Annotated in this window: 48 protein-coding genes (1 of these 48 running past the window's edge); 21 read left to right on the top strand and 27 right to left on the bottom strand. The window is 30.3% G+C overall.

Annotation, left to right across the window (positions count from 1 at the left end; translation table 11 throughout):
• Window positions 1-383 precede the first annotated feature (383 nt).
• The 5 genes from J3U20_RS01005 (at window position 384) to J3U20_RS00985 (ending at window position 8636) form a co-directional block, all read left to right on the top strand.
• Complete coding sequence (locus J3U20_RS01005) at window positions 384-3416, top strand: type I restriction endonuclease subunit R (RefSeq protein ID WP_160543267.1); 3033 nt, start codon at window positions 384-386, stop codon at window positions 3414-3416.
• A complete protein-coding gene (locus J3U20_RS01000) occupies window positions 3403-4686 on the top strand; it encodes a restriction endonuclease subunit S (protein WP_160543266.1) in 1284 nt (427 codons plus the stop codon). Before J3U20_RS01005 ends, J3U20_RS01000 begins: the two co-directional genes overlap by 14 nt.
• 3 nt (window positions 4687-4689) lie before the next feature.
• A complete protein-coding gene (locus tag J3U20_RS00995) occupies window positions 4690-5808 on the top strand; it encodes an AAA family ATPase (protein WP_160543265.1) in 1119 nt (372 codons plus the stop codon).
• A 21-nt stretch (window positions 5809-5829) separates the two neighbouring features.
• The gene (locus J3U20_RS00990) at window positions 5830-7461 is read left to right on the top strand and encodes a type I restriction-modification system subunit M (protein ID WP_160543264.1); all 1632 of its coding nucleotides are present in this window, start codon (window positions 5830-5832) and stop codon (window positions 7459-7461) included.
• Between the two features lie 1028 nt (window positions 7462-8489).
• Complete coding sequence (locus tag J3U20_RS00985; RefSeq protein WP_160543263.1) at window positions 8490-8636, top strand: hypothetical protein; 147 nt, start codon at window positions 8490-8492, stop codon at window positions 8634-8636.
• Between the two features lie 281 nt (window positions 8637-8917).
• Here J3U20_RS00985 and J3U20_RS00980 read toward each other — a convergent pair whose 3' ends face one another.
• On the bottom strand, window positions 8918-9517 hold the full coding sequence (locus J3U20_RS00980) for a DUF4468 domain-containing protein (RefSeq protein ID WP_160543262.1): 600 nt from the start codon (window positions 9515-9517) through the stop codon (window positions 8918-8920).
• 1462 nt (window positions 9518-10979) lie between these two features.
• Between J3U20_RS00980 and J3U20_RS00975 the strand changes: the two genes are divergently transcribed.
• Window positions 10980-11618, top strand: a complete 639-nt coding sequence (locus J3U20_RS00975; RefSeq protein ID WP_160543261.1) for a porin family protein — start codon at window positions 10980-10982, stop codon at window positions 11616-11618.
• 284 nt (window positions 11619-11902) lie between these two features.
• Here J3U20_RS00975 and J3U20_RS00970 read toward each other — a convergent pair whose 3' ends face one another.
• Window positions 11903-12925, bottom strand: coding sequence for an asparaginase (locus J3U20_RS00970; RefSeq protein ID WP_185149859.1), 1023 nt, complete (start codon window positions 12923-12925; stop codon window positions 11903-11905).
• A 67-nt stretch (window positions 12926-12992) separates the two neighbouring features.
• Between J3U20_RS00970 and J3U20_RS00965 the strand changes: the two genes are divergently transcribed.
• From J3U20_RS00965 to J3U20_RS00955, 3 genes are all read left to right on the top strand, one after another.
• Window positions 12993-13673, top strand: coding sequence for a TrmH family RNA methyltransferase (locus J3U20_RS00965; RefSeq protein ID WP_160543260.1), 681 nt, complete (start codon window positions 12993-12995; stop codon window positions 13671-13673).
• A complete protein-coding gene (locus tag J3U20_RS00960; protein ID WP_160543259.1) occupies window positions 13670-14557 on the top strand; it encodes a hypothetical protein in 888 nt (295 codons plus the stop codon). The genes J3U20_RS00965 and J3U20_RS00960 overlap by 4 nt, the downstream gene beginning before the upstream one ends.
• 87 nt (window positions 14558-14644) lie before the next feature.
• A complete protein-coding gene (locus J3U20_RS00955; RefSeq protein ID WP_160543258.1) occupies window positions 14645-15178 on the top strand; it encodes a GNAT family N-acetyltransferase in 534 nt (177 codons plus the stop codon).
• Between the two features lie 74 nt (window positions 15179-15252).
• Here the strand turns inward: J3U20_RS00955 and gyrB are convergent, their stop codons facing one another.
• The 5 genes from gyrB to J3U20_RS00930 form a co-directional block, all read right to left on the bottom strand.
• Window positions 15253-17190 (bottom strand): DNA topoisomerase (ATP-hydrolyzing) subunit B, encoded by a 1938-nt coding sequence (gene gyrB, locus J3U20_RS00950; RefSeq protein WP_160543257.1) that lies wholly within the window; start codon window positions 17188-17190, stop codon window positions 15253-15255.
• Window positions 17191-17348: 158 nt separating this feature from the next.
• Window positions 17349-18107 (bottom strand): triose-phosphate isomerase, encoded by a 759-nt coding sequence (gene tpiA, locus J3U20_RS00945; RefSeq protein ID WP_160543256.1) that lies wholly within the window; start codon window positions 18105-18107, stop codon window positions 17349-17351.
• A gap of 17 nt (window positions 18108-18124) precedes the next feature.
• Entirely contained in the window at window positions 18125-19219 is a 1095-nt protein-coding gene (locus tag J3U20_RS00940; RefSeq protein ID WP_160543255.1) for a BT_3928 family protein, read from the bottom strand.
• Between the two features lie 10 nt (window positions 19220-19229).
• Window positions 19230-19772: a DUF1599 domain-containing protein gene (locus J3U20_RS00935; protein ID WP_160543254.1), complete on the bottom strand. Its 543-nt coding sequence runs from the start codon at window positions 19770-19772 to the stop codon at window positions 19230-19232.
• Between the two features lie 25 nt (window positions 19773-19797).
• Complete coding sequence (locus J3U20_RS00930; RefSeq protein WP_160543253.1) at window positions 19798-20835, bottom strand: acyltransferase; 1038 nt, start codon at window positions 20833-20835, stop codon at window positions 19798-19800.
• A gap of 489 nt (window positions 20836-21324) precedes the next feature.
• Between J3U20_RS00930 and folP the strand changes: the two genes are divergently transcribed.
• The gene (gene folP / locus J3U20_RS00925) at window positions 21325-22146 is read left to right on the top strand and encodes a dihydropteroate synthase (protein ID WP_160543252.1); all 822 of its coding nucleotides are present in this window, start codon (window positions 21325-21327) and stop codon (window positions 22144-22146) included.
• A gap of 32 nt (window positions 22147-22178) precedes the next feature.
• Entirely contained in the window at window positions 22179-23411 is a 1233-nt protein-coding gene (gene serB / locus J3U20_RS00920; protein WP_160543251.1) for a phosphoserine phosphatase SerB, read from the top strand.
• Between the two features lie 66 nt (window positions 23412-23477).
• On the opposite strand, the gene mtaB is transcribed toward serB, so the two are convergent.
• Together mtaB and J3U20_RS00910 are read right to left on the bottom strand one after the other, a co-directional pair.
• Window positions 23478-24812 (bottom strand): tRNA (N(6)-L-threonylcarbamoyladenosine(37)-C(2))-methylthiotransferase MtaB, encoded by a 1335-nt coding sequence (gene mtaB / locus J3U20_RS00915; protein ID WP_160543250.1) that lies wholly within the window; start codon window positions 24810-24812, stop codon window positions 23478-23480.
• A gap of 131 nt (window positions 24813-24943) precedes the next feature.
• Window positions 24944-25678: a carbonic anhydrase gene (locus J3U20_RS00910; protein WP_160543249.1), complete on the bottom strand. Its 735-nt coding sequence runs from the start codon at window positions 25676-25678 to the stop codon at window positions 24944-24946.
• A gap of 187 nt (window positions 25679-25865) precedes the next feature.
• Here J3U20_RS00910 and J3U20_RS00905 point away from each other — a divergent pair, with 187 nt between their 5' ends.
• Window positions 25866-27053, top strand: coding sequence for an MFS transporter (locus J3U20_RS00905; RefSeq protein WP_160543248.1), 1188 nt, complete (start codon window positions 25866-25868; stop codon window positions 27051-27053).
• Window positions 27054-27128: 75 nt separating this feature from the next.
• Here the strand turns inward: J3U20_RS00905 and J3U20_RS00900 are convergent, their stop codons facing one another.
• The 4 genes from J3U20_RS00900 to J3U20_RS00885 all read right to left on the bottom strand — a co-directional run bounded on the left by J3U20_RS00900 (window position 27129) and on the right by J3U20_RS00885 (window position 30994).
• A complete protein-coding gene (locus J3U20_RS00900; protein ID WP_160543247.1) occupies window positions 27129-27992 on the bottom strand; it encodes a glycosyltransferase family 2 protein in 864 nt (287 codons plus the stop codon).
• A gap of 26 nt (window positions 27993-28018) precedes the next feature.
• Complete coding sequence (gene recR, locus J3U20_RS00895; protein WP_160543246.1) at window positions 28019-28633, bottom strand: recombination mediator RecR; 615 nt, start codon at window positions 28631-28633, stop codon at window positions 28019-28021.
• A 24-nt stretch (window positions 28634-28657) separates the two neighbouring features.
• On the bottom strand, window positions 28658-29614 hold the full coding sequence (gene trxB, locus J3U20_RS00890) for a thioredoxin-disulfide reductase (RefSeq protein WP_160543245.1): 957 nt from the start codon (window positions 29612-29614) through the stop codon (window positions 28658-28660).
• A 198-nt stretch (window positions 29615-29812) separates the two neighbouring features.
• On the bottom strand, window positions 29813-30994 hold the full coding sequence (locus J3U20_RS00885; protein ID WP_160543244.1) for a M14 family zinc carboxypeptidase: 1182 nt from the start codon (window positions 30992-30994) through the stop codon (window positions 29813-29815).
• 311 nt (window positions 30995-31305) lie between these two features.
• Here J3U20_RS00885 and J3U20_RS00880 point away from each other — a divergent pair, with 311 nt between their 5' ends.
• Window positions 31306-31815 carry a helix-turn-helix domain-containing protein gene (locus tag J3U20_RS00880; protein ID WP_160543243.1) on the top strand — a complete coding sequence of 170 codons (510 nt, stop codon included), beginning with the start codon at window positions 31306-31308 and terminating at the stop codon, window positions 31813-31815.
• A gap of 84 nt (window positions 31816-31899) precedes the next feature.
• On the opposite strand, the gene rplS is transcribed toward J3U20_RS00880, so the two are convergent.
• The 6 genes from rplS to pheS form a co-directional block, all read right to left on the bottom strand.
• The gene (gene rplS, locus J3U20_RS00875; protein ID WP_105297718.1) at window positions 31900-32253 is read right to left on the bottom strand and encodes a 50S ribosomal protein L19; all 354 of its coding nucleotides are present in this window, start codon (window positions 32251-32253) and stop codon (window positions 31900-31902) included.
• Window positions 32254-32525: 272 nt separating this feature from the next.
• Window positions 32526-33617, bottom strand: a complete 1092-nt coding sequence (gene ychF, locus J3U20_RS00870) for a redox-regulated ATPase YchF (RefSeq protein ID WP_160543242.1) — start codon at window positions 33615-33617, stop codon at window positions 32526-32528.
• 235 nt (window positions 33618-33852) lie between these two features.
• Window positions 33853-34455, bottom strand: coding sequence for a thioredoxin family protein (locus J3U20_RS00865; RefSeq protein WP_160543241.1), 603 nt, complete (start codon window positions 34453-34455; stop codon window positions 33853-33855).
• A 230-nt stretch (window positions 34456-34685) separates the two neighbouring features.
• On the bottom strand, window positions 34686-35747 hold the full coding sequence (gene aroC / locus J3U20_RS00860) for a chorismate synthase (RefSeq protein ID WP_160543240.1): 1062 nt from the start codon (window positions 35745-35747) through the stop codon (window positions 34686-34688).
• Window positions 35748-35856: 109 nt separating this feature from the next.
• Complete coding sequence (locus J3U20_RS00855; RefSeq protein ID WP_160543239.1) at window positions 35857-37593, bottom strand: thiamine pyrophosphate-dependent enzyme; 1737 nt, start codon at window positions 37591-37593, stop codon at window positions 35857-35859.
• 136 nt (window positions 37594-37729) lie between these two features.
• A complete protein-coding gene (gene pheS / locus J3U20_RS00850; protein WP_160543238.1) occupies window positions 37730-38746 on the bottom strand; it encodes a phenylalanine--tRNA ligase subunit alpha in 1017 nt (338 codons plus the stop codon).
• A 740-nt stretch (window positions 38747-39486) separates the two neighbouring features.
• Between pheS and J3U20_RS00845 the strand changes: the two genes are divergently transcribed.
• The 8 genes from J3U20_RS00845 to J3U20_RS00810 all read left to right on the top strand — a co-directional run bounded on the left by J3U20_RS00845 (window position 39487) and on the right by J3U20_RS00810 (window position 49980).
• Entirely contained in the window at window positions 39487-40494 is a 1008-nt protein-coding gene (locus J3U20_RS00845; protein ID WP_255448197.1) for a peptidylprolyl isomerase, read from the top strand.
• A gap of 673 nt (window positions 40495-41167) precedes the next feature.
• On the top strand, window positions 41168-43936 hold the full coding sequence (locus J3U20_RS00840; protein ID WP_160543237.1) for a TonB-dependent receptor: 2769 nt from the start codon (window positions 41168-41170) through the stop codon (window positions 43934-43936).
• A 13-nt stretch (window positions 43937-43949) separates the two neighbouring features.
• The gene (locus J3U20_RS00835; protein ID WP_160543236.1) at window positions 43950-44642 is read left to right on the top strand and encodes a thioredoxin domain-containing protein; all 693 of its coding nucleotides are present in this window, start codon (window positions 43950-43952) and stop codon (window positions 44640-44642) included.
• 10 nt (window positions 44643-44652) lie between these two features.
• Complete coding sequence (locus tag J3U20_RS00830) at window positions 44653-45831, top strand: carcinine hydrolase/isopenicillin-N N-acyltransferase family protein (protein ID WP_160543235.1); 1179 nt, start codon at window positions 44653-44655, stop codon at window positions 45829-45831.
• A gap of 187 nt (window positions 45832-46018) precedes the next feature.
• On the top strand, window positions 46019-46606 hold the full coding sequence (locus J3U20_RS00825) for a DUF4199 domain-containing protein (protein WP_160543234.1): 588 nt from the start codon (window positions 46019-46021) through the stop codon (window positions 46604-46606).
• Window positions 46572-47534, top strand: a complete 963-nt coding sequence (locus J3U20_RS00820) for a glycosyltransferase family 2 protein (RefSeq protein ID WP_160543233.1) — start codon at window positions 46572-46574, stop codon at window positions 47532-47534. The genes J3U20_RS00825 and J3U20_RS00820 overlap by 35 nt, the downstream gene beginning before the upstream one ends.
• 1 nt (window position 47535) lies before the next feature.
• Window positions 47536-48249, top strand: coding sequence for a GIN domain-containing protein (locus J3U20_RS00815; protein WP_160543232.1), 714 nt, complete (start codon window positions 47536-47538; stop codon window positions 48247-48249).
• A gap of 24 nt (window positions 48250-48273) precedes the next feature.
• Window positions 48274-49980, top strand: coding sequence for a phospho-sugar mutase (locus tag J3U20_RS00810; protein WP_160543231.1), 1707 nt, complete (start codon window positions 48274-48276; stop codon window positions 49978-49980).
• A gap of 72 nt (window positions 49981-50052) precedes the next feature.
• On the opposite strand, the gene cysK is transcribed toward J3U20_RS00810, so the two are convergent.
• The 8 genes from cysK to aroB form a co-directional block, all read right to left on the bottom strand.
• Window positions 50053-50967: a cysteine synthase A gene (gene cysK / locus J3U20_RS00805; RefSeq protein ID WP_160543230.1), complete on the bottom strand. Its 915-nt coding sequence runs from the start codon at window positions 50965-50967 to the stop codon at window positions 50053-50055.
• A gap of 38 nt (window positions 50968-51005) precedes the next feature.
• Window positions 51006-51827, bottom strand: coding sequence for a serine O-acetyltransferase EpsC (epsC, locus tag J3U20_RS00800; RefSeq protein ID WP_160543229.1), 822 nt, complete (start codon window positions 51825-51827; stop codon window positions 51006-51008).
• Window positions 51828-52147: 320 nt separating this feature from the next.
• Window positions 52148-52924, bottom strand: a complete 777-nt coding sequence (locus J3U20_RS00795; RefSeq protein ID WP_105298147.1) for a zinc ribbon domain-containing protein — start codon at window positions 52922-52924, stop codon at window positions 52148-52150.
• A gap of 310 nt (window positions 52925-53234) precedes the next feature.
• On the bottom strand, window positions 53235-54335 hold the full coding sequence (locus tag J3U20_RS00790) for a Nif3-like dinuclear metal center hexameric protein (protein WP_160543228.1): 1101 nt from the start codon (window positions 54333-54335) through the stop codon (window positions 53235-53237).
• A gap of 124 nt (window positions 54336-54459) precedes the next feature.
• Window positions 54460-54924 (bottom strand): 50S ribosomal protein L9, encoded by a 465-nt coding sequence (gene rplI / locus J3U20_RS00785; RefSeq protein ID WP_105297734.1) that lies wholly within the window; start codon window positions 54922-54924, stop codon window positions 54460-54462.
• 20 nt (window positions 54925-54944) lie between these two features.
• Complete coding sequence (gene rpsR / locus J3U20_RS00780) at window positions 54945-55250, bottom strand: 30S ribosomal protein S18 (protein WP_055425972.1); 306 nt, start codon at window positions 55248-55250, stop codon at window positions 54945-54947.
• Window positions 55251-55253: 3 nt separating this feature from the next.
• Window positions 55254-55595 carry a 30S ribosomal protein S6 gene (gene rpsF, locus J3U20_RS00775; protein WP_105297735.1) on the bottom strand — a complete coding sequence of 114 codons (342 nt, stop codon included), beginning with the start codon at window positions 55593-55595 and terminating at the stop codon, window positions 55254-55256.
• Window positions 55596-55760: 165 nt separating this feature from the next.
• Window positions 55761-56397: the 3' portion of a 3-dehydroquinate synthase gene (aroB, locus tag J3U20_RS00770; protein ID WP_160543227.1), read on the bottom strand. It continues 413 nt past the right edge of the window; the window shows 637 of its 1050 coding nt (coding positions 414-1050); its start codon lies beyond the right edge, outside the window; its stop codon occupies window positions 55761-55763.

Genomic DNA, 56397 nt, shown 5'->3' with positions numbered 1-56397 from the left:
AAATCTACTGAATTTACACCCAAAAACGGATTTACTTGTAAGAACCATCCTAATGCATCTGCTATAACCGCTAAGGCTCATCGGATCCCATTATTTCGGTAATTCATATTTTTAAACTTATATTTTACTATTTTTCCTATAGTTAACATAAAAATAGATTTTAAAAATACCCATTCAAAATGAAAAAATTGAATTTTCTTAAGGGCTTGGATGAGATAACATTAGAATAGTAAAAATGATTTATAATCATTTATAAGCGTTGCTTTTTATGTATATTTGTACTCTTTATCTAATTAACTATTAACAGAACAGATAAATTATTAACCATCTGTAATTAACAGAATAGGAAATAAAATATATCATTTTGGCATATACATATATATATGATTAAAGAAATAGAAATAGAGAAAAATTTAATTAAACAACTTTCAAATTTAAAATATAATTATCGCCAGGATATTGTTGATAGAAAAACGCTTGAGGAAAACTTTAAAGCCAAATTTGAAGAGCATAACCGTGTTCATCTTTCAGATAGTGAATTTTCTCGACTTCGGGAAGAAATAATTAATTCGGATGTATTTACTACATCCAAAATGTTGCGTGAAAAACAATACTTTCAGCGTGAAGATGGAACTCCTCTACACTATACCTTGATAAACATCAAAGATTGGTGTAAAAATAATTATGAAGTTATACATCAATTACGCATTAATACAGAAAACAGTCATCAACGTTATGATGTTATTCTTTTAATCAATGGTTTGCCTGTGGTGCAGATTGAATTAAAGAAGTATGATATATCGCCGCGAAAAGCCATGCAGCAAATAGTGGATTATAGAAACGAACCGGGCAATGGTTACGGAAACTCTCTGCTTTGCTTTATGCAGTTATTTATAGTGAGTAATGAAAGCAGAACCTTATACTTTGCGAATAATAAAAATGAGCATTTTGCATTTAATGCAGATGAACAATTTCTTCCGGTTTATGAATTAGCTGACATTAATAATAACAAGATTAATAATCTTTATGATTTTGCTGATAAATTCCTCAAAAAATGCACACTTGGAGAAATGATTAGTAAATATATGGTACTGGTGGAAAGCGAACAAAAATTGCTTGTGATGCGTCCGTATCAGATTTATGCAGTAGAGGCTATTATTAACTCTATTAAACAAAACTTAGGAAACGGTTATATTTGGCATACCACAGGAAGTGGTAAAACCCTAACTTCTTTCAAAGCTTCTACTTTAATGAAAGACATGCCTGATATTGAAAAATGTTTATTTGTAGTTGACCGGAAAGATCTCGATAGACAAACCCGGGAGGAATTCAATAGATTTCAAGAAGGGAGTGTAGAAGAAAATACCAATACAGAAACATTGGTAAGGCGTTTGCTTTCTACCGACTATGCCGACAAAGTAATTGTTACTACCATCCAAAAATTGGGTTTGGCTTTAGCCGAGGAAGATAGTAAGCATAACAAAGCAAAGGAAAAAAACGGTAAAGAAATTTATAAAAAGAGGTTAGAACCTTTGAAAGATAAACGTATGGTTTTCATTTTTGACGAATGCCATCGTTCTCAATTTGGAAATTATAATACAGCGATAAAAGCGTTTTTTCCCAATGCAAAGCTATTTGGTTTTACAGGTACACCCATTTTTGGAGATAATGCGACTAATGTTATAAGAGAAGATGGAAAAGCAACATACAAAGTGACGAAAGATATATTTGATCAAGAGTTGCATAAATATACCATCACTCATGCTATTGATGATAGAAATGTATTGCGTTTCCACATAGATTTTTTTAAGGGCAAAAATTCTACTAAAATAAATCAGGGAGAAACGGTTGAACGAAAGGCGGTTGTGGAGTCCATTTTGGAGAAGCATAATGGAGCAACCAACAACAGAAAATTTAATGCTATTTTGGCTACTGCTTCTATCAACAATGCTATTGAATACTATCAGTTATTCAAAGAAGTTCAGAAAAAGAAACAAAGCGAAAATCCTGATTATCTGCCGTTGAATATTGCTTGTGTATTTTCACCACCCGCACAGTTAATTGCTAAGGATGGAGACCGTCAAAGCCAAAAGAATGCAGCAGATATCAAGCAACTTCAGGAAGATTTAATTCAGGAAAGAGAAGACAATACACAAAACCCTGAAGAAAAGAAAAGAGCTTTAACGGAAATTATTACCGATTATAATATACAATACGGTACGAATCATAGCATCCATGAGTTTGATTTATACTATCAGGACGTACAAAAACGCATTAAAGATCAAAAATATAGTAATAAAGATTATCCACATAAAAATAAAATTGACATAACCATAGTAGTGGATATGTTGCTTACAGGTTTTGACAGCAAATACCTGAATACTTTGTACGTAGACAAAAACCTAAAATATCACGGACTTATTCAGGCATTTTCACGAACCAATCGGGTGCTCAATGATTCCAAGCCTTACGGCAATATCTTAGATTTCCGTTCGCAGCAGGATGCCGTAAATCAAGCTATCGCTCTTTTTTCGGGAGAAGACAGTGGACAGTCCAGAAAAATTTGGCTGGTTGATCCTGCTCCGGTAATTATTGAAAAATATAAAGAAGCCGTAGATAAATTGGGAGATTTTATGCAACAACAAAACCTTGTTAATGAACCGCAAGAAGTATACGGATTGAGAGGAGATGCTGCAAGGATTACCTTTGTGAAAAACTTTAAAGAGGTACAACGGCTTAAAACCCAGCTTGATCAATATACAGACTTGGATGAAGATCAAAAAACTACCATCGAAACCATTTTACCTTACGAAACTTTACAAAGATTTAGAAGTTCGTATTTGGAAACAGCGAAGCGACTAAGAGAAATCCAGCAAAAAGGAGGCGATGAAGTACCGCCCGAAATTCAACAACTGGATTTTGAATTTGTATTGTTTGCCTCTGCTATAATAGACTATGATTATATCATGAATCTGATTGCAGACAATACGCAAAAGAAACCTTCTAAGCATAAGATGACTAAAGAACAGGTAATTAGTTTGCTGAAATCCAATTCCAATTTAATGGAAGAAGAAGATTTAACCGAATATATCAACAGTTTGGATTGGAACAGCGGTCAGGATGTAAAGTCGCTTTATCAAGGGTACAATACATTTAAAGTTCAAAAACACAACAAAGAACTGGCTACCATAGCTCACAAGTACGGATTAGAAACAGCAGACCTGAAAGCTTTTGTAGAAGAGATCATGAGCCGGATGATTTTTGACGGGGAAAAGCTTACGGATTTATTAGAACCCTTAAGCTTAGGCTGGAAAGAACGTAGGGTTAAAGAATTAGCATTGATGGAAGACCTAGTACCCCTATTAAATAAATTAGCCCAAGGACGTGAAATATCAGGATTAGATGCTTATGAGTAAGAAAAAAGAATTAATACCCAAATTGCGCTTTCCTGAATTTGTGGATGAAGGGGAATGGGAGGAGAAAATACTTGGGAAACTCGCAAAAAAAATAGTCAAAAAAAATAAAGATGGATTAATAAATAATGTTTTTACTAATTCCGCTATTGATGGCATCGTAGACCAAAGGGACTTTTTTGATAAAGATATTGCAAATAAAAATAATTTAGAGAATTATTATATAGTAGAAGATGGCGACTATGTCTATAATCCTCGTATTTCGAATATTGCTCCAGTAGGTCCGATATCTAAAAACAAAACAAAGAAAAGAGGGGTACTGTCTCCACTTTATACTGTTTTTAGATTTACAAATAAAAATAACGATTTTTATGAGTACTATTTCAAAACAATTCATTGGTATAGCGCAATAAGAAAAGCTTCAAATACTGGTGCCAGATTTGACAGAATGAGCATAACTGATTCTGTTTTTATGAATATTCCGATTTTATATCCTTTACCCAGCGAACAACAAAAAATAGCTTCCTGCCTTTCCTCTTTAGATGAGATGATAGCAGCTCAAGTTCAAAAGCTGGATCTGCTTAAAGACCACAAAAAAGGATTAATGCAAAACCTATTTCCTCAAGAAGGAGAAAAAGTACCAAAATTTCGGTTTAAGGAGTTTGAGAATAATGGAGAGTGGATAGAGAGAAAGTTGGGAGAAATTGCTCATATTTCCAAATTGGCAGGATATGAATTTACAAAGCACATTGTTTATGAAAATAAAGGAAAAATAATTGCCCTGAGAGGTTTGAATATTAAAAATAATGGTTTGGAATTGTCTGATGTTAAATATATTGATAACAGTGAACTTAATAAGCTAAATAGAAGCAAATTATTTATAGATGATTTGATGTTTACTTATATAGGGACAATTGGAGAAGTGGCTTTGATTCCTGAGAATGATAAATATTATTTGGCTCCGAATGTTTCAAGAATAAGACCAAACAAGAAAGAAATATATGCAAAGTTTTTGCTTCAATACTTCAATGTACCTAATTTTAAAGGAAAAGAAATTTCAAAATACATTTCTTCAAGTTCACAGCCCGCTTTAACAATGGAAAATGTAAGAAAATTTTCTATTCTTCTCCCTAATCTCAATGAACAACAAAAAATCGCATCTTGCCTATCATCCTTAGATACTTTAATTACAGCCCATACAGAAAAGATAGAACAATTAAAACTACATAAGAAAGGATTGATACAGGGTTTGTTTCCTAAAATGAATGATTAAAGCATGAGTGAAATAACTTATTTTATAAACCTCACAGAGGTAGCCCAGCATCTCCGAAAGGATTTAACAGGTGACAATCGCCCAATAAAAAATTTGGTATTATTATTTGCTCATAATGGTAGTGGTAAAACCCGGCTTTCCATGGAATTTAAACAGGCCGGAAAAAAGGTTAATGTTGATGGTAATGTAACCAGTCGGGATACTTTATATTTCAATGCATTTACTGAAGATTTATTTTTTTGGAATAATGACCTTGAAAATGATACCAACCGAGTACTTAAATTAAATCCTGACTCTGTATTTTTTGACGGATTACATGAGTTGGATTTGGATGTCAAAATTGAATCATTTTTTAATAATTATGTAGATTTAAAGTTCGATATCGATTATGATACCTCCACCGTAGCTTTTTCACGAAGCATGATTGTTGGCGGAAATGAACAAACTGTAGAGAATATTAAAATCTCAAGAGGAGAAGAAACCTTATTTATATGGTGTTTTTTTCTTGCCATTTGTCAGTTAGCTATTGATAAAGACCCTGCATACAGTTGGGTGAAGTATATTTATATTGATGATCCCATATCCTCTCTTGATGAAAATAATGCTATTGCGGTTGCTTGTGATTTATGTAATTTAATTTCCACAAAAGGTAACATGATTAAAACGGTAATTTCAACGCATCACAGCTTGTTCTTTAACGTACTTTTCAATGAATTTGGTAGAAAAAAACTGCAGTATAAACGTTATTTTTTACATAGTAAAGGAACTGATGGATATGCTTTACAAAATACCAAAGATACCCCTTTTTTTCATCATATAGCCATACTGAGCGAATTAAAAAAAGTCTGTGAATCAAATAAAATTTATACCTATCATTTTAATTCCTTGAGAAGTATTTTAGAAAAAACGGCAACTTTTTTTGGATATGATAAAATTGATAAATGTATTGTCGGTTTAGAAGATGAAGTGCTTTTTGAACGGGCATTACAATTATTCAGCCATGGTAAATATTCAATATTCGACCCCGTAGAAATGGGAGATGACAACAAAGAACTTTTCAAAAGAATTTTTACCGGTTTTACAGAAAAGTACGAATTTCATTTTCCAGAAATATTTAACTAAAAAACTTAAAACAGAAACAGTATGACACAACAAGATAAAAATAAATTAGGGGATACACTTTGGGTTATAGCAGATCAATTGCGAGGAGCCATGAATGCGGATGACTTTCGTGATTATATGCTTTCGTTTCTCTTTCTCCGGTATCTGTCTTTTAACTATGAAGAAGCAGCCAAAAAGGAATTAGGAAAAGATTATCCCAAAAGTTCTTCTAAAGATAACCGAGATGATTTTATTGTACCTCTCCCTTTACAATTCTGGTACGACAAAAACCAAGAGGATATAGAAAATTTTGAAATGCAGATGCGTAGAAAAGTTCACTATGTTATCAAACCGAAATATTTATGGAGTAATGTTATCGAACTGGCTCGTACTCAAGATAATGATTTATTGGAAACACTCCAAAAAGGGTTCCGTTACATTGAAAACGAATCGTTTGAAACCACATTTAAAGGTTTGTTTTCTGAAATCAACCTGAACTCGGAAAAACTCGGAAAAACTTCCAAAGAAAGAAATGATAAGCTTTGTAAGATAATTACAAAAATAGCCGAAGGCATTGCTGATTTTTCTACAGGTACCGATACTCTTGGAGATGCTTATGAATATTTGATTGGCAAATTTGCCGCCGGTTCAGGAAAAAAGGCAGGAGAGTTTTATACTCCTCAACAAATTTCAACCATTCTTTCCCGAATTGTTATCTTAGATACTCAAGATCCTGTAAGAGGTCCAAGACCTAAATTGGACAAAGTATTGGATTTTGCCTGTGGTTCGGGTTCGTTACTTTTGAATGTAAGAACCAAATTAAGGGAAAATGGCGGTACCATAGGGAAAATATACGGGCAGGAAAAAAACGTGACGACTTACAATCTGGCACGTATGAATATGCTTCTACACGGCATGAAAGACACCGAGTTTGAAATTTTCCACGGAGATACTTTGCTTAACCAATGGGATATATTGAACGAGATGAATCCTTCTAAAAAGATCGAATTTGATGCCATAGTAGCTAATCCGCCTTTTAGTTTACGTTGGGAGCCGAACGATACTCTGGCAGAAGATTTTCGTTTTAAAAGTCATGGCTTGGCACCAAAATCAGCAGCTGACTTTGCTTTTTTATTACACGGATTTCACTTTTTAGCTAAAGAAGGAACTATGGCCATTATATTGCCTCATGGTGTTTTATTTCGTGGAGGAGCAGAAGAGCGAATACGAACTAAGCTATTAAAAGATAATAATATTGACACGGTTATTGGATTACCTTCCAATTTATTCTACTCAACAGGTATTCCGGTTTGTATTCTGGTTTTGAAAAAATGTAAAAAAGAGGATGATATTTTGTTTATTAATGCCGGTGAACATTATGTAAAAGGTAAAAGGCAAAATTCATTAGAAGATAAACATATAGATAAAATTTTCGAAACATATCAGCACCGATATGAAATAGAACGATATTCTCGTAAAGTTTCGATGGAAGAAATTGAGAAAAATGGGTATAACCTAAATATTTCGAGATATGTAGATATATCAGAAGAGGAAGTACCAATTGATTTAAAAGAGGTAAATAAAAAATTGATATCAATAAACGAAAGCATAAAAACAAATACGGATAAACATAATGAATTTCTAAAAGAGCTGGGGTTACCTCCTATTAACTAATAGGAAGAGTTATAAATTTAATGCAAGGCGCAAATATCTATATTTAGATACTTGCGAAAAGCTTGAATAAAACTATGCTGAACGTATGATAATATACATCGGTTTAATCAATGTTTAATTGTAGTTTTTCTTTTTTAGGAATGTTATCAAACCGTTACCGTAATATAAAAATTGGATATTATAGAACAATGTTAAGATATTTTAGAAAGAGACCATCCTCTCTGCTAATAAACTCGCTTATATAGCGGGTTTTCTTGTATTTACACGGTTTATAGCCCTTTTTTACGTTTTTTTACTTGTGCCTAATTCTGCTAATTTTTTGTTGCATTATTTTAAATTTGTAACAAAAGTTTATTACAATTTGTATTAAAGATATTGTACTAATTTATTATTAAATAAATTTTTAAAGATTATCTTTAATATAATAATTAGGAATTTGAATATTCTACATCATAATAAAAATTTACTTTAGAATATAAAAAATCACTCTGTATTGAGTAATTCAGAGTGATTTAGAATGTTCAATTAATTTTTCTATGTCTAATATGTCAAATTTCTAATGTCTAATTTAAATATATACAAATTTACAATAAAAGATTTATGTGATCAAAAAATTCATGATTTAAAATACAACAATCTATTTTTTCTCATAAATAAATATAAATTTAAAGCCTTATAAAATTATAATTATAGCTTATACCAACGACTATGGTTGGTGTTCATCCGTTTTTAATGTCGGTGCCAAAGCAGCCTCCAAAAAACACCGATACCAACAGTAATATTTTATTTTTTATGCCTTTCTTTAAAGACAGCAGCAATAGTAAACCCATTACTTTCATAGGTAATCCTAAAAATAAATTTTTAGAAATTAATATTATTTTAATACTTAAATAAATTGATGAAACAATGGAAAATAAAACTAAACACCTAGAAATATATGGCAACGGTTTTATAGCCAGACAATACCCTTCATCAATAAATATAAAAACAAAAGCTACATTATTACTAATTAAAAGTAAGGAGATATTATGAGAGACCAAACTAATGACGATTTACAACTCATTTTCAGATGTATGACAAGAGATCCGGACACAAAAAAATTTCAAGCAATATTAGAATTATTTTTAAATAAAGAGAAAGAAGAAACAAACTATTTAGATAGTTGGATTTTGTAAAATTCTGTAAGAATCCCCATTAAAGCAACCATAAGAGAATTTAAAGATAAAACAAATTTTTTATCAATTGCGGAAATCAGTTATGCCGCCGACGGTAGCGTAAAATTTGAATGAGAAATAGGTAAAGGTATTTCCGTAAATCCTCTTCAACAAGGACATAATAATAATTATATTAAATATAAGAAATACAAATTTTACATTGTACAAATAGTAAAAAAAATCCGCTGATAATTCAACGGATTAAATTTTTGATGGTTATGATGTGTCACAAAATTAAAAATTTACCAATCAGAATTTTCTATATCTTTTGATGTAGAACCTTCTTTAATAGTTTTTTCTAAGTTTTCTAATGTTGCATTGGCTTTTTTGAATGTTTTATAAAACGCTTTAGCCATAATTGTTTTATTCGCACCATTAGGATTTATTGGATATTCTTGGGCAATATTGGTTGTTGTATAATTTGGTGCGGAATTTCTACTAACTATTTTTTTTTCATATTGTAAAAGTGTTACCATAGCTCTAGCTTTACCTTCTTTAGCATCAATTCTCAATATATACGTTGCATTAACGTTCATCGTGAAGATATTGATACCCTTATGTACATTGTTATAAAGGCTTTTGCCAACGATTACTCCAGCCTCTTTATCTTGGGTCTGAATTGCTGATGATCCGTTTACATAATTATATGTAAAATAATTTAATGCCCTTTGGTAGATTTCATTTTTGCTCATATTTGGCACTTCAATGATTCTAACAACGGTAACATTATTATTATCGTCTAAACTCCATTTACCTTGTATTTCTTTAAGCATTTCTTTTGCGCTCTGTCCAAAAGAAACTGTATAAATTAAAATAAATAAAACTAAAAATATCTTTTTCATACTAATCAATTTTGAATTCAAATATATAAAATTTACTTTATTTTATCTCTAATAAAAATATTATTTTTACAAATATTACTTATTTGAAAATAAAATTAAAGAGATTTATATAATAGCGATTTGGATTTAAATCTTACCAAAATATATAAATGAAATATTATTTGATTAAATTTTAACCACTTCTTACGACTTTAAAATGAGGTAATTTTTGCCTGCGCCATATTCTGAGATTATTTTTGCTACACTTTTTACATTGGTAACAAATTTTTTTTATAAATAAAATAAGTTCTTAACAAAAAAAGCCTAAATAAAACTTCATCATCTATTACGATATCAAAAAATTTAATATATTTTTTAAATTTTAAGCATTCATTAGTAATAATTTTAAATTTTAATTAATTTAAATTTTGAAAATCATATAAAAAAAGGAATATGATATCATATTCCCTTTATTTTTTTAAGCTTAAAATTTTTATAATCACTTTAAAGTTTTAGCCATATATATATTTAAAAACTATATTCAACTAAAATTCAAGATAATATCTATATATTATGGTAAATATAATATATTTTTAAGAAGTTGCTATTTTTAACATTTTAGCAAAACAATAAAATAAAGTTAAAGCAATAAACAATAAGGAATTTTCTAAATTAAGAGCGGAAATAATTCTTCTAAATTTCATAAGGTGTTTATTAGTGTTAATTTTACGCAAAAATACTATTATTTTTTTTAAAATCAATATTCCCCTTACTTAATTTTTAATATTATAAATATAAACAATAAAAAACATTTATTTTTATATTAATAAACACATTTATAAATAAACATCTATTTATAAACATAAAATATAAAACTAATCGTATTTAGATTTTTTTTTTAATTAAATTTAATTCAAAAAATTAAATATTATTATTTAATATAAATTTTTAATAACTAATTTAAATATAATAGTTTTAAATTTTTAACTAAATATTATATTATTTAATTATTTTTATGATAATAATTTAAAAATAATAAAATATACTTCTCATAATTAAAAAAATTGTTGTAAAAGCTTTTTATAATAATTTTTTTTTTTATAATTTTATACTGTTAAATATTATTTTATAAATTAAAAAAATATTTTATGTAAGTTATGGGAAGCTTAATACTTCTATAAGAATTTACATATTAGATTTAAAAAATAATTATTTTAAGCGCATATGAATTAAATATTAAGAAATAAATTAAATTTAAAAAGTTATTTATAAATATTTTTTATTATTTTATTATAAATAAATGATATAAAATACTAATAAATAATCTTTAATTATTACATATATTTTATATTTATTTAATGATATTTTCTAAGATTATTTTCATTTTTATATTTTAAAATAATGATTATATTTGCGCAAATGTTAAATTTTTTATAAAAGTTTATTAATATCTTTAAAATATTTACAAGTTATATTTCATAAAATGATTAAAAATTTACAAATTTTTTATGTAGTAATTTTATTTTTAAGTTTTTCTACATTAAAATCGCAAGTTCAATTTGGTGTAAAAGGGAGCTTGCAATTTACAAATATCAGAAATGTGCATAGACACTCTGAAACGCGTATTTTTGCACCTGCTGTAGGTTTGTTTGCACAAATTCCTTTTAATGACTTCAACGATAGTTGGTTTTTCAAACCGGAAATAGTTTATTCTGAACAAGGAGAAAAAGATGGTAAAGATATTAATGTTAAATTTTATCAGACTTATATCAACATTCCGTTAATGGTTAAGTTCTATTTTGGAGATTTTATATTCCCTCCTTGCTGTAGAGGAAAAGAAACACATGAATTATTTATAGAAGCCGGTCCACAGGTTGGTTATTTAATTCATGAAAAAAATAAACACCGAGACAAAAAATGGTATGGAGGAGCTTCAAAATTTGATATTTCAGCAGGATTAGGAGGTGGAATTAGCTTTGCTCGTAAACATGAAATAGGTATCAGATATAATTGGGGGTTAAATAATATATATGATAACAATAAAGTGTATTCAAAGCATGGAAAATGGTTTAAATCTCATAATACATCTAATTTAGGAGTTTCTTATTTTTACTTTTTCTAATATAAACACACTATTTCTATTATTATTTAATCATTTTATATTAGTTAATGATTAATTTAAAAAAGTATTTATTTTATTAATATATTATCATAAGTATATTTAATAATGCTTACTTGTGATACTGTTGTAAAATAATTTTATTTATTTATATTTATAATTTTGTATATAAAGTTATATTTATATACTATAATAAAAGTAAATTATAAGAAATAAATATATAAGCCTAGTTTACAAGCAATTTTAATTATTTTAAAGACTAAAATAATGGTTGAAATTAGTTAATTTTAATTAGATATTTCACCGGATAAATTTTCCTCAAACTGTTTTTTGAGTATTTTACCTTTTAAATTTTGTCCGAGTAAATGCATTAGCTTAGTTGTGGCAGCTTCTACTGTTATATCATAACCACATATTACTCCTAAATCTTTAAATATGAGGCTATTATGATATTTTCCAAAATTTACATTTCCTCTTACACACTGTGTAATAACTATAATTTCTTTTCCTAATTCCTTGGCTTTATGTAAGGCTCTTAAGGTTTCTTTGTCGGAAGGAATATTTCCCGAACCGAAGGTTCTTAAGATAATCCCTTCTAGATCATTGTCTGAAACCATTCGATCTAATAAATACTTATATTTTCCAGGAAAAAATGTGAATATATCAATTTTATTAGCAAGATTTTTATTTACCTTAAAATCTGTATGACCAGGTTTTAAAAGATATTCTTTAAAAACTCCAAGATTAACGCCGGACTCTCCTAATTTAGGATAATTGGGTGAAATATAAGCATCAAAATGTTCTGCTGAGAATTTGGTTGTTCTGTTTGCTCTATATAATTTATATTCAAAATAAATACACACTTCGTTGATAACTGGCTTATCATTCTCATATAAAGAAGCGTAATAAATTGAAGTTATCAAATTTTCTTTGGCATCTGTTCGCAATTCACCAATTGGCAATTGAGATCCCGTAAATACTACAGGTTTTTTCAATCCTTGTAACATAAAACTCATCATAGAAGCAGTATATGACATCGTATCCGTACCGTGCAATATTACAAATCCGTCATATTTGAAATAAGAATTTTCAAGTATATTACCTAATTTAATCCAATCATTAATATCTATGTCTGAAGAATCAATAGGTTTTTCAAATACGTTGATATCTATATCTACATCAATTAGTTCTATCTCGGGTATATGCTTTAATAGCGCATTAAAATCAAAAGGTTTTAGTGTTCCGGTACTATACTCTTTGATCATTCCTATAGTTCCTCCTGTATAAATTAATAAAATCTTACGTTTCATCTATATTTCTCGGTTTTAAATTGCAATTTATGAAAATATTAACAGCTTAATTTGTTATTTTTGAAACATGATTTCAAAAGAATTTTTGAATAATTTGGATTTATATAACTATTTAACAGATTTTATATCAAAAGAAAAATTTGAAAAAATAGAAAATTTAGTTAATTACAGATCAAATTATGTACTTCCCATACTTGAAGATCTGTATCAATATCGTAATGCCGGTGCCATAGTTAGAAGTATGGAAGCTTTTGGTTTTCAATCATTGATTGCCCTGGAAAACAGAAATGAATTTAAGCCGGAAAGTACCGTAGCAAGAGGAGCCGATAAATGGATTGATATCTCTTATAAATCTTCAAATCTGGAATCTTTAAAAGAGATTAAAGAAAACGGATATCAACTGGTAGCAGTTTCTCCTGAAAAAAATGCTATAGATATTTATGATTTTCAACTAACTCAGCCAACAGCTTTAATTTTTGGTACTGAATTTAAAGGTATAAATGAAGAAACTTTAAATTATGCTGATGCGTGTGTTAAAATTCCAATGATAGGTTTTACAGAAAGTCTTAATGTTTCTGTAGCAGCCGGAATATGTTTTTATGAAATGAGAAAGAAATTGGAAGATAGTCATTTAAATTGGCAGTTAACTGAAATTCAAAAACTTAATTTAAAAATAAAATGGGCTATAAAATCGGTAAGTTCAGGTGAGGAAATTGCAGCTCATTATATTAAATCTTTAAAACAATGAATAAAACACCTATTATACTTTTAAGTTTTATCTGTGCTTTTGCACATTCTCAAACTATTGAAGAATCTTCATATACGGAAAAAAACAAGATTATGGAATCCTTAAGTTTTACATTACCAATTTGTAATAAGGATGTCCTAGTAAATACTTGGAAGAATTTTATTAAAAAACAAGGAGGTAAAGTGAAAGGTGGAATTGTTAATAAAGTCTATGGTTCGGATATTAAATTTTCACCAAATGGTGAAAGCTGGTTAGGAAATTTTGCATATGAATATAATGATGATAAAAGTATGACGATATTCACTTCTTTTCATAATTTATCCAATACTTTCATCAATTCAAATACTACTGAAAAAGAATTAGCAATCCCAATTCTTGAAGATTTTAAGTTAGACATTCAAAAATCTTGTGCAATTGATGATTTAACGAATGCGAAAAGTTTTACCATAAAGCTTACTAAAGAAAAAGTTCGTAATTCCGATAGAATTTTATATTTAGAAAAAATTATTCGTGACGATTACAATAAAATTGACTTAAAAGCCAACTCCAAAATTTCTGACAAAGAACAAGATAATCTAACTAAAATTAAAGAAAGGATAATTTTAAATGAAGCGGAGTTACAAACTTTAAAAAACCGTAATAAAGACATTGATCAAGAATTAAATTCTCAAACATTGGTCATTCAAGGTTTCCAAAACAAATTAGACACTCTAGAAGGTAAAGTTTATACTGAAGGTCAGAGTGAAAATAATATTTCAACTGAAAGTGAACCGAATACTAATTATAATAATTCTGCTACCATTAGTACTGATAACAATGAAAATTTAAATACAACTGATCAAGAAAAAGATTATCATTCTTCAGATTATTTTGATAATCATTAATAAATTTGATCGTTTTGAAATAAATTATATTCAATTTTTTAATAAAAGTGTTTATTCTCAATTTTAAATAAAATTCCATAAATTAATATGAAACTTGAAAAATTAAATCTTTTAGATCAAAATGAAATTACATTTGTCGAAAATAATTATATAAAATCTTTTCCTGTTGAAGAAAGGAGGCCTACGGATCAAATGTTTAAACTTTATGAAGATTATAAAGATAAATTTAAAATATTATTATGTATAAAAGACAACGAAAGAATCGGTTTCATTACTTACTGGAAATTAAATACTTTTACATTTATTGAACATTTTGCGATTTCTTCTGTTTACAGACAAAAAGGATATGGAAGTAAGATTATGCAACTATTCATAGAAAAAATTTCACAACCTATTGTACTTGAAGTGGAACCTCCAACTTCACATTGGGATATACGTCGAATTAATTTTTATGAACGTTTAGGTTTCAAATTATGGAATGAAATTGAATATAAACAACCATCCTATCATCAGGATGGCAAAAGTTACCCAATGAAATTAATGTCTCTTCGTGAAATACAACTAGATAAAGAAGAAATAAATGTTATAAAGTTAATTCATTCTGAAGTGTATCAAGTTTAAATTAAATCTTATCAATAAAAAAAGCCTATTTAATAAAAATAGGCTTTTTTATTATATATAAATGTTAAAATATTTTAAGCATCAATATTTGCATAAACAGCATTTTTTTCAATAAATTCTCTACGTGGCGGCACATCATCTCCCATTAACATGGAGAATATACGATCTGCCTCTGATGCATTATTGATAGTAACTTGTCTCAACGTTCTTTTTTCAGGATTCATAGTCGTATCCCAAAGCTGTTCAGCATTCATTTCTCCTAAACCTTTATACCTTTGAACGGTAAAACCTTTACCTTGAGCATTACCTAATTGTGAAGCTATTTCCTCTCTATGTTTATCATCCCAGGCATAATATTCTTTATTTCCTTTTTTCAATAAATATAAAGGAGGGGTTGCAATATAAATATATCCTTTTTCAATCATTTCTTTCATGTAACGGAAGAAAAAGGTTAATATTAAAGTTGTAATGTGAGAACCGTCTACATCCGCATCGGTCATAATTACCACTTTATGATATCTCAGCTTAGAAAGGTTTAATTCTTTGGAATCTTCTTCTGTACCAACAGATACCCCTAAAGCGGTATAAATATTTTTTATTTCATCACTTTCAAATACTTTATAGCTAACAGCTTTTTCTACATTAAGTATTTTACCTCTCAATGGAAGGATGGCTTGGAAGTTTCTGTCTCTACCTTGTTTGGCTGTTCCCCCTGCTGAATCTCCTTCGACTAGGAATAACTCACTTTCCTCTGCTTTACGTGAAGAACAATCAGCTAATTTTCCCGGCAAACCGCTTCCTCCTAACGGAGATTTTCTTTGTACAAGTTCTCTTGCTTTTTTAGCCGCTTGTCGCGCTTTTGCTGCAAGAAGAACTTTTTGAACAATTTGTTTTGCTTCATTAGGATGTTCTTCCAGATAATTAGTTAACATTTCGGCAACTATTTTATCTACAGCAGAACTAACTTCCGAATTACCTAATTTAGTTTTAGTTTGTCCTTCAAACTGAGGTTCCATGACTTTAACTGAAACAACAGCAGTCAAACCTTCACGAAAATCGTCACCGGTAATTTCAACCTTTTCTTTTGCCAAATTAATATTTTCATCGGCATATTTTTTTAAGGTTCTTGTTAACGCCCTTCTAAACCCGGTTAAATGCGTTCCCCCTTCATGGGTATTAATATTATTTACATACGAATGAATATTTTCCGTATACGAAGTATTATATCTCATAGCAACTTCAACCGGTATTTCATCAATCTCTCCCTCCATATGGATGATTTCATCCATTAAGGGTTCTCTGTTCTCATCTATGAATTCGACAAATTCTTCTAATCCTCTTTCAGAATAAAATTCTTCCGATCTAATGTTGCCTTCTTCATCTACTTCACGTTCATCTGATAAAGTAATAGTAATTCCTTTGTTCAAAAATGAAAGTTCACGAAGACGAGTGGCTAATGTATCGTAATTATAAATAGTTTCAGTAAAAATTGAACTGTCGGGAATAAATGTTACTGTAGTTCCTGTATGGGTGGAAACCCCAACAATTTCAACAGAAGTTAATGCAACCCCTTTAGAGTATTTTTGCTGGTATTGTTTACCGTCTCTGTTAACGGTAGCAATCAATTCAGTAGATAATGCATTGACACAGGACACTCCCACTCCATGCAATCCACCGGAAACTTTATATGAATCTTTATCAAATTTCCCTCCTGCTCCAATTTTTGTCATAACCAATTCTAAGGCAGACAATCCCGTCTGTTTATTGGTATCTACAGGAATACCTCGACCGTTATCTTTTACCGTTATAGAATTATCTTTTCCTATACTTACATTAATAGTATCGCAATACCCGGCTAAAGCCTCATCAATGGAATTGTCAACTACCTCATATACTAAATGATGTAATCCTCTAACTCCCACATCCCCAATATACATGGATGGACGCATACGTACATGTTCAATTCCTTCAAGCGCTTGAATACTATCTGCAGTATATTTTTGTTCACTCATTTTTTAATCGTTAATTTATTTCAAGAAATGCTTACAAATATACGTAAAAATATTGATATTTACTAGTATTTAAGGTATTTCATACTCTATAAAACCAAATAAAAAAACAGATTCGAATAAATGAATCTGTTTTTTCTAAATCTAATTTTATAATGTAATTAAATTTCTTTGTATGTATTGATTAATGATCCAAAGTCTTTAACATTTAAAGAAGCCCCGCCTATTAATCCACCGTCAACATCCGGTTTTGAGAAAATTTCTTTAGCATTATCCGGTTTCACACTTCCTCCATATAGAATAGATACTGAATCAGCTACTTCTTTTCCATATTTATCAGCAATTAATGAACGGATATATGCGTGTATATCTTGCGCTTGTTCCGGGGTAGCTGTTTCGCCGGTACCAATAGCCCAAACCGGTTCATAGGCAATTACTACTTTAACGATTTCTTCAGCTGATAAGTTAAACAAAGCAATTTCGGTTTGTCTTTTAACTACTTCAAAATGTTTACCTGCTTTTCTTTCTTCTAATAATTCTCCATTACAAAAAATAGGGGTTAAACCATTATCTAAAGCTATTTTAACTTTAGCTCCTATTTGTTCGTCTGTTTCTTTATGATATTGTCTTCTTTCAGAATGACCAATGATTGAACCGTCTACCTGAATAGAGGTAAGCATTTCTGCGGAAATTTCTCCTGTATATGCTCCCGATTTGTGTTCGGAAATATCTTCAGAAAAAACTTGTACATTTTTATGATTTGCTTTAGCATTTTCTAAATATATAAATGGTATTCCTACAATAACTTCACATTTAGGTGAATTAGATTGAATAAATGAGTCAATTTCTGCTAATAAAGCTTTAGCTTCAGGCAATGTTTTATTCATTTTCCAATTTCCGGCTACAATTTTTTTTCTCATATGTATGTTTATTAAGTTTATAATTTTTCTATTTCATTCACGGTTGGAAAATCATTACCATTGTATTTGGCAACAACTATTCCTCTTTTTAATATTAATATTCCGGGATTGCTTCTATTAATTGTTTTTAATGTTGTTTGATCTGTAATGCATGAAGATAAAGGATTCAAATATTGTGGATCATTCGTTAAAATAACAAAATTAAGTTTTTTCTCCTTAAATTGAAAAGTGGTTTTTCTCAATTTAGCTCGTTCAATTATACTTAGTTTTTTTGCAAATGGCACAGTAATTATTACTATTTTTTCTTGATCTAAAATATCTTGCGTTATATCATTTCCTAAACATTCTACTGTAAAATCATGAACAGAAGGTAATTTTGCCTCTTTTAAAATTTTAACCGAAGTATCGTTGATCTTCCACGTTAGGGTGTCTTTCCAAATTCCGGAACTGATATATTCCTCGGAATTCATTTTTTTAATCTCATTATTGGATGTATTCTTGAGTGTATATATAATTATATTTTGCTCCGGTTCACCGTCATTCATACCTTCTTTAAGATTTTTTCCCACAGCATAAGGTCTAAAATCAATGATGGGTAAATGGGCAATCCCTTGATAAACAGTCCATAAGCAGATAGCAAAAGAAACACTTATGATTATACAATTAATTTTTACAGAAAATACAGAACGGATATATTTTGAACCGAAAACTAAGATTAAAATCATTACCAAAAGGACAATATCTTTTCCAAATGAAGTCCACGGCGTTAATTTAAGCGCATCTCCAAAACAACCGCAATCAGTTACTTTGTGGAAATATGCAGAATAAAAAGTTAAAAATGAAAAGAAAATTATTAATAAAACTAAAGAAGAAAGTGTAAATTTTTTCCAAACTCCCAATAAAAGAAATACACCCAACATGACTTCAAAAACCACAAAAAAAATAGACAACGGAAGTGCTAAATGATGTAAGCTCGGCATATTAAACACACTTTCTCCAAAATATTCTTCCAATTTATATGAAAATCCAATGGGATCAATAGTTTTAACATAACCGGAAATTATGAAAACTACTCCAACAAGTATTCTAAAAAATTGAGTTAAAAATTTCATGTAACAACAATTAATTAATTTCCTGATGAAGAATTAAAGCAAATACAGAATAATTTAGAATATCAAAATAATTGGCGTCTAAACCTTCGGAAACTAATGTTTTGCCTTCATTGTTTTCAATTTGTTTTATACGCAATAATTTTTGCAAAATTAAATCTGTAATTGAACTTATTCTCAGATCTCTCCAAGCCTCACCATAGTCATGGTTCTTACGCATCATTAAGTTTTTAGCCTGACTAACCTTTTCATCGTAAAGCTGTACAGCCTCTTCTAAATTTAAATCAGGATTTTCTGCAATTCCTTTTTCCAATTGAATCAATGCCATAATAGAATAATTAACTATCGCTAAAAATTCTTCGTCGATTCCCTCTGAAATTTTTTGATTTCCTTTTTCCTGAATAGTTCTAATTCGATTGGCTTTGATATATATCTGATCTGTTAAGGAAGGCAATCGTAATATTCTCCAAGCCGATCCGTAATCAATCATTTTTTTTATAAATAATTCCTTACAAACCGAAATTACTGAATCAAATTGTTCTGTTGTTTTTTCCATTATTCCATTAATACCTACAAATGTACTATTTAACTATATATTTTCCTAAAGGTATCTTATCTAAAGTATATAATATGATAATAGAAATTAGTAAAGTGCATAAGGTAGTAATTGGAATAGAAAATAAAGGATTAAAAGAATAAGCGCTTAGTCCGAATTGTTCAACTAAGGCCATAACTAATACATGTATTAAATATATCCCGTAACTGTATTCACTAATAAATGATAATATTTTACTTTTTTTATTGAAAATCGGGACTAAAAAGAAAAGTAGAAAAACAGAAATAGCTTGAAATAAATCCCAGGGCTTATATTGCTCTATATAAAAATTGTTCATTTTTGACGTTAAATAGGTATCAAAGCAAATTCCTAAATAGGACAATAAGTAAATAGTTGAACATACATAAACATAATATTTAACATTATATTCATATTTTCTTCTTACTAAATAATATCCTAATACTAAATATCCCAAGAATTCGGAATATAATTTTATATAGTTAACTAAATAAACCGTACTAAAAAAAGTGTAGAAAATTAAAAATATTATAAAACAAACGACTATAAAATATAATTGTTGTCTTGGATTACTATCTAAAATCCATTGATTAATTATGGGATATAATAGATAAATTCTTATAATCATGTAAATATACCACATATGATAACTCGCTCCCGAAACCAATTCTAGATAGGTATAATCAATAACAAATCTAAATCCCAGATCCACATGATCTTTATAATGAATACCTAGTATTTTAAAGAAAATATATATTAAACTCCAAAATAAAAACGGTATTAATATTCTCGATAATTTTTTGGTAAAATGTTTAAAAGTGTATTGTTTCCCCAAAGATAATAAACCGGTCATCATAACAAAAACCGGTACACCAAATCGGGCTATATTAATATAAAAGTTTGATATCCACCAGCTTTTATTAGGAACACTTCCATAATGATGGCTCATTCTGGCAGCCACATGCAATAAAATAATTCCTATAGCCGAAACAGCCCTAAGATTATCAATCCATATGATATTATTTTTATTCACAGATTTTTTCATTTAATCCTAGTTTTAAGAGCGCAAAAATAAATTAATTTTACTTACTATATCTTTTTATTCATAGATGTTTATTAATTGACTATAATATTAGTTACATGACAGGTAAAATTTAGATACATTCTTTCTCTTTATTTTAAGATTAAATCTTGGAAATCTATTGGTCTATCAATTCAATAAATTGTTACAATATAATTTATTACACTCATTGAATTGTTATAAAAATCATTTTTCATCAACAAAATTATATGTATGATAAAAAATTCTATATTATATAAATTTTGAAATATAAAAATATAAATAATATAAAAACAAAGAATAGTAGGAAGTTAATTCTGTACAATTATTATTTTAAACAATTTTTAAACATTTCTGAAAATATAATTTTCAACTAAATTTCATTAATATAAAACCGGATGCTATTAAACTGTGTAACTATATTTACTTTAAACTTTATTTATTTTTTTAAATTTACAGCTTCAAATACGATATATGACAATTAATATTAATGGTGATTTAGTCGATTGTAATGAACCAAAAGTAGCAGGAATACTAAACGTTACTCCAGATTCTTTCTTTGATGGTGGTAGGTATTCCACTATTGATAAAGCTTTAAAACAAACAGAAAAATTAATAGATGAAGGCGCAGATATCATAGATATTGGTGGACAATCAACTCGTCCGGATTCCGAATTTTTATCTGATGAAACAGAACTAAGCATAGTAATTCCTGTAATTAAAGCTATTAAAAAAGAATTTCCTCGGGTGAAATTATCGATCGATACCTTTTGGTCTAAAGTTGCCATTGAAAGTGTCAATGAAGGAGTGGGAATGATAAATGATATTTCGGGAGGTACTTTGGATAATAAAATGTTTGAAACTATGGGAAAACTCAACGTTCCTTATGTTTTAATGCATATGAGAGGAACTCCTCAAACTATGGGAAATTATACAGATTATGAAAATCTAATCACCGATATTAATTATTACTTTTCTAAAAAAATTAGTGAATTACGAAAATTTGGAGTCAATGATATTTTATTAGATCCGGGATTTGGATTCAGTAAGACTTTACAACAAAATTACGATTTGCTGAAAAATATAGATAAATTCAAAATATTTAATCTTCCTTTATATATAGGAATTTCCAGAAAGAGTATGATTTATAAATGTTTAGAAACTTCTGCTGAAGATGCATTGGTAGGTACGTCCGCATTAAATTTGTACGCCTTACAAAAAGGTGCTCAGATTTTGCGTGTTCATGATGTGAAAGAAGCAAAACAAATGATTAAACTGTGGAAAATGTTAAATTAATAATTAAATGATTTAAAAAAATTAATTTTCACATGAAAAATTCATCAGAAATAATTTTAGTCAGCATATCAGGAGTTGATAAACCGGGAATAACAACAGCAATCACTCATATCTTAGGAAAATATAATGCAAAAATACTTGATATTGGTCAAGCCAATATACATCATTCTTTATCCTTAGCTATTATTTTCATGTCTGAAAACGGAAGTTCCGGAAATATTTTAAAAGAAATTTTATTTAAAGCCAATTCATTAGAAATTAATGTTAGATTTTCAGCTTTAACCAAAGAAGAATACAGCAATTGGGTTAAAGTTCAGGGTAAAAACAGATACATAATAAATATTTTAGGTAAAGAAATTAGTGCTAACCAAATTTCTGAAGTTTCTAAAGTTTTATTGGATTTTAAACTTAATATCGAACGGATCATACGTTTAACACAACGCATACCTTTGGATCGAAATATTGATCGAACCTGCTTTGAATTTGCTGTAAGAGGTAATTTATCTAACCTAAAAGAAATACAAAATAAATTCTTATCCTTATCATCTGATTTAAATATTGATATTGCCTTACAGGAAGAAAACAGGTACCGAAGAATGAGACGCTTGATCTGCTTCGATATGGATTCAACCTTAATTCAAACTGAAGTTATCGATGAACTTGCGGAAAAAGCAGGGGTTGGAAATGAAGTTAGAGCCATCACTGAGTCTGCCATGAATGGAGAAATAGATTTTTCCGAGAGCTTTAAAAGAAGAATAAAGTTATTAAAAGGCTTGAATGAAAACGTTTTAAAAGAAATAGCAGAAAATTTACCTATTACTGAAGGACTTGAACGATTAATGGGAGTTCTTAAGAAAAGTGGATTTAAAACAGCAATTATATCCGGAGGATTTACCTATTTCGGAGACTATCTCAAAGATAAATTCGGATTTGATTATGTATTTGCAAATAAATTGGAAATTATTGATGGAAAGTTAACAGGTAATTACATTGGAGATATTGTGGATGGCAAAAAGAAAGCAGAATATTTAAAATTAATTTCAACTTTTGAAAATATAGATATACAACAAACTGTTGCGGTTGGCGATGGAGCAAATGATTTACCTATGTTATCCATAGCCGGACTCGGAATTGCATTTCATGCGAAGCCAACGGTCAAACAAAATGCGAATCATTCCTTATCTACCATCGGATTAGATGGAATTTTATATTTCTTAGGATATAAAGATTCTTCCGAAGATATTGAAATGACGTCTATTTCTTAACATTTGATTGTAAAGTTAAATTAAACGTAAACCGACGGTTTATGTGTACTAATTTTAATACTTAAATTAGTAAGCTGCAATGGTAGATCTTACCAGCACATTTCCAAAAGAATCAAGTTTATCCAGGTAAACTTCTTCTAATTGGTTAATAAGTTTAGGATTATAAGGTTGACTAACGCGTACGTAATTTTCAGTATATCCGTACATCATCCCATTTTTGTTCTCATGCTCCCAAAGAACCGTTTTAACTTTGCCTAATTGAGATTCATAAAATGCATGGCGTTTTTTTTCAGAAAGGATTTTTAACATTTTATTCCTTTTTTTGCGCTCAGAAAATGGTACCCTGTCTTCCATATGAACAGCTTCTGTATTATCCCTCTCCGAATAAGTGAAAACATGTAAATAACTAATCGGCAAATTTTGTAAAAAATTATACGTTTCTAAGAACTTTTCTTCTGTTTCTCCTGGAAAACCTACAATTACATCAACTCCTATGCAAGCATCTTTGATTACAGAATGTATCTTATGGATTCTATCGCTGTATAAATGAGTCAGATATCTTCTTTTCATTTTCTTCAACAAATCATCGCATCCGGATTGTAATGGAATATGGAAATGAGGAACGAAAATTTTCGAATCAGCAACATAATCAATAATCTCATCCTTAAGCAAATTTGGTTCAATGGAAGATATTCGTATGCGCTCTATGGCTTCTACCCTATCTAAATTCTGTATTAATTCTAAAAAAGTATGTTGATGTTTTTTATTTCCAAACTCACCTTTTCCATAATCGCCAATATTCACGCCTGTAAGTACAATTTCTTTTATTCCTTTCTCAGAAATTTCTTCGGCTTGTTTAATAATGGTTTCAAGCTCTGCAGAACGTGAAATTCCTCTTGCTAAAGGAATAGTACAATACGTACATTTATAATCACAACCATCCTGTACTTTTAAAAAAGCACGTGTTCTGTCTCCAATTGAATAGGAACCTACAAAAAAATCAGCTTGATCAACCTCACAAGAATGAACTTTTACTTCAGAATCTTTTTTAAGATCCATAATATACTTGTGGATATTAAACTTTTCTTTGGCACCCAAAACTAAATCTACCCCGTCAATCTTACTGATTTCATGCGGTTTTAATTGAGCATAACAACCAATAATACAAATCAGAGCATCAGGATTTAGATGTAATGCTCTTTTAACGATAGTTTTACACTCTTTATCGGCATTATCGGTTACCGAACAAGTGTTGATAATATAAACATCTGCTATTTCTTCAAAAGATACCTTTACAAATCCTTCCTCTATTAATTGTCGGGCAATTGTAGAAGTTTCAGCAAAATTTAATTTACATCCTATGGTATGAAAAGCTACGGATTTCCTGATTTCGTTTAGCATAGTGCAAAATTACGTATTTAATTTATTTACTGAAATTAATATAATTAGTATTAAATAATTTTTATGATTTTATTAAAATTCCCTGATTATTAAAAGTATAATCAGGGAATTTAAGATATGACTATATTTTTTTAATTATTAAATATTTTTCTACCGTTTAAAGGTTGAAGAGGTCTGTTATTTGATTTTGGTAAATGATATTTTATTTCATCAATTTCTTCTTCGCTCATAGTTATTGGATTTTTAAATACGATCCAAGTTACATTTTCTGCACAAGGAGGGGTAGTCAAAGATCCTAAATAAGTGTAATAGGATTTATCTTTTGGATATAAATTTTCAGGATTGAATTTTATAACCGTATTAATTTTTCCTAACCCTTTCAATGTTTTAAAAATTTCGAGTTTTTCAAAATAAGAATTTAAATTGCCCTCTTTTACCATAACACCAATTACCAATACTGAACCATCTTCTGCTTTATGAACAAAATGTAATTCCAACGGGTATCTCACTCTATCAATGGTATGTTCAGATTCTTCATGAGCGTGGAATTGAACTAAGGTATAAACTTTTTTGTTGTACGTAATGGTGCTTCCCGATTTAAAATCAAATTGAAGAGAATGCCCATTGTCTTCGATATCCTCGATTTCTCCGGATCCGTAATTAAATTGTATAGGCGATAAATCTTTTTTATAGTTAGATTTTGAAATGTTAATTGGCGATTGAAATTTACCTGTACCGCATTGTTTTCCTTCTTCCAATTCTCCCCAATGTTCCGGAGAAGATTCTCCTTCATATCCCCAATGATGATTTTGAGAATAGCTCATACTTGCAGCAAGTATACTTAAAAATAAAAATACTTTTTTCATTGTTTTATCTATTATAATTTAGCACAAAATTATAGAACCATGAAACAATATAAATGTTAAATTTTTGTTAATTAGTTTAATTTAAAACAAAATGTCCTCATTTAAGAGCTTTACATAATATTTTATGATTTTACAAACTTGCGAATTAAATTTGCAGCTAATTTTCAAAAAAAACAAAATTTTATTCATGACTAACGCTATTGATTCGAAGCCTAACAATCTATCGCCCAAAAGAATCCGTTTGGGGGTATTTGCTTTTTACTTTTCACAAGGAATCTGTTTTTCCAGCTGGGCCAGCAGGATTCCCGATATTAAAAACTTTTTGAAATTAGGGGATGCTTCCTGGGGAACTATTTTATTAATGCTGCCGGTTGGTCAAATTTTAGGGATGACCCTATCGGGATTTTTAATATCTAAAATGGGAAGTAAAAAAATATTGATAGCTTCTCTGCCTTGCTATGCCTTAAGTTTATTATTAATAGGATGTTCACAAACCGAATTAATGTTAATTCTTACTTTAATTTTGTTTGGCTTTTTTGGTAATTTTTGTAATATTTCCGTTAATACTCAAGGAATACTTGTTGAAAATCTATACAAAAAATCCATCATGTCTTCTTTTCATGGAGGCTGGAGCATAGCCGGATTTACCGGTTCTTTAATAGGTTTAGTAATGGTAAACTTAGGATTATCGCCTTTTCAACATTATCTGTTTATTCTTTTTACAGTAGGGGTACTTATTTTGTTTAATTTCAAATATCTACAAATAGACGCAAAAAATATTTCTGATAAAAATTCAGAAACAAAAAGTTCAAAAGAGAAGCAAAAACCTGAAAAATTTTTATTTCTTTTGGGAATTACTGCTTTTTGTGGTATGGCTTCCGAAGGTGCCATGTTTGATTGGAGTGGGATATATTTTGAAGAAATCGTTAAAGCTTCCAAAAATTGGGCTCCTTTAGGTTTTACCTCGTTTATGATTATGATGGCAAGCGGTCGATTTATTGCTGATCATGCCATACAAAAATGGGGAAGAAAACGTATAGTTCAACTAAGTGGTATACTGATATCATTGGGCTTATTTATTTCTGTTGCTTTTCCTAATCTGATTATTACCACTTTGTCTTTTATGATTATCGGTTTAGGAGTATCCAGCATAATACCCACTATTTACAGTTTATCAGGACAGAAAACTAAAATTCCAACCGGCATGGCATTGACTATAGTTTCCAGCATAGGATTTATAGGTTTTTTATTAGGTCCTCCGGTTATAGGTTACATATCCGAAGCTCTTAATCTTAGATTTTCCTTTGCTTTAATAGGTATTTTTGGAATTTGTATTTTTATACTTTCTTCTAATTTAAAAGTTTTTAAAGATTAAAATAAGTAGTTTTCCAAAAAAAACAATGCTCATAAATTTGAATAAATTTATGAGCATTGTTTTATAAATGTTGTGTTATTTTTTTCTTTGCATGCTAAATATTAATAAAGCTAAATAATATCTTATTTTTAATCCGAACAATAAGAAAATATACATTATAAAAGGCTTTTTAAAATATTTTCTTACAAAAATTTCCATAGCATTATAGAAATTTTTGTAATACGATTTATCTATTTTAGTTGCTGCTCCTTTATAATGTATTATGGAAGTTTTCCCGTAATAATAATTTTGATAACCGGCTTTTAAAATAGTATAACTTAGATCGATATCTTCACCATACATAAAATAAGATTCATCGAAACCTCCTACTTCAGTATATATTTTTTTGGTGGTAAAAAAAAAGCATCCTGTTAAAATTTCCACTTTTCCAATATCATATTCACCCAATTCCGTATTATAATAGCCTTTAGATTTTTTTGATTTACTAAAAAATAATTGGCTGAATAACTTATCAAATGTATTTTTAGGATTCGGATAATTTCTTTTTGATTCCGGTCGATATTGGTTGTGTTCATCGGTAATTCGAACCCCTAAGGCTCCAAATTTTTTTGCATGTTCGGCAAAAGGTATAATTTTTTCAAAAACATCCGGCTTAACGATAGTATCGGGATTGAGAATTAGTAAATAGTTTCCCTTTGAATACGAAACACCTATATTATTTGCTTTAGAGAAACCTAAATTTGCCGAATTTTGAATCCATTTAACTTGAGGAAATACTCGCGTTATAAATTCTTTGCTTCCGTCATTGGAATTATTGTCTACAATAATAATTTCTGCATCAATAGTTTTTATTGCATGTAAACAACTTTGAATGCAATTTTTTAAAAGATCTTTTACATTATAATTAACAATAATAATTGAAAGTTGTTTCAAATTCATTAATTATTTTTTAATTACTATAAGAACTACTTAATTCCTTGTTTATAAGGTACTCTGTTTTGTATGGAACGTATTAAAGTTAACTCATCCGTATATTCAAGTTCATCACCGACTCCTATTCCTCTTGCTATTGCCGTGAATTTTATATGAGAATCATTCAATACCTTATATAAATAAAACATGGTTGTGTCTCCTTCTATAGTAGCACTTAATGCAAATATAATTTCTTCTGTTTTCTGTTCTTTAACTCTTTCAATTAGCGGATTGATACACAAATCGGTTGCGCTGACTCCTTCCATAGGGGAAATTCTTCCCCCCAATACATGATATTTCCCATTGAACTGTTGGGTACTTTCTATTGCCATTACATCTCTTACATCTTCAACCACACAGATAATTTTTTCATTTCGATATGGATTTGCACAGATGGTACAGATCTCAGTATCCGATAGATTGTTGCACAGTTTACAGTGCTTTATTTCATGTACTAACTGACTAATTGATTTTGATAAATTATCTGCCTGAATTTCAGGTATATCCAATAAATGCAAGGCTAGACGTAGGGCCGTCCTCCTACCAATACCCGGAAGTTGTGAAATTTCTTCAACTGCTTTTTCTAATATTTTGCTGGGATAATTCATACAATCATCAAGACCTGCTTAAATTTAATGATGATCTAGGGACGATACATATTTTTCTGCATCCAAAGCGGCCATACAACCTGCTCCTGCGGCAGTAATTGCTTGTCTGTATTTTTTATCGGCAACGTCCCCCGCCGCAAATACTCCCGGAATATTTGTTTCTGTACTAAATGGCTTAACATGTAAATATCCGGTTTCGTCCATTTCCAATTTACCTTTAAATATCTCGGTATTGGGTTTATGTCCGATAGCAATAAATATTCCGTCTACATCCAGTACTTTTTCTTCGTTGTTTAAATTATCAATAACCACTGCTTGAGAAACCAAATTATTATCGCCTTTTAAATCTTGCAATTCGGTATTATACATAAGTACAATATTAGTGGTGAGGTCTACACGTTCTTGCATAATTTTAGAAGCTTTTAAATAATCTTTACGTACAAGCATATAAACAGTCTTACATATTTTTGCTAAGTACGTTGCTTCTTCTGCTGCCGTATCTCCGCCTCCTACAACTACCACATTTTTACCTCTGTAAAAAAATCCGTCACAAGTGGCACAAGCAGAAACTCCGCCTCCTCTATACGTTTTTTCAAAATCTTTACCTAAATATTTTGCACTTGCACCCGTTGAAATGATAATAGTTTTAGTTTTAAATTCTTTTCCCGATATAGTTTTTACAATATGTATGTCTCCTACATTTTTTCCTAATTCAACCTCTGATACGGTATCGATGATAACTTGTGTACCGAATTTTTCGGCTTGTTTTTGTAACTGAATCATCATTTCAGGACCGGTAATCCCGTCGGGATATCCGGGAAAATTTTCAACTTCGGTGGTAGTCGTTAGCTGTCCTCCTAATTCTAAACCGGTGATCATAAGAGGATTCATTTCGGCTCTGGCAGCATAAATTGCAGCCGTAAAACCTGCAGGGCCGGAACCTATAATAATAGTTTCTAATATATCTGTGTTTTCTGTCATCTTTATCATATATAATTAACCGGGCAAAGTTACTAAATTTATCTTTGAGACTGTGTGTAAGCCTATGTAAACTCTATATAATACTATTATGATTTACTATCTAAAAGGCCGGTAAATGAATTATTTCATGTATTAAGCAATTTTTTCCGCTAATATTAAAAATAAATTATCATGTTTGAATATAATGTTAAGTAACTACTAAGTAAATGAATCCAATTTTTTTCCATTTACAATAATCCACTCATCTAATTTAAAATCAGCCAAGATGCCTATTTTAGGAAACTGTATGGCAGAGTCCGCGAAAACGATACATCTACCTTCTGCATCAATTTCTTCATGTCCATACATGAATGAAAGGTCTCCAATGTCTTCTATTTTGGCAATAAATGAAAGTTCATTTTCTCCCTTAGTAATCTTTTCTGCATATTGTATACCAATATCAACTGTTTCTTTTTTATCTTCACGTATGCGTACATTTCTATATATAATATCAAAAAATGATAAAGAATTATTAGGTATTTCATTATATAATTCATACCCCTTTTGCCATTCATCCTTAATAGAGGCATAATATAGAGCAGTAATCAACGATAATGTAAAATATCGTCGGGTTTTTTGTCGATAATAATCTTTGGGAAAATGTCCGCCTTCAAACAGTATAGTAGGAATTCCTAATTTTTGAAAATTATCACCGACTGATCTTGGATAAAATTCATCGGTAAACCTTGATATCTTATTAGGTATAAGTTTTGAAATTTCTTTATATATATCAGCTATTAATCCCATCGATTTTTTTCGGGTTTCAGTCACCTTTCTATCAACCGATTCCGATGGCGATAAAAAAGCTAGGGTGGCCGGTTCTTTTTTTCCTTCTACACCGAATATAGTTCTTTGATCGTGTAGATTAAACGCTAAATCATATTTTTTTTCACTTGCAGTTTTTTTTAATACTTGCATTTCAATTGATGAAGCGGTTAAAAAATCCCGATTAATATCAATTCCTAAACGATTTCTTCGTGTCCAAATTTCAGCTCCATCCGGATTTAACATGAAAATAATATCGAGGGTAAACTTGCTGAGAATTTCGTGTGAGCAATTATTTTCATTTTCAAAAAATTTAAGCAAATCTAGACAACTTAAGGTTCCCGTTGTTTCGTTCCCGTGCATTTGGGTCCATAGTAATATATTTTTAGGTCCTTTTCCTAAGGTCAATTTATATATAGGTTTATTAAGTTCCGATCTTCCAATTTCTGTAAGTAAGCTTTTATAATTTTTTATTAAAAAATCGGAAAGCTTCGAAGGGTTTACATATCTATTTTGAAAATTTTCTTCGATACTTAAATTTTCATTTAAATCAAAGATTTTAAACTCTGCAGACATAATTATATTTTTTACAAAGATATTTAATTATAAACAGTTTTCTTGATTTACATTTGTAATTTACATTTGTAAAACAATGTTATTTTATAATTTATCCGTTCTAATATTGTGTCATATAATTATGAGTTATTTTATTTAATTTCTTGTTAAAAAATATTTAATTATTTATTTACCAGTATTTTATATATATTTATTTAATGTTTTTATTAAAGTTAACTTTAAGTTATTTTTTGACAGAATCAATGGTATTTTTAGTAACTTTGTATTTATTATTCTATTTCACATATGTGAATAGTTAACATTTGTAAATCATGGAAATTGATAAAAGAATAGCTACACTCATAGAAATATTAGGTTTAACATCAGGAGAATTTGCAGATAAGATAAATGTCCAACGATCGAGCATTTCGCATATCACTTCTGCTCGAAATAAACCTTCGTTAGATTTTTTAGAAAGAACTCTATCAGTTTTTCCTGAAATAAATTCTGAATGGCTTATTTTAGGAAAAGGAAAACCTTTGAAATCTCAATTGGAAAATAATAAAAAGGAAAGTTTAGATTTAGAAAATAAAACGGTTCAGGAACAACCATCCCCTACACTCTTTTCTTTAGATGAAATGGATCAAAAACAAAAAGATTCTTCACACTCTAATAATGATAATACTATTCAAGCGCCTGAGAATCGCGTAAAAGAAAATTCTCAGACAGAAGATCTAATAATTAAAAATTCAATCCTGCAGAAAACGAAAAATAACAAGAAAAAAATAGAAAAAATCTTAATTATATACGAAGATCATACGTTTGAAGTATTCGAAAATTAATTTTTAAAAGGAAAGTAAAAACCAAAAAAAAGAGGAAAATTAAAATTTTCCTCTTTTATTTTAAAATAAATGCTAAAAGTAATATTATTTAACTCTAGCATCTTTAATTCTTGCTTTTTTACCGCGTAGATCTCTAAAATAGTAAATTCTTGCTCTACGTACTTTTCCTCTTCTGTTAACTTCAATATTTTGAAGCGCAGGCATATTAATAGGAAAAACTCTTTCAACCCCTACATCACCGCTCATTTTTCTGATAGTGAATGTTTTGGTTGCTCCGGTTCCTTTAACCTGAATAACTACCCCTTTAAAATACTGGGTTCTTGTTTTATTACCTTCTTTAATTTCGTAATAAACAGTTAGGGTATCCCCGGCTCCAAATTTTGGAAATTCTTTTTTTGCGATGTACTTATCCTGTACGTACTTAATTAATGGTTCCATTTAAAAAATATAACAGTTATAAAATTGAATAACATTCACGTCTTTCGTCAGAGGTTAATCAATTGGGTGCAAAATTAATAATTCTTATTTAATTGCACAAATACTATACGTAAATTTAAAATTCTTTTGAATACTAAAAAGTTTTATAACAAATAGCTGAATAATTTTATAATCTATTCAAATACGAGTTCCTTTATTTATAATCTATGCTAAATAAAGGAGACGTGTTTTAAAAAAATAGTTTAAAACTAAACGATTGATATTAAAATAGCTTAAACATTAAATCGGAAATGAATAATATCACCATCGTTAACGATATATTCTTTACCTTCAACCGATAATTTTCCGGCTTCTTTAACTTTAGCTTCCGATCCGTAAGTTACAAAATCTTGATAGGAAATAACTTCAGCTCTAATAAATCCTTTTTCAAAATCAGAATGTATTACTCCGGCAGCCTGAGGAGCTGTCCATCCTTTTTCAATAGTCCAAGCTCTAACTTCTTTAACTCCGGCAGTAAAATAAGTTTGTAAATTTAAGAGTTTGTATGCTTGGCGAATCAAGCGATTTACTCCCGGTTCTTCTAAATTTAATTCTTCTAAAAATATTTTACGCTCTTCATAGGTTTCCAATTCAGAAATGTCTGCCTCAATTTGAGCCGCTAATACAATTACTTCCGCCTTTTCGTTTTTTACCTTTTCTTTTACTTTTTCAACAAATTCATTGCCCTCTTTTGCTGATTTTTCATCTACATTACACACATACATGATAGGTTTAAAGGTCAAGAGTTGTAATTCTGCAATAATCGGCTCTGAAATAGAATCTGTTTCGAATTCTCGTGCATTTTTACCTTCTTCAATAAAAGCTCTCAACTTTTCCAACACAGACACAATTTGCTGCTCTTCTTTATTTCCTGCTTTAGCTGCTCTTTTGGATTTATCCAATTTTTTTTCAATGGTTTCCAAATCTTTAAGTTGCAGCTCAATATCAATAATTTCTTTATCTCTAACCGGATCTATAGTACCTTCAACATGGGTAATATTATCATTTTGAAAACAACGCAACACATGGATTATTGCATGGGTTTCTCTGATATTAGCTAAAAATTGATTTCCCAAACCTTCTCCTTTACTGGCTCCTTTAACTAAACCGGCAATATCTACTATTTCCACTACGGCAGGCACTACCCTTTCCGGCACTACTAATTCCTCAAGTTTATTTAACCTTAAATCAGGCACAGAAACTGTACCTACATTCGGTTCGATGGTACAGAACGGATAATTAGCCGATTGTGCTTTTGCATTAGATAAACAATTAAATAAAGTAGATTTCCCTACATTGGGTAGACCAACAATTCCACATTTCATACTCGAAAAATTTGTGACAAATATATAAAATTATAATTTAGCCTAAGAACTGGCTCTTTAAATCAAAATATGTGTATACGAAAAAACTAGTATCCCACTAAAACATTGATGCAATGAGTATTTTATTATATACAAAGGATAGAATTAGACAAGAACTTTTGCCAAATAAAATAAATAAAGATTTGTAATAACTTATGTAAAGAATACTATAGATTTTCGAAAAAATTAAACATTTTTACTGTAAAATCTTTTCCAACAATTCTTCTGAAATGGTTTGGCCTTTATCCTTATTATAGAATCCTTGAATATCCTTTGCAAAATCATCATGGGTATAGTTTTCAGGATCTGTTTTATATTTTTTTAGGAAAGGTGCACAAGGTTTAGGTCTAGGCCCCCAATGAGCAATTTCTTCGGAAGTTTCCGCATCAATAAAAATTACGATGGGAATTGCCTTTCCTCCATTAGTTAGATATTGATTAATCAATAATTCATCTTGATCTCTAAAAAAAATTCTCATGTCCAGCTTCTTGGATGATTCGCAAATTTTATTGACTACCGGCACTATTTGCGCTGCATCTCCACACCATCCTTCGGATATGACTAAAATATGAATTTTACGACTAATTTTCTTCAAGCCCGAACTCACTGATTCATCCAATACGAGCGTTTTATCATTCCTATGGATTCGGCTCAAATTTAAACGGGTGTATTCAGCAAGTTTTATAATATCTTCATTTTTAGAAAGTAAACCTTCTTTTGCTTGAATCTCTATAATATCTTTATATTCAGCGTAAGACACTCCTTTGTCCCAATAGTTTTCTAATTTTATTGAATCCATCGTATATTTATTAGCTGTTACCATTTTATAGTTTGGTAATCTTTATTAATAACAAAAATTACATGTTTTCAAATACATAATTTTATATATTCTTTATTTAACCGATAAATCGAAAATATAGTTATGTATATTCTTGGTTAGTTAAACGAAAGATATCTTCAAATAGTATTTCAACCGGTAAAGGATAGTTTCTGCCAATTGTATGTAAAGGTTTATTTTAAAATTAAAAATTAAATTTTTCTAACTTTATTCATTAACCAAAAGTCAGCCAAAATAAAAGCTGCAATAGCTTCTACAATAGGAACCGCTCTAGGAACCACACAAGGATCATGTCTTCCCTTCCCTTTAATTGAACATACATTTCCGTTTTCATCTATCGTTTGTTGCTCTTTCATAATGGTAGCAACCGGCTTAAAGGCAACTTTAAAAACAATATCCATACCGTTGGATATTCCCCCTTGTATACCTCCCGAATTATTCGTCAGTGTTTTTCCTCCTTGAGTAAAAATATCATTATGTTCGGAACCTTTTAATCGAGTACCTGCAAAGCCGCTGCCAATTTCAAAACCTTTAGCTGCATTTATACTCATCATTCCTTGAGCCAATCTGGCAGATAATTTATCAAAAATCGGTTCGCCTAAACCCATTGGAACATTTTTAATCATGCAGGTTATGACTCCGCCAATAGTATCTCCATCCTTTTTAATTTCAGCTATTTTCTGAATCATTTGTTCAGCAGTTTCACAATCAGGACATCGGACTATATTAGATTCCGTTTGGCTTAAATCCAGTTCATGGATATTCTTTTTCAAAGTAATTTCCCCTACTGAAGAAACAAATGCATGGATAGATATTGAGGATAGTAATTGTTTAGCTAAAGCTCCGGCAACAACCCAGTTAGCTGTTTCCCTTGCTGAGGTTCTCCCCCCGCCTCGATGGTCTCTGATTCCATATTTTTGAAAATAAGTGAAGTCTGCATGTGAAGGTCTGAAAATACCGGTATTATGATCGTAATCATTGGATTTTTGATTGGTATTTTTAATAACAAATCCAATCGCTTGTCCTGTTGTTTTTCCTTCAAAAATGCCGGAAAGAAATTCTACCTTATCGTCTTCTTTTCGTTGAGTTACAATTTTCGATTGTCCGGGTTTTCTGCGATCCAATTCTTTTTGTATTTCATCAAAATTAACGGATAATCCAGCCGGAAAACCATCAATTACGCCTCCCAGTGCCGGTCCATGACTTTCACCAAAGGTAGTAAGCTTAATAAATTTACCGAATTCGTTGAACATATGCTTACAAATGTAAGAAATAAAGTAAATGTATACCTAGCGTTAAATATAAAAACAGAAAATCTAAATTAGATTTTCTGTTTCATTAAGATATTCGGTTGCTTATCCTTTAAGTTAAGGATTTTATATGTTTGATATTGCTTTGAATTGTGTCAACCACTTCTTTAATATTTCCTCCAAGCATCATTTTAGTCATGGAAGTTGTCATACCTTTAATTTGGCTCCATTCAATTTTAGGCGGTAAAGCAAGTGAATTGGGATCGGTCATTACATTAACTAAAACCGGTGCTTCCGTTGAAAATGCTTCTTTTACAGCTCCTTCAACCTCTTCAGGCTTATTAACATTTATTCCTTTAAAGCCCATAGCCATTGCTATCATGGCAAAATCAGGATTAACCATATCGGTTTCATTGTCAGGGATACCATCCACTTCCATTTCAAGTTTTACCATTCCTAATGATCGATTATTAAACACAAATAATTTGACAGGCAATTTATATTGATATATAGTGGCTAAATCCCCTAAAAGCATTGAAATACCACCATCTCCGCAAAAAGCTATAATTTGTCTGTCAGGATGAGATAAGGATGCTCCTATGGACATCGGCATGGCATTGGCCATCGTACCGTGACTGAAAGAACCTAACATTTTTCTTTCTCCTGTGGCATGAATATATCGCGCACCCCATACACAGCACATACCGGTATCTACGGTAAATATGGCATCTTTAGCTGCTAAATTATTGATAACTGAGGCTACATATTCGGGATGAATTAAATTTTCTTTTCCCGGATCTTTAACATATACATCTAAATCTTCTTTAACTTTATCGTATTTTTTCAGCTGTTTTTTAAGAAAAGAATCATCTTGTTTTTCTTCAATCAAAGGCAATAATACAGATAAAGTATCTTCAATTTTTCCGCACAATCCCATATCTACTTTAGCTCTTCTGCCTAAACGGTCTGCCCTTTCGTCAATCTGAATTATTTTTTTATTGGAAGGCATAAAATTCGCATACGGAAAATCTGTACCCAAAAGTAGTACTACATCCGCTTCGTGCATACTTTGGAATGCAGAAGGCAACCCTAATAATCCGGTCATGCCCACTTCATAAGGATTATCATATTGTATACCCATTTTACCTCTAAAAGAATATCCTACAGGAGCTTTCAATTTACCTGCAAGTTTTACTAAGTCTTTGTGAGCTTTCGAAGCACCGATACCGCAATAAATGGTAACTTTATCATGTTCATTAAGAACATCTGCCAACTCTTGTAGTTCTTTATCGGATGGTCTTAAAATAGGTTCGTTTTGATAAACTTTTAAAGAACTCAAAATATCTTCCGCCGGTTTTGATTCTAAATCACCGGGTAACCCGAAAACGGCTACGCCTTTTTTAGATATAGCATTTTGAATTGCTCTTTGTAACATTCTAGGGGCTTGTTCCGGTAATGTTGCAATTTGGTTGTATACACTGCAATCATCAAATAGTTTGGTTATATTAGTTTCTTGAAAATAATCTGTACCAAATTCTCTTGTTCCACACGTGGAGGCAATAGCGATAACAGGTACATTTGCCCTGTTTGCTTCATACAATCCATTAATTAAATGTACATGCCCGGGTCCGGAACTACCGGCACAACAAGCAATGCCTTCCAATTCAGCTTCGGCTGCGGCAGCAAAGGCTCCGGCTTCTTCATTCCTAACATGGATCCATTGTATTTTTCCGTTTTTTTTAATGGCCCTGTTAAGCTCATTTAAACTATCGCCTGTTACAGCATAAATCCTTTTTATACCGGCATCAACTAGTATTTCAACTAATTGATCTGCTACTTTTTTTTCCATAATAATTTTTAAATTTATAAAGTATATTTAGATACTGAATGCTCAAAATTTGTTCCAGGTAAATATACTTTATTAATAAATTTAAAAATTATTATTTATATGATACATCTACAAATAGTTATAAATTTAGCTTAATTTAAAATTCATATTTAAATTGCTGTAGCATTCGTATATCATTTTCTGTAAACATACGAATGTCGCCAATTTGGTACATCAGCATGACAATTCTTTCGATACCCATACCAAAGGCAAAACCGCTATATTTTTCAGGATTTATATTAACATTTTTTAGAACATTGGGATCAACCATTCCGCATCCTAGAATTTCCAACCAACCCGTTCCTTTAGTGATGCGATAATCGGTTTCAGTTTCCAATCCCCAATATACATCTACTTCTGCACTGGGTTCTGTAAAGGGAAAATATGAAGGTCTCATTCGAATTTCGGATTTACCGAATAATTCTGAAGTAAAATATTGTAAGGTTTGTTTTAAATCTGCAAAGGATACGTCCGTATCAATATATAACCCCTCTATTTGGTGAAACATACAATGAGATCGAGACGATATATCTTCATTCCTGTAAACTCGTCCGGGAGACAATATACGAATGGGAGGCTCATTTTGCTCCATATACCGTATTTGTACAGAAGAAGTGTGAGTTCTCAATACTCTATCCGGATTTTTCTCTATGAAAAAAGTATCTTGCATATCTCTGGCAGGGTGATACTCAGACATGTTTAAGGCGGTGAAATTATGCCAATCGTCTTCAATTTCAGGGCCATCAGCCACTGAAAAACCTATTTTTTTAAATATGTTTATGATTTTATGCTTAACAATGTTAATGGGATGTCTGCTGCCTAAATTCAAGGCTAGTCCCGGACGGGTTAAATCTTCTTGCAAACCGGCATTTGCAGACTCGCCGACATTCTCTTTTAACGTATTTATTTTTTGAGCAACCGACTGTTTTAAGTTATTGATCAATTGTCCAAATTCTTTTTTATTTTCATTAGGTACTTCTTTAAATTTTTGAAACAGATCGTTCAAAATTCCTTTTTTACCTAAATACTTGATTCTAAACTGTTCAACATCCTCAGTTTTTTGAGAAGTAAAAGATTCTACTTCTTCTAAATATTTTTTGATAGTATTAATCATTAGTTATCTTTAATATTTTCTATTTTATAAAGATTTTTATCTTCTTGCAAAAATAATAAAACAAAAATACTATTATTAATTTAAATAAAAGATATCATAAATAATTTTAGATCAATTAAACAGAAAGTAAATTCAATAAAAAAGCCTCCTTTTACAGAGGCCAAGGTTTTTAAAGAAATAAAAACTAAATAAACATTAAAATAATGCCTTTTTTAATATAAACTATTTTAGTGTGTTTGTAATCATTGTACTAATAAACAAACACCATACCATTTATCTGGTTTTATCCTATTTTATTATTTTTAATTTTTAAAAATTATTTAATTAAAATATCAATTATATCAATATTACTATAAATTTATAACAATAAAGTAATTTTATATTATTATATTTCTATTTTCATATAGCAAACTGTTTATTTTTTTAAACAATTTGTTTTTTTACAGTCAATGACTACATAGAAATTTATCTTATCTATATTGTTTTTCAATTACTTTATGTGTTTAATTGATCGAAAAAAAATATCGTATAAAATAAAATTTTTTAATATAGCCATTCATATAAATAAATAATATATTGAATTCGTGCATATGGCTGAAGAATTACCGTTCTTATCAACTTTAAAATATAAGATACTAATTAATTTAGTAAATTTGAATTTTCTAAATAACAGTATACGTAAGATACATAAAATCGTACTATATTGTTTATTAATACTAACCTTTATAAATTGTAAAACATTGGAAATAGACAAACAAACGTATGACGGGCTGCAAAGCGGTTTATATGCAAATATTAAAACCAATAAAGGAGATATGTTGGTTAAATTTTTTGATCATGAATCTCCGGTAACTGTCGCTAACTTTATAGGATTGGCAGAAGGTAAAATTCCTAATGATGCCAAAAAACCGGGAGAACCCTTCTATGACGGAATTATATTTCACAGAGTCATTAAAGATTTTATGATTCAAACCGGAGATCCTCAAGGAACAGGAATGGGAGGCCCGGGATACAGATTTGAAGATGAGAAAAATGATTTAAAACATACCGGAACAGGAATTTTATCAATGGCTAATTCCGGCCCTAATACGAACGGAAGCCAGTTTTTTATAACAGAAGTTCCTACCCCGTGGCTGGATGGACGACATACTATTTTTGGAGAAGTTATTAAAGGTTTAGAAACCGTTAACTTTATTGCTAGTGTTAAAACCGGCGCTCAAGATAAACCGATTGATCCTGTAATTATGGAAAAAGTTTCTATAATTACCAAAGGGGATGAATATAAAAATTATGATGCTGCACAATTTTTTAAAGACAATAAAGATTTAATTTCCGAAAGAAATAAAAAATATCTGGAAGAAAAACAAAAACAGATTGCAGCCAAGTTGGATGAATTAAAAGCCGATATGACTGAAACGCCTAGTGGATTATTTTATAAAATTAATGAAAAAGGCTCAGGAGCAAAAGCAAAATCGGGTGATACTGTTTCCGTTCATTATGAAGGATCTTTAGCTAATGGAAGTGTATTTGATTCTTCTTTTGCAAGAAATGAACCTATTGAATTTCCTTTGGGCAAAGGAATGGTAATTAAAGGTTGGGAAGAAGGTATTTCATTATTAAATGAAGGCGATAAAGCTACTTTTTTAATTCCACCTTCTTTAGGTTATGGGGCTCAAGGGGCCGGCGGTGGAGTTATTCCTCCGAATGCTTGGCTTATTTTCAAAGTTGAACTTGTGAAAGCTAAATAAAAAAATCTTATTTTATAAATCAATCCGGTTAGATAGTAACCGGATTTTTTATTTAAATTGAGTATTCTTTTTTTATTCCTTGATTCTTTATGTATACACCAAATTTGATTCTAAAAAATTCTTCCTTTAGTTATTGAAACCCGGTAAGGATTAAATATTTCTTCCTAAGTATCACAACCATTACCTTTAAGTAATTAAAAAAATAGTATATAAAAAATCGTTACCACAGATTTTATAGATCAGATACTTTTATTACTCTCTCAAATTATTAATAAAGCAAAACCGTAAACATTCGTTTACTTTAAAAATTTCGTATCATCATATATAAAAAAAAGAATAAAAAATTTTTAACTCCTTTATTATACTCATTTTTTTCAGGAAGGATATCATGTTTAAATAAAAGAATAAAATTATTTAAATATTTATTATTACCATAAATACATACTATAATTATATTTTTTACAAATATTTAAAATTAAATTATTTAAATAAATAATTTAATTTTAAATAGATATATAATGCTGATTATCAATTACATATATTGATAATAATAAAATAATATAAAATTTTAATTATAAAGGTATAATAATATAAAATAAATTTTTTACATTTGACATTATTCCTACCTGTTAAGTAGGAAATATTTTTAGTGTAGTAATTATTTTAATTTTTCATGAAAAAAAAATTAACTAGTAAGACTTTGGTAGCGGTTATTAGTATCTTTTATTCGTTTCTATCTGCGCAAACCCTTATTAAAGGAACGGTACAAAATGATAAAAAAGAAAAAATAAAAGGAGCACAAATTAATGTGGAAGAAATAGGTATGGAAACATCAACCGATGCTCATGGAAAGTATGAAATCACCCTTCCAAATGGTAAATATAAATTTATTATTACCACGCCCGATCATGATGAAATTTCGGAAATAATACCTATCAATAATGAAAAACAAAAAATTGTAGATTTTACCATAAAAACATTTACGATTGAGAATGTTGTGGTAACGGGTACACGCTCTAAACCTAGAACTTTATTGGAATCCCCCACTCCGGTAGATATTATTGATGTTAAAAAAATAGCAGAAAACGGAGCACAAGTCAGTGTCAATCAAATATTAAATTATGTAGCACCTTCATTTACCTCTACCACTCAATCGTTAGGAGGCGGAACGGATATGACAGATCCCATATCCTTACGAGGTTTAACTCCGGATCAGGTATTAGTTTTAGTAAACGGCAAACGTAGATATAATTCTGCTTTATTAAATGTCAACGGCACTTTTGGTAAGGGTACAGTCGGTACTGACTTAAATTCAATTCCCGTTTCATCAATTGATCGAATCGAAATATTGAGAGACGCAGCTGCTGCTCAATACGGGAGTGATGCCGTAGCGGGAGTGATTAACATTATCCTAAAAACTTCTATTAATAGATTTAGTGCATTAATTACAGGTGGAGAATATATAAGTAAAAATAGCGCTCAAGGTAAAACTTCCAAAGATGGAGAAGCTGTACAGGTGGGTTTAAATTATGGTATTCCATTGAGTGAAAAAGGAGGATATATCAACTTTTCGGCAACATTCGACCGAAGAAACCCGACAAACAGAGGCGGAATGTATCAAGGTAGTATTTATAAAGAGTATACTTCGGGTGTTCCTGTAGATAAAACCGATGAATTTTTAGAAACTACGCATACCAATCGTCGCGATTATAGTTTAATTATCGGCCAATCTAAGGCATTAAACGGGCAAGTTGCTTATAATGCTTCTTTACCCTTAAATACTCAAACGGAAGTATATTCTTTTGGAATTTTCGGATATAGAAACAGCACTGCTTCTCAATTTTACAGATATCCAAATTCTGAAAATAATGTACCTTCCATATACCCCTTAGGTTTTAGACCCCAAGCAGAAGTAAGCATTTATGACAAATCTGCCACTCTCGGGATAAAAGGAATGTTCATCGGGTGGAAAATGGAAGTAAGCAATACTTTCGGACAAAACACATTTACTAATAAAGCAAAAAACACGTTAAATGCTTCTTTAGGCGAACTGTCTCCAACCTCCTTCCGTGGGGGAAAACTACAATTTACACAAAACGTGGTCAATGTAGATATGTCAAAAAAATTTAATTGGCTTTCCGAAGTAGGAATAGCATGGGGAGGTGAATACAGATATGAAAGATACCAAATTATTGCCGGTGAAGAAGCTTCTTATGACAATTATGCTATGGGCAGAGAAATAGACAATCCCGATGGCAGTATTTCCCTCGTACCCGATATCAATGGTACTATACCTATGAAATTCGGACCGGACGGTAAAACACCGATACCGGGCGGAGCACAAGGAAATGCAGGATTTTCTCCGCAAAATGCAACGGACTCTCAAAGAAACTCTCTGGCCGCTTATACAGATGTTGAAATCAATTTTAACCAATCTTTCCTGGTGGACTTGGCCGGAAGATATGAATATTACAATGATTTCGGATCGACCGTTAACGGTAAAATAGCTCTTCGTTACAAAATTTCCAATTCTTTTAATTTCAGAGGTTCGGGAAGTACCGGATTTCGTGCTCCGTCCTTACAACAACGTTATTATTCCAGTACGGGGACTTCATATGTCAACGGAAATATGTATGAGGTAGGAACTTTTACGAATGACAGTAAAGTAGCTCAACTTCTGGGTATACCCAAACTCAAACCGGAAAAATCCAGGAGTTTGAGTGCGGGACTTTCGGCTAAGGTTGGAAGATTCCATTTCAGCCTTGACGGCTATTTTACTCGAATTAATGATAAAATTGTATATACTGATTTGTTTAGCGGAGATCCCAACGGTTCCTCTTCAGAAAAAGAAATTTATCAAATATTGCAACAAGCAGGAGCTCAAAAAGCTCGATTTTTTGCCAATGCTGTTGACACGGAAACTAAAGGTATAGATGCTGTACTTTCCTATAATACTCTTTTAGGAAATGGAAAACTATTTATAAATTTAGCCGGAACGATCTCCTATACTCAACAAGTGGGTTCGATTCATACTTCCCGTTTATTAAAAGATAAAAAAGATATATATTTCAGCAACTCCAGTAAAGTGTATTTAGAAAATGTAATTCCTAACCAGAAATTTAACATCTCACTTACTTATGCTATCCAAAAATTGAACTTATTTTTGCGAAATAATTATTTTGGAGGCGTAACGGAACCTTCTAATATACTTTCAAATCAACAATACTATAATCCAAGATGGATTACGGATGCTTCTATAGCCTATAAATTAACTGATTTTTTAAAACTTACCGTAGGAGCAAATAATTTGTTTAATTGCTACCCCGAAAAAGTAGCCAAAAAAGCCAACAGTAACCAAGGACAATTCGTTTATTCTCGATATGTCAGTCAATTTGGTTTTAATGGTCGTTATATTTTTACTCGATTAAATTTTAATCTATAATTATAATAAAACCATGAAAAAAATTATTTTAACCATTAACTTACTTTTTGGATGGTATATATCCGCACAAGTGAATTCGGTTTTAGAGCCCAAAGTTTTTTTACAAAAATTAAAAAATTCAAATAGTATATTGATTGATGTCCGCACACCTGAAGAATTCGAAACCGGACATATCAAAAATGCTATCGATTTAGATTACAGAAATGCTTCTTTTAGTGATAAAATTCGTAAGCTGGATCCTTCTAAAACATACATGATCTATTGTAGATCAGGAAAACGTTCCGCTTCAACAGTTGACTCTCTAAAAAGCTTAGGGTTTACTCATCTATACGACCTTAAAGGGGGAATCAATGCTTGGAAAACTGAAAATCTACCGGTGGTGGGTGAAGCCGAAGATAAAATATCTAAAGAAGAATTTAAAAAAATGATTTCTTCTGATCGCATAGTTTTAATTGATTTTTATGCTCCGTGGTGCGGACCTTGTTTGAAAATGGAACCTATGTTTAAAAATTTAGCTGAAAAATATAAAAACAAAGTGAAAATTATCAAAATTAACAGCGATGAAAATAAAAATTTAGCTAAACCCTATATTAAAGATGGTTTTCCAAAATTAATAGCTTATAAAAACCAAAAAACGCAATGGGAAAAAGTAGGATTGATCGATGAAGAAGATCTTATACAAAGTATTGAAAAATTAATAAATTAAAATCTTACCTATGAAAGAATATTTTCTTATAACTATTTTAATTTTTTCAATGGCAATAGGATCCGGCTGTACTACTGCCGTGATATCCGGTAAAGCCACTCCTTACGGAAGACCTTTATTATATAAAAACAGGGACACTACCACCCTACATAGTCGAATGGTTTATTCCAATCGTGGAAAATATTCTTTTATAGGAATGACTAATCCCGAGGATAAAGACAATAAAAATATACTGAACGGACATAATAGTGCCGGATTTGCCATCATGAATTCTGACAGCTATAACCTCAATTATCCTGAATTGAAAGAGGATCAAAGACAAGATGGAGAAATAATAAGACTTGCACTGGAAACTTGTTCCACTCTTGAAGACTTTGAAAACTTACTTTCTAATCTTCCTAAGCCCTTGCGCTTAAGTTCCAATTTCGGAGTTATTGATGCACACGGTGGTGCTGCTTATTATGAAACAGGAAATCAGGGATTTGTTAAATACGACGCTAATAATCCTGATGTGGCACCGTTTGGATATCTGATACGTACGAATTATTCTTTTTCAGGCAAACCTGAAGATGGTAAAGGATATAGTAGATTCCTTCGCGCACAGGAATTGTTATATTCGGCTTCTCTTACTAATTCTCTTACTCCGAAATACTTTTTACAAAATGTTTCCAGATCTTTAGTTCATGGTTTGACCAAAGTTGACTTGTCTAAATATCCTGAGCAATTTTCAGCTTTCAGAGATTTTATACCTCGTTATTATACAGCATCCGTGGTAGTTATTCAGGGAGTTAAACCTAATGAAACGCCTTTGCTAACTACTGCCTGGACTATTTTAGGTTCTTCGTTGGGCTCTGTATGTATTCCTTTATGGTTAAATTCCAATCAAATATTTCCCAAAGTTTTAACCGCTGATTCAAATAATTCGACACCAATGGATGAATGGGCCACTACAATAAAAAAGAAATTATTTCCCATACAAAAAGGAGAAGGTTCAGATTATATTCATGTTCCTACTTTAGTATCGGTTTATCCTAAACTCATATCGATTGAAAATGAAATATTGGAACAATCGGGCATACTTCTTAATGAATGGAGAAATGAGGGTAAAATTAATACTAAAGAATTAATTAATTTTTACTCTTGGATTGATAAATACATCCATGATAAATATTATCCGTTAACACGATAAAAACCACTTTTTTTCAATCCGGCTAATTATTTTTTATTACACCTGTTTTAATTTTTAAAAAATTTCATTGAAAAAGTTTCTGCAGGTGTATATTTTTTATTCTTTGGAATCTAATCGATTTATAAGCATAAATAAAGGATATTTTTTCGATTATGGCAAAAAACGTTAAATTTGCTTTCATATCGATATGAAAAATAAACCTACGCATTACGGATTATTATTGGCAGCAATTACTCTTATTTTATTTTTTGCTGTATATTTTTACTTTATAGGATTTAATTATTATATAATTAGTATTCAGGTAAATTTTTTTGTTCTTCCTGCTCTTTATACGTTAGCATCGATACTATTGCTATATAAACTGACTAATTATGAAAAACTTTCTTTTCTAACTTGTTTACAATATTCATTTACGACGATGTTTATAGGAGGTACTCTTTCCTTACTTTTTATAGCTTTGTTTTTCAATTATATAGATCAAGAAGCGCAACAACTTCTGCAAAATCAAGGATTAAATAAAATGTTGGAAAATCTTACTTCCGAATATGCATCCATTGAACACCCAACTGAAGAAATTACGTTAAAATATAAGGAATACGTAAACAATATTCAAACAAGAATAACTGAAAAGGAATCTTTTTTCACAATCAAAAATTCCTGCATTATTTTAAGTGTACTATACTTTTTTTACTTTATAATATCCGTACTTTTGTCAATATTTTTTAGAACCAGAAAACCTAATGCAACTATCTATAGTCATTCCCCTGCTCAATGAAGCAGAATCATTGCAAGAATTATTGAATCGCATACAAGCCGTATGTGAAAAAGAAAACTATACTTATGAAATCATTTTCGTAGATGATGGAAGCACCGACTTATCCTGGAAAATCATTTCAGAATTCAGCCAACAATATGCGGAAGTAAAAGGTATTAAATTTGCTAAAAATTACGGAAAATCTCAAGCTTTAAATGCTGCTTTTAAAGTAGTGAAAGGAGAAGTAATCATAACTATGGATGCCGATTTACAAGATTTTCCCGAAGAAATTCCTGCACTTAGGAAAATGATAGTTGAAGATGGTTTTGACCTGGTTTCCGGTTGGAAGAAGAAAAGATACGACAATGTTCTAACAAAAAACCTTCCTTCTAAATTATTTAATAAAGCCGCTCAAATAACTTCAGGGGTCAAATTGCATGATTTTAATAATGGGTTAAAAGCTTATAGAAATGAAGTAGCTAAAGCCATCGACGTACACGGCGATATGCATCGTTACATACCTGTATTAGCGAAAAATGAGGGATTTACTAAAATAACTGAAAAGGAAGTACCTCATCAAGCGCGACTATATGGAAAATCAAAATTTGGTGCCAATCGATTCGTACGCGGATTTTTAGATTTAATTACCGTTTGGTTTATGTCCACCTTTGGAACAAGACCTATGCATTTTTTTGGTTTTATTGGTACTTTAATGTTTATTATCGGTTTTATATCCTCCGCTTGGATAGGCATCAATAAATTGATAAAAGTATGGAAAAAAATTCCTGCTCAATTGGTTACTAATGATCCTTTGTTTTACATAGCTTTAACTATGATGATTTTAGGTACATTGTTATTTATTGCCGGATTTTTAGGAGAATTAATCGTACAATTAAAACGAGGAAAAAAAGATGATTATACGGTTTCACAATATCTAAATATTAATTAACATGAAAAAATTATTAGTACATTATAGCATTTTATGTATACTATCTATCGTTTTACTTTCTTGTTCTCGTTCTATTAAAGGAGAAGGAGAAGTAACCACCAAGGAACTTAAAATTAGTCCTGTAAAAGAAATTTTAGCCAATGGCTCCTATAGATTGATTTATTTATATGACAGCAATAATCCGAGAATTGTAATAGAATCTTATAAAAACTTAATCGATAATTTAAAAATTGATGATTCCAAAGGAAAATTAACTATCTCTGAAATCGATAACGTTAAAGATCCTGATCTCTATAATGTCTATGTTTACAATCCTCAGATCGAAACATTTGATATTCATGATCTTGTCAATGTTGACATTAATTCTCAATTACGAGTTTCAAAATTATCCATTAATTTAAATGATGTTTCTAAACTTATAGCCAACACAGTTATTACCGATGAATTAAATGTAAATGTGAGCGATGTTTCCAAGATAAATTTAAAAGGGACTAGTAATACATTACATTTAAATGCCAGTGATACAAGTGACTTTACTGCGCCGTTTTTAGAAGTATCTGAAGCAAATGTTGAGCTTTCCGATGTTGCTACTGCAGAAATTAATGTAAAAAGCAAATTGGTTGGAAGAATATCCGACAATACGAAAATAACAGTAATTGGTAATCCCGCTAAGAACATTCAACAAAAAGATCTCGCGGTTATCAATTTTAAATAATTATAAAATTAACATTATTATTATATGAATTCATTAGAAATTGCAAAAACATGGTTACAACCTCCTTTTGATGAAGAAACTCAAAAGGCTGTACAAAACTTAATTAATTCTAATCCAAAAGAATTGGATGATGCTTTTTATAAAAACCTCGAATTTGGAACGGGAGGAATGCGTGGAATTATGGGTATAGGTACAAATCGGTTGAATAAATATACCTATGGTCAAGCAACCCAAGGTTTGGCTAACTACCTGCATCAGCAATTTCCTGATAAAAAAATTACAGTAGCCATAGCTTTTGACGTGAGACATAACAGCGACACGTTTGCTAAATTGGTAGCTGATGTTCTTACTGCCAATGGTATATATGTTTATTTATATAAAGAATTTCGTCCCACACCGGAACTGTCCTTCACCGTACGTAATTTAAAATGCGATGCGGGGATTGTATTGACAGCTTCTCATAATCCACCGGAATATAACGGTTATAAAGTATATTGGAATGACGGAGCTCAAATTGTTCCTCCTCATGATTCTGCTATTATAAAAGAGGTTCGTTCGGTTGATTTTGCCGATATTAAATTTGACGGTGATGATTCCAAAATTACCTATTTAGGGGAAGAAGAAGATAAAAAATTTATCCATGCCGCGGTTGAAAATACTTCCTATTTAAAAGGTAAAAAAGACTTAAAAATTGTTTATACTTCCTTACACGGAACTTCCATAAAAATATTGCCTGATGCTTTGGCCGAAGCAGGTTTTGAAAATGTATTTATTGTACCGGAACAAAAAAATCCCGATGGAGATTTTCCTACTGTAAAATCCCCAAATCCGGAAGAACCGGAAGCTTTATCGTTAGCTTTAAAATATGCCGAAGAACAAAATGCTGATATCGTATTCGGTACCGACCCCGATGCAGACCGTTTAGGAGTAGCCGTACGCGGTTTAGACGGTAAATTAGTACTTTTAAACGGGAATCAAACCAACACGGTTATTACTGACTATATTTTAGGAAAATGGAAAGAAAACGGTAAAATAGACGGTAAACAATTTATCGGTTCAACTATTGTTACTTCTGACATATTTTTCCCTTTAGCTAAATATTATGGTGTAGAATGTAAAGTTGGTTTAACCGGTTTTAAATGGATTGCTGATTTGATTAGAAAAGCTGAAGGTAAAGAAAAATTTATTTGCGGCGGTGAGGAAAGTTTCGGTTTTATGCCAAGTGACTATGTTCGCGATAAAGATTCCATTTCATCAATTTTAGTTGCTTGTGAAGCGGCTCAGGAAGCTAAAAATGAAGGTAAAACTTTATTTGATAAATTGATTGAAATATACACCAAAGTAGGTTACTATTATGAAGAATTGGTTTCAATCGTTAAAAAAGGTAAAGATGGAGCTGAACAAATCGCGAAAATGATGGAAGAATTTAGAAGTAATCCTCCTAAAGAATTAGTAGGTGAGAAAATTGTTAAACTAGATGATTACCAATCCTCCACTTCTTTAAATTTGATTACGGGTGAAAAAACACCAATCGATATTCCCAAATCAAATGTATTAATTTTCTTTACAGATAAAGGAACTAAATTAGCTTGTAGACCTTCAGGAACTGAACCGAAAATTAAATTCTATTTCTCCGTGCAAGATACGTTATCTTCTAAAGATGAATTTGAAAGCAAATTGAGCCATGCTCAAAATAAAATTCAAAAGATTAAAGAATTTTTAGAAAACTAAAAAATTTAAATAAAAATTCCGATAAGTATTTATCGGAATTTTTTTTGCATTTATTTTTTTGATTAAAACGCTTTAAAATAAACCTTCTACGGAAAAATATCTTTCTCCGGTATCGTAATTGAATGTTAAAATTTTAGCATTTGAAGGAAGATTCAATTCTTGTATTTTTTTAGCAACAGCAGCCAAAGAAGCTCCGGTGGATATACCACCTAAAATTCCTTCTTTTTTAGCTAAAAGCTTTGCATAACTAAACGCTTCATCTTTTGTAATTTGTATGGAACCGTCAAGAATTTTTGTATCTAAAGTTTCCGGTATAAATCCTGCACCAATTCCTTGAATTGCATGAGGTCCCGGATTTCCTCCTGCAATAACAGGAGATTCAGTGGGTTCTACTGCAAAGATTTTTACAGAAGGAAATTTTTGTTTTAATACTTCGCCTACTCCGGTAATATGTCCTCCGGTTCCCACTCCGGTAATTAGAACATCTATTCCATCCGGAAAATCCTGAACAATTTCTTTAGCGGTTGTTTGTGCATGTATTTTAGGATTGGCTTGATTTTTAAATTGCTGAGGAACAAATGAATTTGGTGTATTTTTTTGTAACTCTTCCGCTTTTTCAATAGCTCCTTTCATTCCTTTTTCTCTGGGAGTCAATACCAATTCAGCACCATAAGCTGCTGCAAGTCTTCTGCGTTCAATTGACATGGATTCCGGCATAACTAATATAACCTTATACCCTTTAACCGTTCCAACCCATGCTAATCCCACTCCTGTATTTCCAGAAGTCGGTTCTATAATGGTTCCACCGGGTTTAAGAACTCCTCTTTTTTCAGCATCTTCTATCATTGCCAAAGCAATTCTGTCCTTGATACTTCCTCCGGGGTTTTGTTTTTCTAGTTTAATGTATACTTCATGATCGGGAAATATTTTGGGTAATCTCACATGGGGAGTATTTCCTATGGCTTCTAAAATACTATTTATTTTCATGACGATTTGCTTTTGAAATTTTATGGTTATTATAAGTTTTAAATTACGTAATTAATAGGTTCTTTGAAATCCTTCACGGTTTTAATTTTCATTTCCGAAGAATAATACACCAATGTATAGGGAAGTATGGATTTTGTTATCCATACATTACCTCCAATAATTGAATCATGGCCTATAACTGTATCTCCTCCTAAAATGGTAGCTCCTGCATAAATCACTACATTATCTTCAACGGTAGGATGTCTTTTAACTTTAGACAGATTCTTGGTTACATACAAAGCTCCTAAAGTTACTCCCTGGTATATTTTAACGTTGTTTCCGATAATGGTTGTTTCTCCAATGACTGTTCCCGTACCATGATCTAAAAAAAAACTCTCTCCTATCTGTGCTCCGGGATGTATATCTATACCTACTTTAGCATGTGCATATTCAGAAAAGATACGAGGTATTATAGGAACCTCCAACCTATGAAATTCATGGGCAATACGATAAGCTGCCAACGCAAAAAAACCGGGATATGCTAATACGACTTCTTCCAATGAATCTGCTGCCGGATCATTCTTATAAAAGGCATTTGCATCCTTATATAGTGCTTCCTGAATCGAAGGAATTTTATCAAAAAAAGTATTTACTATTGATTCTGCGGCCTTAGTATTGATAATTTTGGAAATATTTTCCAATAAGATATTATAAACGGATGTAAGCTCTTGCTCTATTTTACGTCGATTTTTTCTCTCACAGACCGGAAACATTTTGGAAAATAGTATTTTTACTACCTGCTCTAATTCTTTTTTATTTATAGGCAAACAGATTGGATGAAGTTCTAATCGATCAATAAGTTCATTTATTTTCTTTTTCATGACTATTTTTGGATTATAGTTGATTTATGAAAGAGAACCTTAAATAAATCTTTGCTATCCTATTATTGCGATAAACAAATCTATAAAAATATTTTAAAACCTATTTTATTTTTTTTATAATATTTAATTATTGTCAAATAGTAGACCAATATATTTTATAAATAAAATATAAAATAAGATTTAATGTGTAAATATTTACTATTTTATGTTTAAATATTATTTTCTTTACATTTTAATCTCTTTCAATTAAAACTTTATCTAAAATAAAAAAAGGCCTATTTCACTTGAAATAGGCCTTTTTATTTAAAAGATATTGTATCTTATTTTAATAAGTCTTTCATTTTTTGTTGTTCTTCTCCTGCTAAATATTCATCAACAAGAATCTTTCCGCTGTGTTCATCCAAAATAATTTTTTTTCTGGAAGCAATTTCAACTTGTTTTTGAGGAGGAACGGTAAAGAATGATCCTACTACAGCACCACGATCAATGCTGGTTATAGCTAAACCATTTTTAGAACTTTTTCTAATACGACGATAGCTATTTAATAATCTTTCGTCAATTTTAGAAGCAAATTCTTCCGATTTTTCCAATAAGAAATTTTCTTCTTTTTCAGTTTCTTTTATCAAATTGGACAATTCGGAATTTTTAAATTTAAGATGTTCTTGGAAATTAGATAATTTGGTACGTTGTTCTTCTATCTGAGTTTTTTTAAACTCAATTTTAGCATTAATTTCTTTTATTTTTTTATTTTGTAATTGAATTTCCAATTCTTGATACTCAATTTCTTTTGTTAATGCTTCAAATTCACGATTGTTACGTACATTATCTTGCTGTACTTTATATTTTTTTATTTGAGCTTCTGAATTTTTGTTTAATTCATTTTTTACTTTAATCTCATTATTCAGATGAACAACTTCATCTTCCATTTTCCCTATTCGTTTCTCCAATCCGGCTATATCGTTTTCTAAATCTTCCACTTCAATAGGTAATTCTCCTCTTAAGTTTCTCAATTCATCCAGGCGGGAATCTATGATTTGTAAATCATATAATGCTCTCAACTTTTCTTCAACAGTAGTATTATCTGCTTTTTTCTTTATCATAGGGTTGATTATAATTATTTTTGGAATTTATGTTTTTATATCTTATTAAAGTTTACAAAGTTACTAAATTTTATAATATGTTTCAATAGCATGAGGTATTTGCTTAACGAACATTCATTGGTTAGTTAAATTATTAATTTATTATTTAATATAGTTTCTTTATATTAAAAATATGCTTAAGGAAAAAAATTAGTCTTTTAGCATCTATTATTTACAATATAGTTGATTAATCTTGTAATATCATATTTTATGATATATCTAAATTAATTGTCACAATTTTATAAAAAGGAGTTTTAAAACTCAACTATTATTTAAAGTAATAGTTTATCGGATTTGTATTTATTTCAGAGAGTAAAATATCGATATTATTTAATTTTTCACGTAAATAATTATGCAATAAATTTTTAGTGAACTGCTCGCTTTCATAATGTCCTATATCTGCCAGAAGAATTTTTCCTTCTGCTAGGAAAAACTCATGATATTTTATATCTGCCGTCACAAAAACATCTGCTCTGGCATTTAACGCGTTTTTTATTGCAAAGCTACCTGCTCCCCCTAGAACTGCTACCTTTTTGACTTGTTTATTTTTTAAATTGGTATGGCGAATACATGAGGTAGGCAAATTTTCTTTAAGATATGATAAGAATTGTTCTTGAGATAATGAGGTTTCCAATTCTCCTATTCTACCCATTCCTAATTCTTGATTTACATTATCTAAAGTGAAAATTTCATAAGCAATTTCTTCGTAAGGATGAGATCTTCGTAATGCTTCCAAAACGGTTGCTTGTTTAAAATCCTCAAATATTACACTAATCAATACCTCTTGTACTTCTTCAATTACATTTTTTTTGCCAATAAAAGGATTAGAATTTTCTGTTGGTAAAAATGTGCCGGTTCCTTCAACTCTAAAACTGCAATTTTTATAATTCCCTACTTCTCCTGCCCCGGATTTAAATAATGCTTGTTGCACTTGGGTAAAATGTGTCAAAGGAACAAATGTTTGCAGCTTTTTAATGCTTCTAATTTTAGGAATTAACGGTTTACTGTTTTTAATATGTAAACGCTTACATATTTCATAATTAACACCTTCTTTAGCTATATCTAAATTCGTATGAATGGCATAGATTGCTATATCATTTTTGATGGCTTTAATAACCGCTTTTTCAACGTAATTTTTACCGGTAATTGATTTCATACCCGAAAAAATTATGGGATGAAAGGTAACAATCATATTGCAATTTTTTTGAATTGCTTCGTCTACTACTTCATCTAAACAATCCAGGGTTATTAAAATGCTTGATATTTCAGCTTGAAGGTCTCCAACTAATAAACCAACATTATCAAAGTTTTCTGCATTGGACTCAGGCGCCAGTTGTTTTAAAAGTTCTGCAACATCTGCTACTTTCATATTTAAATAATTTTTCTTATCAAAGATAAGATAAGAAATAAAATAAGCCAAGAATTTAAGCAATAAAAAAACTGTCAGTTAAACTGACAGTTTTTTGTATTGTATTTACTTTTTATAAATTATATTATTCTTCTGCAGCAACTCCATCGGAAACTACATCAAAGGAATAGTCATACTCAACGGTTCTGTGTAAACGAATTTTTGCAGTATATTTTCCTAATCTTTTAATAGTATTTCCAGGAATTTTGATGTATTTCTTATCTACATTAACTCCGGCTTTTGCTAATGCTTCTGCTAAGTCTGAATTGTTAATAGAACCGAACAATTTATCTCCGGCACCTACTTTTGCAGGAATAGAAACTACTACTTCTTTTAATTTTGCAACGATATCGTTAGCTGCTTTAACTTGAGCTGCTTCTTCTGCTTCTCTTTCTTTTAAAGTAGCTTCTAATGCTGCTTTATTTTTAGGAGTTGCTAATAAGGCAAATCCTTTTGGTATTAAAAAGTTACGAGCATAACCCGGTTTTACGCTAACCACGTCAAACTCTAGTCCTAAATTTTCAACGTCTTGTTTAAGAATTACTTCCATGATCTCTTTTTTTCTTTAAATTAAGGTTTTAATTGATCTCCAACATATGGCAATAATGCTAAATGTCTTGCTCTTTTAATTGCTTGAGATACTTTTCTTTGAAATTTTAAAGATGTTCCGGTAAGTCTTCTTGGAAGGATTTTACCTTGCTCATTTACAAATTTCAATAAGAAATCAGGATCTTTATAATCAACGTATTTTATACCGTATTTTTTAAAACGGCAATATTTTTTTTCTGTCTTAGTCTCAATATCTAATTGACTTAAGAATTTTACTTCACTGACATTTCCTCCTGCTGCCTGTTTTGCTAATTCATCAATTGCCATGTCTTATTTTTTTAATGATTTAACTTTTTCTTCTCTTTTTCTAGCCCATTCTACCCCGTGCTTGTCTAATTTCACAGTTAAGAATCTTAGTACTCTTTCATCTCTCTTGAATGCTAATTCTAATGTATTAACAATTTCTCCGGGAGCTTGAAACTCAATCAGATTGTAAAATCCATTTCTTTTAAGTTGAATTGGATATGCTAATTTTTTTAATCCCCAGTTTTCCTGGTTTACAATAGTTGCATTGTTTTCTTTGAGTAAAGCCTCAAATGATTTAACTGCTTCCTCTACCTGAGAATCAGACAGAACGGGAGTTAAAATGAAAACAGTTTCGTAATGATTCATAGATCAAAATTTTTTAATTATTTTTTTCGAAGTGCAAATATATAGATTTTTATTGGTTTTGCAAAATGAAATCTACATATATGGATTGAAAAAAGTGATACCTATTAGAGTTAGCTAATTTCATAATATTTTCTCAATTGATTAATTAAACCATATTCAACCTTCTTACTCTATATATAAATAAATTGCCTCTTTAATAAGTTCTTTTTCCACAGAAATATCATAAACTGCTTGTCCTATTTTTTCCAATAAAACAAATTTAATTTCCCGGTTCACATTTTTTTTATCGTTTTGCATGAATGAAAAAATATCATCAAAATAGTCTTTCTTCAGATTTAATTTAGGATACAAAGAGGAAATATATAGCTTAATCTCTTCGTATTCGGGATAAGAAAGAAAGCCTTTTTTCATGGAAATATAACTTTCTACAATCATTCCCATGGCTACCCCTTCTCCATGCAAAATAGGGGTGTTATTTTCTAAAAAGAAACTTTCTACTGCATGACCTACGGTATGACCAAAATTTAATATTTTCCTTAATCCTGATTCGGTAAAATCATTTGAAACTACTTTCTTTTTTATTTCAATACTGGATTTTATCAATGGTTCTAAATAATCGGGATTTCTATCATCTAAGCGAATTATTTCTTCCCAGTATTTTTTATCTGCAATTAGTCCGTGCTTAATAATTTCTGCAAAACCGCTTAAAATTTGCTCAGTAGGAAGCGTAGTAAGGAAACCAACATCTACGTGAACTAATTGAGGTAAAACAAAGTTACCTATTTGATTTTTATGACTGCCT

Origin of the sequence: Apibacter sp. B3919 (assembly GCF_026537405.1) — a bacterium.
In the GTDB taxonomy this organism is placed as follows: domain Bacteria; phylum Bacteroidota; class Bacteroidia; order Flavobacteriales; family Weeksellaceae; genus Apibacter.
This window is presented reverse-complemented; position numbering and strand designations above follow the sequence as displayed.

Coding starts and splice junctions, on each gene's coding strand:
- rplS (WP_105297718.1), bottom strand. CDS start 32,253: ATGGAACCATTAATTAAGTACGTACAGGATAAGTACATCGCAAAAAAA.
- J3U20_RS00985 (WP_160543263.1), top strand. CDS start 8,490: ATGAGAGACCAAACTAATGACGATTTACAACTCATTTTCAGATGTATG.
- J3U20_RS00975 (WP_160543261.1), top strand. CDS start 10,980: ATGATTAAAAATTTACAAATTTTTTATGTAGTAATTTTATTTTTAAGT.
- J3U20_RS00790 (WP_160543228.1), bottom strand. CDS start 54,335: ATGAAAGTAGCAGATGTTGCAGAACTTTTAAAACAACTGGCGCCTGAG.
- epsC (WP_160543229.1), bottom strand. CDS start 51,827: ATGAAAAAGAAAATAAATGAACTTATTGATCGATTAGAACTTCATCCA.
- J3U20_RS00970 (WP_185149859.1), bottom strand. CDS start 12,925: ATGAAACGTAAGATTTTATTAATTTATACAGGAGGAACTATAGGAATG.
- J3U20_RS00910 (WP_160543249.1), bottom strand. CDS start 25,678: ATGAAAAAAGTATTTTTATTTTTAAGTATACTTGCTGCAAGTATGAGC.
- gyrB (WP_160543257.1), bottom strand. CDS start 17,190: ATGAGTGAACAAAAATATACTGCAGATAGTATTCAAGCGCTTGAAGGA.
- J3U20_RS00900 (WP_160543247.1), bottom strand. CDS start 27,992: ATGAATTTGAAACAACTTTCAATTATTATTGTTAATTATAATGTAAAA.
- J3U20_RS00885 (WP_160543244.1), bottom strand. CDS start 30,994: ATGTCTGCAGAGTTTAAAATCTTTGATTTAAATGAAAATTTAAGTATC.
- recR (WP_160543246.1), bottom strand. CDS start 28,633: ATGAATTATCCCAGCAAAATATTAGAAAAAGCAGTTGAAGAAATTTCA.
- J3U20_RS00865 (WP_160543241.1), bottom strand. CDS start 34,455: ATGGATTCAATAAAATTAGAAAACTATTGGGACAAAGGAGTGTCTTAC.
- J3U20_RS00840 (WP_160543237.1), top strand. CDS start 41,168: ATGAAAAAAAAATTAACTAGTAAGACTTTGGTAGCGGTTATTAGTATC.
- J3U20_RS00995 (WP_160543265.1), top strand. CDS start 4,690: ATGAGTGAAATAACTTATTTTATAAACCTCACAGAGGTAGCCCAGCAT.
- J3U20_RS00815 (WP_160543232.1), top strand. CDS start 47,536: ATGAAAAAATTATTAGTACATTATAGCATTTTATGTATACTATCTATC.
- ychF (WP_160543242.1), bottom strand. CDS start 33,617: ATGAAATGTGGAATTGTTGGTCTACCCAATGTAGGGAAATCTACTTTA.
- folP (WP_160543252.1), top strand. CDS start 21,325: ATGACAATTAATATTAATGGTGATTTAGTCGATTGTAATGAACCAAAA.
- trxB (WP_160543245.1), bottom strand. CDS start 29,614: ATGACAGAAAACACAGATATATTAGAAACTATTATTATAGGTTCCGGC.
- J3U20_RS00810 (WP_160543231.1), top strand. CDS start 48,274: ATGAATTCATTAGAAATTGCAAAAACATGGTTACAACCTCCTTTTGAT.
- J3U20_RS00825 (WP_160543234.1), top strand. CDS start 46,019: ATGAAAAATAAACCTACGCATTACGGATTATTATTGGCAGCAATTACT.
- J3U20_RS00930 (WP_160543253.1), bottom strand. CDS start 20,835: ATGAAAAAATCTGTGAATAAAAATAATATCATATGGATTGATAATCTT.
- J3U20_RS00990 (WP_160543264.1), top strand. CDS start 5,830: ATGACACAACAAGATAAAAATAAATTAGGGGATACACTTTGGGTTATA.
- J3U20_RS00880 (WP_160543243.1), top strand. CDS start 31,306: ATGGAAATTGATAAAAGAATAGCTACACTCATAGAAATATTAGGTTTA.
- pheS (WP_160543238.1), bottom strand. CDS start 38,746: ATGATTAATACTATCAAAAAATATTTAGAAGAAGTAGAATCTTTTACT.
- J3U20_RS00830 (WP_160543235.1), top strand. CDS start 44,653: ATGAAAGAATATTTTCTTATAACTATTTTAATTTTTTCAATGGCAATA.
- J3U20_RS00980 (WP_160543262.1), bottom strand. CDS start 9,517: ATGAAAAAGATATTTTTAGTTTTATTTATTTTAATTTATACAGTTTCT.
- rplI (WP_105297734.1), bottom strand. CDS start 54,924: ATGGAAGTAATTCTTAAACAAGACGTTGAAAATTTAGGACTAGAGTTT.
- J3U20_RS00905 (WP_160543248.1), top strand. CDS start 25,866: ATGACTAACGCTATTGATTCGAAGCCTAACAATCTATCGCCCAAAAGA.
- serB (WP_160543251.1), top strand. CDS start 22,179: ATGAAAAATTCATCAGAAATAATTTTAGTCAGCATATCAGGAGTTGAT.
- J3U20_RS00835 (WP_160543236.1), top strand. CDS start 43,950: ATGAAAAAAATTATTTTAACCATTAACTTACTTTTTGGATGGTATATA.
- J3U20_RS00965 (WP_160543260.1), top strand. CDS start 12,993: ATGATTTCAAAAGAATTTTTGAATAATTTGGATTTATATAACTATTTA.
- tpiA (WP_160543256.1), bottom strand. CDS start 18,107: ATGAGAAAAAAAATTGTAGCCGGAAATTGGAAAATGAATAAAACATTG.
- cysK (WP_160543230.1), bottom strand. CDS start 50,967: ATGAAAATAAATAGTATTTTAGAAGCCATAGGAAATACTCCCCATGTG.
- rpsF (WP_105297735.1), bottom strand. CDS start 55,595: ATGAATCATTACGAAACTGTTTTCATTTTAACTCCCGTTCTGTCTGAT.
- rpsR (WP_055425972.1), bottom strand. CDS start 55,250: ATGGCAATTGATGAATTAGCAAAACAGGCAGCAGGAGGAAATGTCAGT.
- J3U20_RS00935 (WP_160543254.1), bottom strand. CDS start 19,772: ATGGAAAAAACAACAGAACAATTTGATTCAGTAATTTCGGTTTGTAAG.
- aroC (WP_160543240.1), bottom strand. CDS start 35,747: ATGTTCAACGAATTCGGTAAATTTATTAAGCTTACTACCTTTGGTGAA.
- J3U20_RS01005 (WP_160543267.1), top strand. CDS start 384: ATGATTAAAGAAATAGAAATAGAGAAAAATTTAATTAAACAACTTTCA.
- J3U20_RS00960 (WP_160543259.1), top strand. CDS start 13,670: ATGAATAAAACACCTATTATACTTTTAAGTTTTATCTGTGCTTTTGCA.
- J3U20_RS01000 (WP_160543266.1), top strand. CDS start 3,403: ATGCTTATGAGTAAGAAAAAAGAATTAATACCCAAATTGCGCTTTCCT.
- J3U20_RS00940 (WP_160543255.1), bottom strand. CDS start 19,219: ATGAAATTTTTAACTCAATTTTTTAGAATACTTGTTGGAGTAGTTTTC.
- J3U20_RS00820 (WP_160543233.1), top strand. CDS start 46,572: ATGCAACTATCTATAGTCATTCCCCTGCTCAATGAAGCAGAATCATTG.
- J3U20_RS00855 (WP_160543239.1), bottom strand. CDS start 37,593: ATGGAAAAAAAAGTAGCAGATCAATTAGTTGAAATACTAGTTGATGCC.
- J3U20_RS00955 (WP_160543258.1), top strand. CDS start 14,645: ATGAAACTTGAAAAATTAAATCTTTTAGATCAAAATGAAATTACATTT.
- mtaB (WP_160543250.1), bottom strand. CDS start 24,812: ATGCTAAACGAAATCAGGAAATCCGTAGCTTTTCATACCATAGGATGT.